General features: G+C 70.7%; 60 protein-coding genes (2 of these 60 running past the window's edge). 39 read left to right on the top strand and 21 right to left on the bottom strand.

Annotated features, from left to right (window positions below):
* Positions 1-36: the 3' end of a mycothiol transferase gene (locus EAH86_RS10545; protein WP_140740230.1), read on the top strand. 471 nt of this gene lie to the left of the window's left edge; 36 of the gene's 507 nt are visible here — the last part of the coding sequence; the start codon falls outside the window, past its left edge; its stop codon occupies positions 34-36.
* A 50-nt stretch (positions 37-86) separates the two neighbouring features.
* Here the strand turns inward: EAH86_RS10545 and EAH86_RS10550 are convergent, their stop codons facing one another.
* A complete protein-coding gene (locus EAH86_RS10550; RefSeq protein ID WP_241668313.1) occupies positions 87-869 on the bottom strand; it encodes a fructosamine kinase family protein in 783 nt (260 codons plus the stop codon).
* A 160-nt stretch (positions 870-1,029) separates the two neighbouring features.
* Here EAH86_RS10550 and EAH86_RS10555 point away from each other — a divergent pair, with 160 nt between their 5' ends.
* The 4 genes from EAH86_RS10555 (at position 1,030) to EAH86_RS10575 (ending at position 5,020) form a co-directional block, all read left to right on the top strand.
* On the top strand, positions 1,030-2,199 hold the full coding sequence (locus EAH86_RS10555) for an endonuclease (protein WP_140740236.1): 1,170 nt from the start codon (positions 1,030-1,032) through the stop codon (positions 2,197-2,199).
* 55 nt (positions 2,200-2,254) lie between these two features.
* Entirely contained in the window at positions 2,255-3,118 is an 864-nt protein-coding gene (locus EAH86_RS10560; RefSeq protein WP_161988627.1) for a GAF and ANTAR domain-containing protein, read from the top strand.
* Positions 3,119-3,235: 117 nt separating this feature from the next.
* Positions 3,236-3,934: a hypothetical protein gene (locus EAH86_RS10570; protein ID WP_161988628.1), complete on the top strand. Its 699-nt coding sequence runs from the start codon at positions 3,236-3,238 to the stop codon at positions 3,932-3,934.
* Between the two features lie 9 nt (positions 3,935-3,943).
* A complete protein-coding gene (locus EAH86_RS10575) occupies positions 3,944-5,020 on the top strand; it encodes an App1 family protein (RefSeq protein ID WP_140740247.1) in 1,077 nt (358 codons plus the stop codon).
* A 12-nt stretch (positions 5,021-5,032) separates the two neighbouring features.
* On the opposite strand, the gene EAH86_RS10580 is transcribed toward EAH86_RS10575, so the two are convergent.
* A complete protein-coding gene (locus EAH86_RS10580; RefSeq protein WP_140740250.1) occupies positions 5,033-6,478 on the bottom strand; it encodes an MFS transporter in 1,446 nt (481 codons plus the stop codon).
* Positions 6,479-6,565: 87 nt separating this feature from the next.
* On the opposite strand from EAH86_RS10580, the gene EAH86_RS10585 reads away from it, so the two are divergent.
* On the top strand, positions 6,566-7,426 hold the full coding sequence (locus EAH86_RS10585) for an Fpg/Nei family DNA glycosylase (RefSeq protein WP_140740253.1): 861 nt from the start codon (positions 6,566-6,568) through the stop codon (positions 7,424-7,426).
* On the opposite strand, the gene EAH86_RS10590 is transcribed toward EAH86_RS10585, so the two are convergent.
* Complete coding sequence (locus EAH86_RS10590; RefSeq protein WP_140740256.1) at positions 7,419-8,366, bottom strand: aminoglycoside phosphotransferase family protein; 948 nt, start codon at positions 8,364-8,366, stop codon at positions 7,419-7,421. The two genes, EAH86_RS10585 and EAH86_RS10590, sit on opposite strands and share 8 nt — an antisense overlap.
* A gap of 72 nt (positions 8,367-8,438) precedes the next feature.
* Complete coding sequence (locus tag EAH86_RS10595; protein ID WP_140740259.1) at positions 8,439-8,825, bottom strand: cupin domain-containing protein; 387 nt, start codon at positions 8,823-8,825, stop codon at positions 8,439-8,441.
* Between the two features lie 120 nt (positions 8,826-8,945).
* On the opposite strand from EAH86_RS10595, the gene EAH86_RS10600 reads away from it, so the two are divergent.
* The 3 genes from EAH86_RS10600 to EAH86_RS10610 all read left to right on the top strand — a co-directional run bounded on the left by EAH86_RS10600 (position 8,946) and on the right by EAH86_RS10610 (position 10,931).
* The gene (locus tag EAH86_RS10600; protein WP_140740262.1) at positions 8,946-9,323 is read left to right on the top strand and encodes a YciI family protein; all 378 of its coding nucleotides are present in this window, start codon (positions 8,946-8,948) and stop codon (positions 9,321-9,323) included.
* Positions 9,324-9,384: 61 nt separating this feature from the next.
* The gene (locus EAH86_RS10605; protein WP_140740265.1) at positions 9,385-10,665 is read left to right on the top strand and encodes an RNA polymerase sigma factor; all 1,281 of its coding nucleotides are present in this window, start codon (positions 9,385-9,387) and stop codon (positions 10,663-10,665) included.
* 80 nt (positions 10,666-10,745) lie between these two features.
* A complete protein-coding gene (locus EAH86_RS10610; protein ID WP_140740268.1) occupies positions 10,746-10,931 on the top strand; it encodes a hypothetical protein in 186 nt (61 codons plus the stop codon).
* Here the strand turns inward: EAH86_RS10610 and EAH86_RS10615 are convergent.
* Both EAH86_RS10615 and EAH86_RS10620 read right to left on the bottom strand, forming a co-directional pair.
* Positions 10,928-11,767, bottom strand: coding sequence for an MBL fold metallo-hydrolase (locus tag EAH86_RS10615; RefSeq protein WP_140740270.1), 840 nt, complete (start codon positions 11,765-11,767; stop codon positions 10,928-10,930). The two genes, EAH86_RS10610 and EAH86_RS10615, sit on opposite strands and share 4 nt — an antisense overlap.
* Before the next feature lie 13 nt (positions 11,768-11,780).
* Positions 11,781-12,173, bottom strand: coding sequence for a hypothetical protein (locus EAH86_RS10620; RefSeq protein WP_140740273.1), 393 nt, complete (start codon positions 12,171-12,173; stop codon positions 11,781-11,783).
* Between the two features lie 95 nt (positions 12,174-12,268).
* Between EAH86_RS10620 and EAH86_RS10625 the strand changes: the two genes are divergently transcribed.
* The 6 genes from EAH86_RS10625 (at position 12,269) to EAH86_RS10650 (ending at position 16,104) form a co-directional block, all read left to right on the top strand.
* Complete coding sequence (locus EAH86_RS10625) at positions 12,269-12,595, top strand: rhodanese-like domain-containing protein (protein WP_140740275.1); 327 nt, start codon at positions 12,269-12,271, stop codon at positions 12,593-12,595.
* A gap of 9 nt (positions 12,596-12,604) precedes the next feature.
* The gene (locus EAH86_RS10630) at positions 12,605-13,126 is read left to right on the top strand and encodes a hypothetical protein (protein WP_140740278.1); all 522 of its coding nucleotides are present in this window, start codon (positions 12,605-12,607) and stop codon (positions 13,124-13,126) included.
* A 70-nt stretch (positions 13,127-13,196) separates the two neighbouring features.
* Positions 13,197-14,408 carry an ATP-binding protein gene (locus EAH86_RS10635; RefSeq protein ID WP_140740281.1) on the top strand — a complete coding sequence of 404 codons (1,212 nt, stop codon included), beginning with the start codon at positions 13,197-13,199 and terminating at the stop codon, positions 14,406-14,408.
* Between the two features lie 87 nt (positions 14,409-14,495).
* On the top strand, positions 14,496-15,062 hold the full coding sequence (locus EAH86_RS10640; protein WP_140740284.1) for an RNA polymerase sigma factor: 567 nt from the start codon (positions 14,496-14,498) through the stop codon (positions 15,060-15,062).
* Positions 15,059-15,592, top strand: coding sequence for a hypothetical protein (locus tag EAH86_RS10645; RefSeq protein ID WP_140740287.1), 534 nt, complete (start codon positions 15,059-15,061; stop codon positions 15,590-15,592). Before EAH86_RS10640 ends, EAH86_RS10645 begins: the two co-directional genes overlap by 4 nt.
* 74 nt (positions 15,593-15,666) lie before the next feature.
* Positions 15,667-16,104, top strand: coding sequence for a VOC family protein (locus EAH86_RS10650; protein WP_140740290.1), 438 nt, complete (start codon positions 15,667-15,669; stop codon positions 16,102-16,104).
* Positions 16,105-16,130: 26 nt separating this feature from the next.
* Here the strand turns inward: EAH86_RS10650 and EAH86_RS10655 are convergent, their stop codons facing one another.
* Positions 16,131-16,649 carry a hypothetical protein gene (locus EAH86_RS10655; RefSeq protein ID WP_206665796.1) on the bottom strand — a complete coding sequence of 173 codons (519 nt, stop codon included), beginning with the start codon at positions 16,647-16,649 and terminating at the stop codon, positions 16,131-16,133.
* Between the two features lie 28 nt (positions 16,650-16,677).
* On the opposite strand from EAH86_RS10655, the gene EAH86_RS10660 reads away from it, so the two are divergent.
* Positions 16,678-17,082: a winged helix-turn-helix transcriptional regulator gene (locus EAH86_RS10660; RefSeq protein ID WP_241668314.1), complete on the top strand. Its 405-nt coding sequence runs from the start codon at positions 16,678-16,680 to the stop codon at positions 17,080-17,082.
* Positions 17,083-17,318: 236 nt separating this feature from the next.
* Entirely contained in the window at positions 17,319-18,188 is an 870-nt protein-coding gene (locus EAH86_RS10665; protein WP_140740293.1) for a peptidase inhibitor family I36 protein, read from the top strand.
* Positions 18,189-18,222: 34 nt separating this feature from the next.
* Here the strand turns inward: EAH86_RS10665 and EAH86_RS10670 are convergent, their stop codons facing one another.
* Positions 18,223-18,786 carry a cupin domain-containing protein gene (locus EAH86_RS10670; protein ID WP_140740296.1) on the bottom strand — a complete coding sequence of 188 codons (564 nt, stop codon included), beginning with the start codon at positions 18,784-18,786 and terminating at the stop codon, positions 18,223-18,225.
* 55 nt (positions 18,787-18,841) lie between these two features.
* Here EAH86_RS10670 and EAH86_RS10675 point away from each other — a divergent pair, with 55 nt between their 5' ends.
* The 4 genes from EAH86_RS10675 to EAH86_RS10690 all read left to right on the top strand — a co-directional run bounded on the left by EAH86_RS10675 (position 18,842) and on the right by EAH86_RS10690 (position 23,993).
* The gene (locus tag EAH86_RS10675) at positions 18,842-19,453 is read left to right on the top strand and encodes a TetR family transcriptional regulator (RefSeq protein WP_140740299.1); all 612 of its coding nucleotides are present in this window, start codon (positions 18,842-18,844) and stop codon (positions 19,451-19,453) included.
* Positions 19,454-19,573: 120 nt separating this feature from the next.
* Complete coding sequence (locus EAH86_RS10680; RefSeq protein ID WP_206665797.1) at positions 19,574-22,195, top strand: hypothetical protein; 2,622 nt, start codon at positions 19,574-19,576, stop codon at positions 22,193-22,195.
* 80 nt (positions 22,196-22,275) lie between these two features.
* The gene (locus EAH86_RS10685) at positions 22,276-23,313 is read left to right on the top strand and encodes an aldo/keto reductase (RefSeq protein WP_140740302.1); all 1,038 of its coding nucleotides are present in this window, start codon (positions 22,276-22,278) and stop codon (positions 23,311-23,313) included.
* Positions 23,314-23,390: 77 nt separating this feature from the next.
* Entirely contained in the window at positions 23,391-23,993 is a 603-nt protein-coding gene (locus EAH86_RS10690; protein ID WP_140740305.1) for a DUF421 domain-containing protein, read from the top strand.
* A gap of 10 nt (positions 23,994-24,003) precedes the next feature.
* On the opposite strand, the gene EAH86_RS10695 is transcribed toward EAH86_RS10690, so the two are convergent.
* The 4 genes from EAH86_RS10695 to EAH86_RS10710 all read right to left on the bottom strand — a co-directional run bounded on the left by EAH86_RS10695 (position 24,004) and on the right by EAH86_RS10710 (position 26,878).
* The gene (locus tag EAH86_RS10695) at positions 24,004-25,149 is read right to left on the bottom strand and encodes a N(5)-(carboxyethyl)ornithine synthase (RefSeq protein WP_206665813.1); all 1,146 of its coding nucleotides are present in this window, start codon (positions 25,147-25,149) and stop codon (positions 24,004-24,006) included.
* 71 nt (positions 25,150-25,220) lie between these two features.
* The gene (locus tag EAH86_RS10700) at positions 25,221-25,712 is read right to left on the bottom strand and encodes a nucleoside deaminase (RefSeq protein ID WP_140740311.1); all 492 of its coding nucleotides are present in this window, start codon (positions 25,710-25,712) and stop codon (positions 25,221-25,223) included.
* A gap of 75 nt (positions 25,713-25,787) precedes the next feature.
* Entirely contained in the window at positions 25,788-26,378 is a 591-nt protein-coding gene (locus EAH86_RS10705) for a methylated-DNA--[protein]-cysteine S-methyltransferase (protein ID WP_140740314.1), read from the bottom strand.
* Positions 26,375-26,878, bottom strand: coding sequence for an RNA polymerase sigma factor (locus tag EAH86_RS10710; protein ID WP_140740317.1), 504 nt, complete (start codon positions 26,876-26,878; stop codon positions 26,375-26,377). The genes EAH86_RS10705 and EAH86_RS10710 overlap by 4 nt, the downstream gene beginning before the upstream one ends.
* 194 nt (positions 26,879-27,072) lie before the next feature.
* Between EAH86_RS10710 and EAH86_RS10715 the strand changes: the two genes are divergently transcribed.
* Genes EAH86_RS10715 through EAH86_RS10735 form a run of 5 tightly spaced genes read left to right on the top strand, consistent with a single transcriptional unit; the run spans position 27,073 to position 31,644 of the window.
* The gene (locus EAH86_RS10715) at positions 27,073-27,909 is read left to right on the top strand and encodes a glycerophosphodiester phosphodiesterase family protein (RefSeq protein WP_140740320.1); all 837 of its coding nucleotides are present in this window, start codon (positions 27,073-27,075) and stop codon (positions 27,907-27,909) included.
* Positions 27,910-27,937: 28 nt separating this feature from the next.
* Positions 27,938-28,423: an ATP-binding protein gene (locus tag EAH86_RS10720; protein WP_241668315.1), complete on the top strand. Its 486-nt coding sequence runs from the start codon at positions 27,938-27,940 to the stop codon at positions 28,421-28,423.
* A gap of 36 nt (positions 28,424-28,459) precedes the next feature.
* Positions 28,460-29,350, top strand: coding sequence for a DUF5926 family protein (locus EAH86_RS10725; RefSeq protein ID WP_140740323.1), 891 nt, complete (start codon positions 28,460-28,462; stop codon positions 29,348-29,350).
* A gap of 15 nt (positions 29,351-29,365) precedes the next feature.
* Positions 29,366-30,106, top strand: coding sequence for a glycosyltransferase (locus EAH86_RS10730; protein WP_140740326.1), 741 nt, complete (start codon positions 29,366-29,368; stop codon positions 30,104-30,106).
* A gap of 41 nt (positions 30,107-30,147) precedes the next feature.
* Positions 30,148-31,644 (top strand): hypothetical protein, encoded by a 1,497-nt coding sequence (locus tag EAH86_RS10735; protein WP_140740329.1) that lies wholly within the window; start codon positions 30,148-30,150, stop codon positions 31,642-31,644.
* Here EAH86_RS10735 and EAH86_RS10740 read toward each other — a convergent pair.
* Positions 31,583-33,841, bottom strand: a complete 2,259-nt coding sequence (locus tag EAH86_RS10740) for a hypothetical protein (RefSeq protein WP_241668316.1) — start codon at positions 33,839-33,841, stop codon at positions 31,583-31,585. The two genes, EAH86_RS10735 and EAH86_RS10740, sit on opposite strands and share 62 nt — an antisense overlap.
* A 41-nt stretch (positions 33,842-33,882) precedes the next feature.
* On the opposite strand from EAH86_RS10740, the gene EAH86_RS10750 reads away from it, so the two are divergent.
* The 4 genes from EAH86_RS10750 (at position 33,883) to EAH86_RS10765 (ending at position 39,415) form a co-directional block, all read left to right on the top strand.
* Complete coding sequence (locus EAH86_RS10750) at positions 33,883-35,208, top strand: glycosyltransferase 87 family protein (protein ID WP_241668317.1); 1,326 nt, start codon at positions 33,883-33,885, stop codon at positions 35,206-35,208.
* Positions 35,205-36,164 carry a D-2-hydroxyacid dehydrogenase family protein gene (locus EAH86_RS10755; protein ID WP_140740331.1) on the top strand — a complete coding sequence of 320 codons (960 nt, stop codon included), beginning with the start codon at positions 35,205-35,207 and terminating at the stop codon, positions 36,162-36,164. The genes EAH86_RS10750 and EAH86_RS10755 overlap by 4 nt, the downstream gene beginning before the upstream one ends.
* A 69-nt stretch (positions 36,165-36,233) precedes the next feature.
* Positions 36,234-37,970 (top strand): FAD-dependent oxidoreductase, encoded by a 1,737-nt coding sequence (locus EAH86_RS10760; RefSeq protein ID WP_241668318.1) that lies wholly within the window; start codon positions 36,234-36,236, stop codon positions 37,968-37,970.
* On the top strand, positions 37,970-39,415 hold the full coding sequence (locus tag EAH86_RS10765) for an ATP-binding protein (RefSeq protein WP_140740334.1): 1,446 nt from the start codon (positions 37,970-37,972) through the stop codon (positions 39,413-39,415). The genes EAH86_RS10760 and EAH86_RS10765 overlap by 1 nt, the downstream gene beginning before the upstream one ends.
* A 19-nt stretch (positions 39,416-39,434) precedes the next feature.
* Here the strand turns inward: EAH86_RS10765 and EAH86_RS10770 are convergent, their stop codons facing one another.
* On the bottom strand, positions 39,435-40,055 hold the full coding sequence (locus EAH86_RS10770) for a TMEM165/GDT1 family protein (protein WP_140740337.1): 621 nt from the start codon (positions 40,053-40,055) through the stop codon (positions 39,435-39,437).
* Between the two features lie 41 nt (positions 40,056-40,096).
* Between EAH86_RS10770 and EAH86_RS10775 the strand changes: the two genes are divergently transcribed.
* A complete protein-coding gene (locus tag EAH86_RS10775; protein WP_140740340.1) occupies positions 40,097-40,513 on the top strand; it encodes a DUF4446 family protein in 417 nt (138 codons plus the stop codon).
* A complete protein-coding gene (pheA, locus tag EAH86_RS10780) occupies positions 40,510-41,460 on the top strand; it encodes a prephenate dehydratase (RefSeq protein ID WP_277752331.1) in 951 nt (316 codons plus the stop codon). The genes EAH86_RS10775 and pheA overlap by 4 nt, the downstream gene beginning before the upstream one ends.
* A 79-nt stretch (positions 41,461-41,539) precedes the next feature.
* On the opposite strand, the gene zwf is transcribed toward pheA, so the two are convergent.
* Positions 41,540-43,045 (bottom strand): glucose-6-phosphate dehydrogenase, encoded by a 1,506-nt coding sequence (gene zwf / locus EAH86_RS10785; RefSeq protein ID WP_194150773.1) that lies wholly within the window; start codon positions 43,043-43,045, stop codon positions 41,540-41,542.
* A 126-nt stretch (positions 43,046-43,171) separates the two neighbouring features.
* On the opposite strand from zwf, the gene efeU reads away from it, so the two are divergent.
* Genes efeU through efeB form a run of 3 tightly spaced genes read left to right on the top strand, consistent with a single transcriptional unit; the run spans position 43,172 to position 46,490 of the window.
* Positions 43,172-44,056 carry an iron uptake transporter permease EfeU gene (gene efeU / locus EAH86_RS10790; RefSeq protein WP_140740802.1) on the top strand — a complete coding sequence of 295 codons (885 nt, stop codon included), beginning with the start codon at positions 43,172-43,174 and terminating at the stop codon, positions 44,054-44,056.
* Positions 44,057-44,088: 32 nt separating this feature from the next.
* A complete protein-coding gene (gene efeO, locus EAH86_RS10795; RefSeq protein ID WP_140740343.1) occupies positions 44,089-45,219 on the top strand; it encodes an iron uptake system protein EfeO in 1,131 nt (376 codons plus the stop codon).
* Entirely contained in the window at positions 45,216-46,490 is a 1,275-nt protein-coding gene (efeB, locus tag EAH86_RS10800; RefSeq protein WP_140740346.1) for an iron uptake transporter deferrochelatase/peroxidase subunit, read from the top strand. The genes efeO and efeB overlap by 4 nt, the downstream gene beginning before the upstream one ends.
* Here the strand turns inward: efeB and EAH86_RS10805 are convergent.
* The 3 genes from EAH86_RS10805 to EAH86_RS10815 are packed head-to-tail and all read right to left on the bottom strand — an operon-like array spanning position 46,472 to position 48,932.
* Entirely contained in the window at positions 46,472-47,182 is a 711-nt protein-coding gene (locus tag EAH86_RS10805; protein ID WP_140740349.1) for a phosphatase PAP2 family protein, read from the bottom strand. The two genes, efeB and EAH86_RS10805, sit on opposite strands and share 19 nt — an antisense overlap.
* Positions 47,119-47,820, bottom strand: coding sequence for a phosphatase PAP2 family protein (locus EAH86_RS10810; RefSeq protein WP_140740352.1), 702 nt, complete (start codon positions 47,818-47,820; stop codon positions 47,119-47,121). The genes EAH86_RS10805 and EAH86_RS10810 overlap by 64 nt, the downstream gene beginning before the upstream one ends.
* Positions 47,817-48,932, bottom strand: coding sequence for a diacylglycerol/lipid kinase family protein (locus EAH86_RS10815; protein ID WP_241668319.1), 1,116 nt, complete (start codon positions 48,930-48,932; stop codon positions 47,817-47,819). Before EAH86_RS10815 ends, EAH86_RS10810 begins: the two co-directional genes overlap by 4 nt.
* A 191-nt stretch (positions 48,933-49,123) precedes the next feature.
* On the opposite strand from EAH86_RS10815, the gene EAH86_RS10820 reads away from it, so the two are divergent.
* Positions 49,124-49,669 (top strand): DinB family protein, encoded by a 546-nt coding sequence (locus EAH86_RS10820; protein WP_140740355.1) that lies wholly within the window; start codon positions 49,124-49,126, stop codon positions 49,667-49,669.
* 10 nt (positions 49,670-49,679) lie between these two features.
* Here EAH86_RS10820 and EAH86_RS10825 read toward each other — a convergent pair whose 3' ends face one another.
* Together EAH86_RS10825 and EAH86_RS10830 are read right to left on the bottom strand one after the other, a co-directional pair.
* Positions 49,680-50,318: a LysE family translocator gene (locus EAH86_RS10825; RefSeq protein WP_140740357.1), complete on the bottom strand. Its 639-nt coding sequence runs from the start codon at positions 50,316-50,318 to the stop codon at positions 49,680-49,682.
* 55 nt (positions 50,319-50,373) lie between these two features.
* A complete protein-coding gene (locus tag EAH86_RS10830) occupies positions 50,374-51,315 on the bottom strand; it encodes a hypothetical protein (RefSeq protein ID WP_140740360.1) in 942 nt (313 codons plus the stop codon).
* Between the two features lie 156 nt (positions 51,316-51,471).
* On the opposite strand from EAH86_RS10830, the gene serS reads away from it, so the two are divergent.
* The 3 genes from serS (at position 51,472) to EAH86_RS10845 (ending at position 54,813) form a co-directional block, all read left to right on the top strand.
* Positions 51,472-52,734: a serine--tRNA ligase gene (gene serS, locus EAH86_RS10835; protein WP_140740363.1), complete on the top strand. Its 1,263-nt coding sequence runs from the start codon at positions 51,472-51,474 to the stop codon at positions 52,732-52,734.
* Between the two features lie 63 nt (positions 52,735-52,797).
* Positions 52,798-54,009: an alpha-hydroxy acid oxidase gene (locus EAH86_RS10840; RefSeq protein WP_140740366.1), complete on the top strand. Its 1,212-nt coding sequence runs from the start codon at positions 52,798-52,800 to the stop codon at positions 54,007-54,009.
* Between the two features lie 9 nt (positions 54,010-54,018).
* Complete coding sequence (locus EAH86_RS10845; protein WP_140740368.1) at positions 54,019-54,813, top strand: HAD family hydrolase; 795 nt, start codon at positions 54,019-54,021, stop codon at positions 54,811-54,813.
* On the opposite strand, the gene EAH86_RS10850 is transcribed toward EAH86_RS10845, so the two are convergent.
* On the bottom strand, positions 54,810-54,858 hold the 3' portion of the coding sequence (locus EAH86_RS10850) for an FAD-dependent oxidoreductase (protein ID WP_140740371.1). 1,145 nt of this gene lie beyond the right edge of the window; only the last 49 of its 1,194 coding nucleotides appear in the window; its start codon lies beyond the right edge, outside the window; the stop codon is at positions 54,810-54,812. The genes EAH86_RS10845 and EAH86_RS10850 overlap by 4 nt on opposite strands.

Raw genomic sequence — 54,858 nt, forward strand, 5'->3', positions numbered from 1 at the left:
CAGGCCGCCTTCATCCGCGGCCTGCTCGACGCCTGACCAACTGCAGCGCCTGACCCCCTGACCAACCAGGTCGGGCGGCGCACTTGCTAGCGGTAGCGGCGGGCCAGCTCCACGGCACGGTGCGGGTAGTCCGCGCCGAACAGCACACCGTGCACCATCAGCGGATGCAGTTGGTGCAGCGCCACCCGCTGCGGCCACTGCGCATCGAGGCGGTGCTGGCCGAGGTAGCCGCCGATGACGAAGTCCCAATGAGGGCAACCGAACAGCGCCAGCATCGCCAGGTCGGTCTCCCGGTGGCCGCCGTGTGCGGCCGGGTCGATCAGCACTCCCCCGCGGGGCGTCCAGGCGATGTTGCCGGACCAGAGGTCGCCGTGGATGCGGGCCGGTGGTGCACCGTCGTCGAACTCCCCGTTGCGCAGCCGGTGGGCTATCCGCTCGAACAGGGCAATATCGGATCGGTGGTAGATACCACTATCGACCCCCATCGACAGCATCGGCAGCAGCCGCTGCTCGGCGTAGAACTCCCCCCAGGTCTCGCTGGCCCGCAGCGGAAGGGGCAACAGCTGGGTGGCCGGTCCGAGGAAGCCGTCACCATCCCAGCCCGCCGGCGGGCTGCCGTATGCCGGCGCGCCGGCATCGTGGGTCCGCGCCAGCGCGGCGCCGAACGCCTCGGCCATCGCCGGGTCCGGGTTGGCGAAGGACAGCTTCTCCAGGTCCAGGTAGTCGGTCGCGACGTCCAGCACGGTGACCACCTCAGCCCCACCAGGGGCGTCAGCCAGCCAAGCCAGTCCGGCCGCCTCCCAGCGGAAGTAGCCATCCGGCGCGGACCGGCTGCCCTTGCGGAAGACCGCGGAGGGCTGCTCGCTCACCGGAGGACCCCGGGCTGGGGCCGCGCGCCTGCCATCCCGACATCTAACCGCGAGACGGCGCCGAGCCGCCCACGCGGCATACCGGAAATTTGCCAAGCCCAGCCTCAGCACAGACCTGGCGTTCGCCCGTTGTATGCCGGGCGGCTGGCACGGTGCCTGCATGCAGCTCACGATCCGGGTCCGTCCGCGCCTGGCGGCTCTCGCCGTCCTCCTGCTCGTCGCCTTCATCGCGGTCACCGCCCGGACAGCGCTGGCGGCGACACCGCTCACGGTGGCGCAGGCGATCGCGACCCAGAACGGCACCAGCCAGACCGTGACGGGCTACGTCGTCGGCGAACCGGTAGCGACGACCACGGTGAACCGGTCGAACTTCACCGGTGACCTCGCGATCGCGCTCGCGGACTCGGCCAGTGAGACCGGTACGACGAAGATGCTCTACGTCCAGCTCACGACCGAGTGGCGTGCGGCCGGGGGGCTGAAGACGAACCCGTCCAGGCTCGCGACCAAGATCACCGTGACCGGCACGCTGACGGCCTACTTCTCGCACGCCGGCCAGAAGTCGCCGACGGCCATCACGAGCGGCACGCCCGACCCCGACCCGACGACGACCACGCCGCCGCCCACCTCGACGACGACCTCGCCCACCGACGCCTACTACGCCAACGCGCTGGGCAAGTCCGGTGCGGCGCTGCGCAGCTCGCTGCACTCGATCATCAAGACCCAGACCGTGCTGACCTACGACCAGGTCTGGGACGCGCTCAAGGACACCGACCAGGACCCGAACAACGCGAACAACGTCATCGAGATCTACTCGGGTCGGTCGATTGCCAAGTCCGACAACGGCGGCGGCGTGGACCAGTGGAACCGCGAGCACGTCTGGGCCAAGAGCCACGGCGACTTCGGCACGGCCAACGGACCGGGGACCGACGTGCACCACCTGCGTCCCGAGGACGTGACGGTGAACTCCGACCGCGGCAACCTCGACTTCGACAACGGGGGCGCCGCGGTCAACCAGTGCTCGGACTGCTGGCGGGACGGCGACTCGTTCGAGCCGCGCGACGCGGTCAAGGGTGACGTGGCCCGGATGATCCTCTACATGGCGATCCGCTACGAGGGCGACGACGGCTGGCCCAACCTCGAGCCCAACAACTCGGTCGCCAACGGCACCGCTCCCTACATCGGCAAGCTCACGGTCCTCAAGGCATGGAGCGCGGGCGACCCGCCGGACGCGTTCGAGAAGCGCCGCAACCAGGTCATCTATGACACCTGGCAGCACAACCGGAACCCGTTCGTCGACCACCCGGAGTGGATCTCCTCCATCTGGCCCTGAGGCCTTGCGCTGCAGGTACGGTGAGCGTGAACACACTCACCGCCTAGGAGCACCCATGGCCGAACTGGCCTCCGTCCCGGAGCTCGCTCCCGAACCACCGCAGAGCATCCCGGACGCCCCAGAGTCGTCGGTCACGTCGGTCTCCGCGCAGATCACTGAGCACGACGCGCGGGAGGCCGAGATGCTGCACGACAACGCCGGCGACCGCCCCCTCGCTGCAGCCCAGCGACTGATGGAAGAGCTCGCCGGCTCCCTCGAAGGACTCGATGACCTGGCCCCCTACCTCGACCGACTGGTCGCGGCGGTGAACGCCAACATCGACGGCTGCGACGCGGTGGGCGTGACCGTGGTCATGGACGACCGACCGCGCACCGCGGCCTACACCACGGCCGGGACGCTCGAGATCGACGCGGTGCAGTACTCCGTCGGTGACGGCCCTTGCCTGGACGCCTTCCGCAACGGGCGCGAGAACCTCGTCGACTTCGCAGGTGGCGAGGAGCGCTGGCCGGCCTTCATGGAGGGGTGCGACGTCGGCGACGTGCAGTCCCTGCTCGCGCTGCCACTGGAGTCGGGCGGCCGCCGGTTCGGCGCCCTCAACCTCTACGGCTACGCGCGGCACGCCTTCGACCACACCGACCTGGTGCTCGTGCGGATGGCTGCTGCCCGCGCGGCCGACGCCCTCGCTGCCGCGGTGCAGGTCGCCGGTGCCCGCGAGGTGGCCGCCCAGATGGAGCAGGCGATGGCCAGCCGTGCGGTCATCGAACAGGCCAAGGGAGTGCTGATGGGCCGCCACTCGATCAGCGAGATCGTGGCCTTCGAGCTGCTCCGAAGGCAGTCCCAGGAGCAGAACCTCAAGCTGCGGGTGTTGGCCGCCCAGCTGGTTGCGGAAGCGCGATCCTCGCGTTCCGAGGCGCTGTGAGCTAGTCTCTGCATTACCTGAAGCAACCGGGTCTGGCCACACGGTCACCCTCGGTTGCTTTTTTGTTTGACCGGGGACTGCGCATCCACGGGCGAAGTCTGCCCCAGGAGGTTCGAGATGAACGGTGCTTCCCGCATCTGCCGCAACGGTCTCACCGACTGCTGCACCCCCCGGACGTCGACCAGGCTCGGGGTGCGCTGTGGCCACGGGCCGAGTCGCCACACCGGCCTCGGTTCCCCGGGTGCCCTGGGTGCCCTCGGTGCCCTCGGACGAGCCGCCACCGGCTCCCCCGGGCACGCCCTGCCGTCGACGGCGGACCCGTCCACGTTGCTTGTCTACGTCATGGACATCTACGACCCCGCGTCGTGGGCCTACCTGCCGTCGGTGAGCGCGGTGCTCAGCGCCGCCTGCTCGCTCGTCGACGTGGAGGTCGTGCAGTCCGGACGGTATGCCGCGAGCTCGCCTGCCGCCTGCCTCATCGCCCTGCTCGCTGCGGGTGAGCTGCCCGTCTCGACCGTCCTGGGCGCGGTCCAGCACGAGTACTTCGTGGGTGGCCGGCCGCTGGACGCGCCGGGTGTCCTCGGGTCGATCTCGGCCAGGCTGGGCCTCGACGGACCCGCGATCGAGCTGTTCGCCGCCAGCGAACGCGCCCGTGAGCTGGCGTCGGAGGACTTCGAGCTCGCCCAGGACTTCGACCTGGGCGGCGGTCCCCTGCTGCTCGCCAGCAGTGGCGAGCAGATCTTCGAGTTCGACGGACCGGGCGCGACGAGCGACCGGCTCGTGGACCAGTTCAGGACGGTCCTCACGAGGCCATAGGGTCTGTCCATGGCCAGACCGCATGCCGCCGCAATCGTCGAGGACGCCTGGCACCGCCGGGTCGACTCGGTCCTGCGCAGCCGCGGCTGGCAGACCCGGATCGTGGCCCACACCGGCTACGGCTCGGAGGAGTTCGCGCGGGTGCTCGGCAGGGTGCTGCTGACCCGCCGCCCCGAGCCGGGCGAGCGTGCCGACGCCGGTGCCTCGACCGCCGAACTGCGGTCCGCCGAGGACGAGCGGCGCGGCTGGCGCGCGTTCCTCACGGCGCCGACGATGAACGTCCCTGTGACGATCACCGTGGGTGACAAGACGGTGCACACGCGGACTGATCGCAGCGGCTACATCGACACCAAGGTCAAGGGTCACAAGCTCGGTCCCGGCTGGCACGAGGCCCGGATCACCTCGGTCGACTCCGAGGACGTGGTCGCGGCAGTCATGATGGTGGGCGCCGACCAGACCTTCGGGCTGATCAGCGACATCGACGACACCGTCATCTCGACCTCGCTGCCCCGCCCGATGATCGCGGCCTGGAACACCTTCGTGAAGAGCGAGAACGCCCGCCACGTCGTGCCCGGCATGGCGACGATGTACCGCGAGCTGCTCGAGCAGCACCCGAACGCCCCCATGGTCTACGTCTCCACCGGCGCGTGGAACACCGCGCCCACCTTGACCCGCTTCCTGCGCCGGCACGGCTACCCGCCGGGTCCACTGCTGCTCACCGACTGGGGCCCGACCAACACCGGCTGGTTCCGGTCAGGGCAGGAGCACAAGCAGGCCTGCCTGCACCGGCTGGCCAACGAGTTCCCCAACATCCGCTGGGTCCTTGTCGGCGACGACGGCCAGCACGACCCCAAGATCTACGGTGACTTCTCCCAGCAGCGCCCCGACACCGTCGCGGCCATCGCCATCCGCGAGCTGACGCCGAGCGAGCAGGTGCTGTCGCACGGCATACCCGTGTCGTTGGAGGAGTTCGCTCCCGCACGCGGCCGCCACGAGAAGGACGTGCCCATATGCCGCGCGGGCGACGGCTACGGCCTGGTGCGCCTGCTGCGCGTGGCTCTGGGCGAGGAACAGCCCGCCTCCTGATTTCGCGACGGGTCAGCGAGCGGTGACGTCGAGGTGTGGCGAGTCCGCGCAGGGTGCCTTCTCGCGCGCGGACAGACCGAACGCGGTGAGCGCGGCACCTCCCGCGAGGAGTCCGGCGCAGATCACCATGGCGACCCGGTAGGCAGGCGCGAGGGCGTCCGCCGAGGCGTAGTCGGCGCCGCCCAGGCCCACCAGCGGGGGCAATGCGGCGACGGCGAGCAGCCCGGCCGTCCGAGCGACGGCGTTGTTGACGCCGCTGGCCGTGCCCGCGAGCTCATCGGGCGCGGCAGCGAGGACGGTGCCGGTCAGGGGAGCGACGGTCATCGACAGTCCGAGACCCACCAGCGAGATGCCGGGGAGGACGTGGACGACGAACGAAGGGTCGCGTGGAGCCATCGCGAGGAGGACGAAACCCGTTGCCGCGACAAGGGTCCCGCCGATCATGAAGGATCGCGCGGTCGACTTCGCGGCCAGCGTGCCGAACCGGCGGGCGAGCAGCAGCATGATGATGCTCAGGGGCAGTGTCGCGGCGCCGGCCTCGAGTGCCGACCAGGCCGCCACGGTCTGCAGGAAGAGCACGAGGAACAGCAGCGCGGCCGACAAACCTGCGTAGACGAGCAGCGTGACCAGGTTGATCGTCGTGAACACGCGGTTGGCGAAGAGCGATGGCGGGACCATCGGCGCCGTGGCGTGGACTTCGGCCCAGGCGAAGGCGGCCAGGGCGAGCACCCCGATCACACCGATCGCCACGGCGCGCAGGCTCACGCCGTCGGAAAGGGCGGTCAGCCCGTAGGTCAGGGCGGCCAGGCCGACGACCGCGAGTGCGATGCCGGTGAGGTCGATGTGCTTGCTGGCCAACGGGTTCCGTGACTCGGGGACGAACTTCAGGGCGAGCGCGACCACCACGACGGCGAGCGGCACGTTGAGCCAGAAGGCCCATCTCCAGTCGTGCTCGACGAGCCAACCGCCGACGACAGGACCGGACGCCGAGGCAACGCCCAGCAGGCCGGTCCACGCGCCGATCGCGGCCATCCGGTCGTCGTGGTGGAACGACGCCTGCAGGATCGCGAGGCTTCCCGGCACGAGGAGGGCGGCACACAGTCCCTGAACCGCTCGGGCGGCGATGAGCACCTCGACGGTGGGGGACAGGGCGCAGAGGGCCGAGGCCACGCCGAAGCCGGCCACGCCCACGGCATACATCGCGCGTCGGCCGAACCGGTCGCCCAGCGAGCCGCCGAGCAGGATCAAGGCGGCCAGGGTGAGGGCGTAGGCGTTGACCACCCACTGGAGCCCGGCGAGGTCGGCGTCGAGATCGCGGCCGATCGTCGGGAGGGCGACGTTGACGATCGTGCTGTCGAGCAGCGCGATCCCGCTGCCGAGAACCGTGGTGGCGAGCGCGAGTCGCCCGCTGTGCGATTTCAGCCGCAACAGCTCGTGGGGCGCGGCAGTCGTCGTCATGGCCCTATGGTCGCACCGCCGCGCAAGGGGACCTGGGTGCACGAGTTCGCCCGTGGCTGTGCACCGACTTCTGACAAACTTGGCGCAATGCCGGAGCTTCCCGAGGTCCAGGCGCTCGTCGACTTCCTCGCCGAGCGGACCGTCGGGCTGGCCGTGACCGGGGTCGAGCTCGGGTCGTTCTCGGTGCTCAAGACCTTCGACCCGCCGCCACAAGCGCTGACCGGTGCGCCCGTCGACGCCGTGTCGCGGCACGGCAAGTTCATCGACATCGACTGCGACGGCGTGCACCTGATCTTCCACCTCGCGCGCGCGGGCTGGCTGCGCTGGTCCGACGCGATGCCCAACACGGTGCTGCGTCCCGGCAAGTCGCCGATCGCGCTGCGGACCCGGTTCTCGGACGCGTCCGGCTTCGACCTCACCGAGGCGGGCACCAAGAAGCGCCTCGCGGCCTACCTCGTGCGTGACCCGCAGGAGGTCCCCGGCATCGCGAGCCTCGGACCGGACCCGATGGCCGACGAGTTCACCCGGGAGGCCTTCGGCGCGCTGCTCGCGGGGCGGCGCTCACAGATCAAGGGGCTGCTGCGCGACCAGGGCTTCATCGCCGGGATCGGGAACGCCTACTCCGACGAGATCCTGCACGTCGCCAAGATGTCGCCGTTCGCGATGGCTTCCAGTCTCGACGACGGGGCCACCGACCGGTTGTATGCCGCGTTGCGCGACACGTTGTCGGCTGCGGTCGCGACGGCGTCGGGCAAGCCGGCCAAGGAGCTCAAGGACGCCAAGCGCGCCGGGATGCGGGTGCACGGCCGCACCGGCGAGCTCTGTCCGGTCTGTGGCGACGTGGTGCGCGAGGTGTCGTTCGCCGACTCGTCGCTGCAGTACTGCGCGACCTGCCAGACCGGGGGCAAGCCGTTGGCCGACCGACGGATGTCCCGCCTGCTCAAGTAGCGGGCAGCAGCACTGTGGCCGCGTCGAGGAACGACTCGGCAGTCTCGTCGTCGTTGAACCACCGCAGGTACAGCCCGGTGGTCACCCGCTCGACGAACGCCCACTGCCGCACCCGGTCCGGGTTGGTGTCGGTGAGCTCCGCCGCGTGCCGGCACAGGTCCTCGTGGCCCTCGCGGGCCGACGTGTGGTTACGGCTGGCCAGGATCTCCCGGCTGAAGTCGCGCACCGTGACGCCGACGTCGTACTCGGGTTCGCAGCGGAAACCGTCCGGGTCGACCAGCTTGTAGCGCGGGATCCCCGCCGCCTGCAACGCATTGCCTGGGTGGGGGTCGCCATGGCAGAGCACGTCGCGGGACGGGTCGCGGCTCGCGGAGAGGTGACGGGCGAGCTCGTGAGCGCGGTCGAGCGCGGCGCCCCACCGCGCCTCGTCGTCGTCCTGACGGAACCGTCGCACGATCCCGGCCAGCTGCGCCGCCTGGTCCTCGCCGACTGCCACCTCCGGCGCCAACGAGAGGGGCAGCTCCCAGGCGAGCCGCAGGGTGGCCGCAAGGTGGTCGACCTGGTGCGCCGCAGCCATCCTCGTGGAGGCGAGGCTGGGGCCGAGCCGCTCGAGCAGCACGGCGCCGCGGCCGGCGTCGGAGGCCAGCACCGCGGCATACCCCCGTCCGTGGGCCGCCTCGAGGGTGGCGACCTGCGCCGTGAAGACGGGACCCGCTCGGTCGATCTTGAGGACAGCCGGTGAGCCGTCGGCGTCGACGGCCACGACCGGGACCCCCAGACCCTCGCCGTACACCTCGCCGAGGGTGAGCGACCACCGGTCCACGAGGTCGGTGAGCAGCTCCGGCAGGCCGTCGAGGACAGGTGCGAGCGCAGGGTGGTCACCCACCTGCGCGCGGGCGGTGGCCACCACCCGCGCGATCGCAGCGTCGCCGGTCGTCATGGCGACACTGTGCCTGCTCGGCGAGACGATGCCCACCGGATTTCCGCGCGGTCGGGCGAGGGGTGGGTCCCCTCAGGCGTGCGGGGGCGGGGCGTGGGACACGTTGACCGTGGGGATGCCGTCACCGGATCGTGCGATCACGGCCAGGGACGGTTCCCGCCCGGGGTTCGACTCCCGGTGCACGGTGAACGCCGGGACCCGGACGTAGTCACCCGCGACGGCGTCGACCCAGCCCTCGACACCTTCGCACTCGAGCCGGAGCACCCCGCTGAGGACGTAGAGCATGGAGACGTTCGAGTCGTGGTGGTGCCAGCCGGAGACTGCGGCGGGCTCGGTCACCACCTGGCCGGCCCACAGCCCGGGAGCCTCGAACGCGCGCAGTCGCACCATCCCCGAGGTCGGGTCGGACTCCAGCAGCTCGGCCTCACGGACGACGCGTACGGGCTCGGGGTGCTCCATCGGGCCACGGTATCCCCGGAGACGGGCAGAAACTCTCGTGGAGTTGATGTCGAAGAACTGGTTCGCTGTTCGACGTATGCGTGACAGAGCAGTGACACCCACATCGGAAGGACCAGTGACATGCCGCGCTTCATGGGATTCGTCAGGATGGAAGAAGGCATCGCCGCGCCGCCGCAGGCGCTGATGGATGCGATGGACACGTACATCGGCGAGCAGGCAGGGAAGGGGGTCTTCCTCGACGGTGGCGGCCTGTACGGCACCGAGGACGCCGTGAACTTCGTCGTCCGCGCGGGCGAGACCTCCCGCGTCGACGGCCCGTACGCCGAGTCCAAGGAGGTCGTCGGGGGCTGGTCGATCCTGCAGTACGACACCCTCGAGGAGGCCGTCGCCGGCCAAGAGGAGTTCGCCGAGCTGCACGCGAAGTACTGGCCCGAGTGCCACATGGTGGCCACCCTGCGCCAGATCTCCGACGCGCCCCCGGAGGCGGCTGACGCCTGAGCGAACGCGACCTGGCCGGATGTCGCGATGTTCGCGGCATCCGGCCTCGTAGTCTCGGGGCGTGCCAGTCGAGACGGCGACGACCGAGGCGATCACCACCGCGTGGCGGGCGGAGTCGGCGCGACTCGTCGGCGCCCTGACCCGGATGACGCGTGACGTCGAGCTCGCCGAGGACCTCGCGCAGGACGCCCTCGTGGCCGCGCTCGAGCAGTGGCCGGCGACCGGCGTGCCGACCAACCCGGCGGCCTGGCTGATGACCACAGCCAAGCGCCGCGGCGTCGACCACTTCCGCCGAGCCGAGAACCTGCGCCGCAAGACCGAGGAGCTCGGCCACGCCCGTGGAGAGGAGGAGCAGGTGCCCGACCTCGACGCCCAGGTCGACCACATCGAGGACGACGTCCTGCGCCTGATCTTCCTGTCCTGCCACCCCTCCCTCACCCCGGAGTCGCGGGCCGCCCTGACGCTGCGACTCGTGGGTGGCCTCACCACCGGGGAGATCGCCCGCGGTTTCCTGGTCGCCGAGACGACCATGGGCCAACGGATCTCGCGAGCCAAGAAGACCCTCGCCGAGGCGCGCGCGGAGTTCGACCTGCCAACCGAAGCAGAGCGGGTCGAGCGCCTCGACGACGTGATGGCCGTGATCTACCTGATCTTCAACGAAGGGTATGCCGCCGCCGCCGGTGAGCACTGGATGCGCCCCGCCCTGGCGGACGAGGGCATCCGGCTGGCCCGGATGCTCGTCGCGCTCGCTCCCACCGAGCCCGAGACCCTGGGACTGCAGTCGCTGCTGGAGGTCCAGGGCTCCCGTGCCGCAGCACGCGTGGACGAGGAGGGCGTGCCGGTGCTGCTGGAGGCGCAGGACCGGACCCGGTGGGACCAGGAGCTGATCCGACGAGGGCTGGCCGCGCTGGCCGGGGCCCGGGCGCTCGCGGCGCGGGGGAAGCCGGTCGGCAAGTACTTCCTCCAGGCCTCGATCGCGGCCCAGCACGCCCGCGCCCGTCGCGCCGCGGACACCGACTGGCGCCAGATCGCGAGGCTGTACGACGTGCTGGCCACGGCAGCGCCGGGTCCGGTCGTCGAGGTCAACCGAGCGGTCGCCCACGGCCGGGCATTCGGCCCGGACGCGGGGCTGGCAGTGCTCAGGGCGGTCGAAGACACCCAGCTCGGTGACTCCCCCCTCGTGCCCAGTGTGAGCGGTGACCTGCTGGAGCTGGCTGGGCGTCACTCTGAGGCGGCTGCGGCGTTCAGCGACGCGGCTGCGCGCTCGCGGAACGAGGCGGAGCGCACGGTGCTCCAGCGCCGCGCCGAGGAAAACCTTGCCCGAATGTCGGAGTCCGGCTGATCCGTTCGACGCACGGACACAGCCCCGACCGAGGAGAGATCTACCTGCTGCTGCTCGGGGTCGGCCCCGGGCTGTCGTCGGTGGCCTGCAACGACATCGGCACCGACCTCCCCGAGCGCGAGGTCACCACCGCCACCATCCACCACGCTCACGCCGAGGATGTCGCCGACCTGCACCAGGTCTGCCTCGAGAACCCGGACAAGGCGTCGGCGAGCGTCAACAGCGTCTGGAAGTCGCTCATCGACGCCATTCGGGGCTGTCCCTAGCCGTCGAGGTGCAGGACGAAGTCGTCGAAGACGTGGCGGCCGGGTCGGTCGCCTACCTCCGCGACCGCCCACTGGACGTTGCGCAGCTGCTCGACCGTCATCTCCAGCGGTGGTTCGTCAGGCTGGTAGGTCGTGCGGATCGGGTAGTCCACGCCCGACGTGGTGCTCATCTCGATGTGGCAGCCGAGCACGTGGCTCACCTTGTGGGTGTCCGCGAACGCGACGAGCCGGTCGATGGTCAGCCCGAACGCCGCCCGGTCCTCGACGTAGAGCCGCCCCGGGTAGACCGTGTCCCCGGTCAGGAGGAACCCGGTGCGCGGGTCGAAGTACGTCACTGCTGCCGCGTCGTGTCCCGGGCTCGCGATGCAGTCCACCACTCGGCCGCCGAGGTCGAGCTGGGCCGGGCGGTCCAGGTCGGGTGCCAGGCCGAGGTAGGCGTGCACGGGCTCGCGATCGGCTCCGACCACCGTGGTGTCGGGGCGGTCGGCGAACTGCCCGTCACCCGCGACGTGGTCGCCGTGCGAGTGCGTGTGCAGGACAACCAGCTCGTACCCGGCGTACGGATGGGCGTGCAGCCACTGGTCCACGAGGGCGTCGACGGTGCTGCGGAGCGGGAACAGCTCGGCGTCCGCGGTGGCCCCCGTGTCCAGCAGCACGGCGCGCTCGGCGCCGAACAGCAGGAACAGGAATGGTGCCTCGTAGTTGACCGCCTTGTTCTGGCGCAGGATCACCGTGGCGTCGTCGTGGAAGTGGACCTGCAGGTCGGGGTCGGTGTTGTGCTTGGCCGACTCCGATCCGTGGATCCAGCGGACCTGCAACGGATCTGGGTGGCTCACAGCGCCCGCGCGCTCACGAGTAGGTGGGACGGTCCGGGTGCTCGGGGTCCCCGGTCGCGGGCGCCTGCGGCAGGTGGTTCGCCGCGGTGGCGTCCTCCTCGCCGTAGAGCAGCTGGTCCTGGTCGGTGATGATCGACAGAGGAGCCCCGCTGGCCTCGGTGAGCTGCTCGCCGAGGCGGTCGTAGGACGTGGGCGGCAGCTGGACACCACCGGCTTCGAGCGCGGACTGGAGGCGCTCGGCGAGGTCGGACCGCGACGAGCCGTCGTTGGCCGACTCGCCCAGGGCGACGACGGTGCGGACGTAGTGGTCGAGCTGTTCGGGGCTCAGCGACTCCACGAACGGCGTGCTCAGCGTGATCGTGAGACCGCGGTCCGGGGTGTGGCCGACAGGCACCTGTTCAGTCATGCCATCGACCCTAACCGCGGCCGCCCCGACATGCCTCGGCGAGACGTTGCCCACCGGATTTCCGCGCGGTCGGCCGAGGGGTGTTTCATGGGGACATGAGCATCCCCCAGGTCCCCGTCTCCGACGTCCACGACCATGCCGTTCTCCTGGACGTGCGGGAGCAGGACGAGTGGGACGCCGGCCACGCGCCGGGCGCCGTGCACATCCCGCTGGGTGAGCTGCCGTCCCGACTCGACGAGCTGCCCGACACCGACGCCGGCACCCTTGCCGTGGTCTGTCGTGGTGGCGGCCGGTCCTCTCGCGCGGTGGCCTGGCTGTCGCAGCAGGGGTTCGACGTCGCCAACCTCGACGGTGGCATGAAGGCGTGGCAGGGCGCGGGCAAGCAGCTCGTCGCCGACTCGGGCTCAGCCACGGTCAAGTAGGTCGCGGCCATGGCGTGGTTCGGTCGGCGCCACGACGACGCCGACGCGGAGGTCTCCGAACCGCAGGTCCCGGAGCGCACGCTGCCGGACGCCGGCGACACGCTCGACCCGGGCGCCTCACTGCGCCCGTTGGTCGACCCGCTCGGCGACGAGGAGCGCGCTCGCATCGAGACGGCCCTCGAGTCCTTGGCCGCCGAGGGTGTCGACGTCGACGACCTCGACTCGCTCAGTGCCGGCCTCGACCGGGCGTATGCCGCGTGGTCGGCTGCGCCCGAGGAGGACCGTCCCGACCACGCCGCCATCGTCGAGCGCTATGCCATCGGGATCGGCGCGCACATCGACCGGCACACCGACCTCGACTGGCAGGTCGTCACCGATGTCTTCGGCACCGACCTGTCACTGACCGAGGGTTTCAAGGGCTCGTTCGTCGTGGTTCCGCACAACCTCGTCGCCGGTCGCTGGATGCGCGGAGAGATGGGCTGGATCCCGGCTGTCGTCGGCCACATCGTCCGGCGCCGCACTCGCCGCTGACACCAGCGACACGATCGGGGCGTATCGCCAAATCTCAGGGAAACCCTAGAAACGCCCATACCCTGCGATCGTGGACCCGATACGCAACCCGTACGCCCCCGGGGCCGGCCAGCGGCCGCCCGAGCTCGCCGGTCGTGACGAGCAGCTGCACGCCTTCGACGTGGTGCTCGAGCGCATTGCGCGCGGCCGACCCGAGCGCTCCATCGTGCTGACCGGCCTGCGGGGAGTCGGCAAGACGGTGCTGCTGAACGCACTGCGCTCGGCGGCCGTCCGTGCCCACTGGGGCACCGGCAAGCTCGAGGCCCGCCCCGACCAGGGGCTGCGTCGTCCGCTGTCCGCTGCGCTGCACGTGGCGGTGCGCGAGCTCGGTCACCCCGCCGGTGACCAGGTGGACCACGTCCTCGGCGTCATCAAGGCCTTCGCGCAACGCGACTCGGCGCCCGGCGCCAAGCTGCGCGACAAGTGGAACCCGGGCATCGACGCCCCTGCTGCCATCGGCCGTGCCGACTCCGGCGACATCGAGATCGACCTGGTCGAGCTGCTCACCGACGTGGGCGGCCTCGCGGCAGACGTGGGTCGGGGCGTCGCGATCTTCATCGACGAGATGCAGGACCTGTCGGCCGACGACGTCTCGGCGATCTGCGCGGCCTGCCACGAGATCTCCCAGTCGGGGCTGCCCGTGATCGTCGTAGGCGCCGGCCTCCCACATCTCCCAGCTGTCCTGTCCGCGTCGAAGTCATACTCCGAGAGGCTCTTTCGCTACCAACGCATCGACCGGCTCGACCGCGCTGCGGCTGACCTCGCCCTCGTGGCGCCGGCCGGCGACGAGGACGCGGCGTTCGAGCCCGAGGCCCTCGAAGCCCTGTATGCCGCGACGGCCGGCTACCCGTACTTCGTCCAGGCCTACGGCAAGGTCGCGTGGGACGTCGCACCGCGCTCGCCCATCACGGCCCAGGACGTCGCGGTGTCTGCTCCCGAGGCAGAGGCCGAGCTGGCAGTGGGCTTCTTCGGGTCCCGCTTCGAGCGGGCCACGCCTGCTGAGCGCGAGTACCTGCGGGCGATGGCCGACGCCGCTCAGGGCCTCGCCGAAGCCGGTGAAGAGGTCGACGAGACCGAGTCGGTGCCGACCGCCTCGGTGGCCCAGGTCCTCGACCGCAAGCCTCAGTCCCTGTCTCCTGCAAGGGATGCGCTCCTGAAGAAGGGGCTGATCTACTCAGGCGAGCGCGGTCGGATCGCGTTCACCGTCCCCCACTTCGGCCGATATTTGCGCACCCAGGGCTGACCCCCGGCAGGCACTGCCGTGCCCGGGCAGGGGCTCCCTGTTCGAAGCCTGATGTAACGCCTCGGCGTGGTGGGGCCAAGATGAGACATGAACCCGCCCCCAGGCCCGGATCTCGAGTGCATCGCGACGGACCCCGACGCGTTCGAGGCGTTCTACCGCGAGCACCTCGCCAGGGTGAAGGCCTTCGTGGCTCGACGTGTCGCTGACCCCAACCTGGCTGCAGATCTGACCGCCGAGGTGTTCTTGGCCGCGATCGACTCCGCGTCCTCCTACCGGCCGGACCGTGGCCCGCCGGCGGCCTGGCTGTTCGGAGTCGCGCGGCATGTCGTGGCCCAGGAGTTCCGCCGCCAGACGCGCGAACGTGGCGCCGTGGGCCGCCTCGGTGGCCGACGTCTGCTCGACAGCGACTCCTTCGCGCGGATCGAGGAGCAGATCGACGCCGAGCGCGACGCACGCGCCCTCTACTCCGCCCTGGCGGCTCTGCCACGACGCGAACGAGACCTGATGGAGCTCGTCGCACTGGACGGGCTGACCGTCCCCGAGGCCGCCGCCGTCCTGGGAGTGAAGCCAGGCACAGCACGGGTCCGGCTGCACCGAGGCCGGGCCCGGATCAAGCAGCACGTCAGGCCAATCGTCCAGGAGGTCATGCCATGAGTCTCGACAGCTTCGAGCAGTCCCTGCTCATCGAACTGCGCCAGCACGTCAGCGCTCGCACCGGCTCGGCGCCCCCCACCGCGCGGCGCCGTGGCTACCTCGCCGTGGGCGTCACGGCGAGCCTGGCCGCCGCGGCCACCGTCCTCGCGCTCGCCCTGGGCACCGGCCCCGGCCGCCCGAGCGCGGCATACGCCGTCGAAACGGCCGCCAACGGCAGCGTCGTGGTCACGATCCACGACCTCTCCGACGTCGACGGGCTCGAACGCGCCCTCGCGGCAAAGGGCGTCCACGCCCACGTGGCTTACCTCCCGGGCGTCGCCCAGTCCACCGGTCAGTCGCCGGCCACGGGCGGCTCCACGGATCCGACGACCTGCTCGATCCGGCTGGCCAAGGTCGACGGCGGACTCCGGTTCACCCTCGGCCGCGCCCAGGTCACCGGCGGTGCAGTGCTGGACATCATCGTCAGCGGCTCCAGCGGGAGCGACGTGCACTCGCCCGTCGCGGTCACCTGGTCCGGCGGCGGCTGTTGACACCCGGCGGTCCGCGCACCCCCGTGCGTCCCCGCGCGCAGCGATGTCGGTGTCGGCTCGGTAGCGTGCCTGGCATGCCCATCAAACTCGAGAACGTTGCCATCGCCGTCCGCGACCTCGAAGCGACCATCGCGTTCTTCACCGACCTCGGCCTGAGCGTCATGGGACGCGACACGGTCAGTGGCGAGTGGACCGACACGGCAGTGGGCCTCGACGGCAACCACGCCAAGATCGCCATGCTCCAGACGCCGGACGGCAACGGTCGCCTCGAGCTCTTCGAGTACATCCACCCCGACGCGATCGAGACCGAGCCGACCCTGCCGAACGAGATCGGCATGCATCGGGTGGCCTTCTCGGTCGACGACCTCGACGCGGCGCTGGAGATCGCCGCGCGCCACGGCTGTACACCATTGCGCGGCGTCGGCACCTACGAGGACATCTATCGGCTCACCTACCTCCGCGGGCCGAGCGGCATCATCGTGATGCTCGCCGAGGAGCTGCAGAAGGGCTGAGCGCGGACGCGGCCAGACTCAGTGACTCAGTGACCGGTGCGTCGGTCGACGGCGACCCAGTTGGTCTCCCAGGTTGCACCACCGTCGTCCGAGAACGCCTGGGTGAACCTCGCCCGGTCGCGCCCTTGCCGCTCGATGACGAAGCGCACCTTGATCGGGCGACCGGCCAGCTGGTCGTCGCCGTAGAACTCGCCGACCCCGTCGTGGAAGGTGCCGTAGACCGACGGCGTCAGCATCCCGTCACGCAGGCTGGCGAACGTCGAGCTCCACCGCTGGGCACCCGGTTCGTAGAGCCGCAGGTTGAGACCGTTGATCTGCCCCGCGGGTCCCGAGACCCGCAGCTCGACGACGTTCGCCCGGCCGTCCATGAGGGGGCGAACGACACTGGTGCCGTTGAACTCCAGCCACTCGTCCTCGGTGTCCGAGAGCGGGTCTGCGAGCACCTGCACACTGGTGCGCCAGGTCCCGAGCTCCCAGTCGAAGTCGTCCTGGCCGCCGTCCGGGTCGGGTTGGTGTCGGTGTGCGATGCTCGAGTCAGTGGTCATGGTCTGACTCTCCGGACGGAGCAGGTGGATGGACAAGAAGGCACCTTCAGGTAACCCCGCAACGGCGCGCGCCAACCCGCTGCCCGGCTGCCCGATGGCCGCAGCCTTCGCAGCGGTCGGCGGCAAGTGGAAGCTGACCCTGGTCTACTGGCTGGCTCACGGTGAGACCCACTTCGCCGGACTGCGCCGCCGCGCTGCGCCGATCTCGGCCAAGGTGCTGGCCGAGCAGCTGCGTGAGCTCCAGGCCGACGGCCTCGTCGAACGGGTCGAGACCGGGCCGGTGCCAGCGCCCGTCGTCTACCGCCTCACCGACTACGGGATGACTGCCCTCCCGGTGGTCGAGAGTGTCCGGGTCTGGGGTGGCGACCACCTGCGGCGCTCGGATGCGCCGCAAGGAGACCCGGCGGCCGGCTGCGTCGACGAGGTGGCCTGACGGGTCGGCCGCACCGTGGCCGAGCGGCGTCCTGTGCTTTCCATGCGCCCGCCTGTCCTTTACGGACAAAACCATCGAAATCCCCATATCGACGGCGGATGTCGAGAGGCCCAAGGTGGGAACGCACGCTGAGGGGGGAACCGTGGCTGGCACGTGCACGACTCCGCAGCACTGTGTGATTTGCGCTGTCCGTCAGTCCATTCGGAGCGTGAGAACGCCTGCACTGAAGGGGTTTCATGGTGAAGAAGCTTGCGTATGCCGGCATCGCCGGGGCCGTGGTGAGCGTGGCCTTCCTGACCGCCGCACCCGCACAGGCGGCTGCTCGAGACGGCATCTGCCAGTCCGGGGAGTTCTGCCTCTACTACAACAGTGACAACGCGGGGTCGGTGTCGGACTTCACCACCTCGATCGACGACTACGGCGCGAGCCAACCCGAGTGCTACGAGTTCAAGGGCGCCGGCGCAGGCCAGGGCCAGTGCGTCAAGAACAACGCGGCCTCAGTGTGGAACCGCACCAGCGGCTCGGTCACCGTGTTCTACAACAGCGGCTACTCCGGCGACAGCCAGAGCTTCGCGTCCGGCGCCAAGGGAAACCTCAACGCGACCCTGAAGAACGACAACGCCGGCCACCGCCTCGGTGGTGGGACTTCCACCAACGTCGACATGTCCGACGCCCTCTACGTCGGCGGCGGTGGCCACATCACCTGTGGCTTCGACGGCTACGTGAACACCCCGGGGCGGCACGAGGGGATCGACATTGCCAAGGCGAGCGGCTCGTCGGTCAAGGCCCTCCTGTCCGGCACCGTGACCAACGTCGTCGAGGGCGGCACCGGGCTGTCCACGATCGCCGTCTACAACGCGACCTTCGACAAGACGATCATCTACCTGCACACCAACCCGAACGACAGCGTCGACATCGGCGACATGATCAGCAAGGGTCAGCAGATCGCCGTCGAAGCGGCCCGGGGCGCCGGGAGCGCGAGCCACACGCACGTCGAGATGCGCCTCGGCCGCAAGACCCTCGCGGCCAAGAGCGTCGACGACCCGGTACTCGACAACCCGAACCCGACCTCGTTCTGGCAGGCGCGCGGGTACAACGTCCGGTAGCCACACCACCAGCAGCCCGCTCAGCCGGAGCTGGTCAGCCCACCCCCTGGGCTGACCAGCTCCGGCTGGCGCCGAAGGGTGGCGGGCCGAGCAGCACGATCCCGCCGTTGGCCTGCGCCGAGGCGCGGACCCGGTCGAAGTCCACGACGCCCTCTTCGCCCTTCTCGCGCTCGGTGGCATCCTCGGTCGGCAGCGGCTCGCTGGCGCCCCAGTAGAACGCCTCGCAGCACCCCGGGGTGTGCAGGAACAGGATCTTCGCCGTGGCCGACAGCACCAGGAAGGCGTGCGGCACGCCCCGTGGTGCCATCGCGACCCCGCCTGTACCGACGTGGCGGTTGGCGCCGTCGACGTGCATGAGGATCTCGCCCTCGAGCACGACTGCCGTCTCGTCGGAGTCCGGATGGGTGTGCAGCGGGGTCGCCTTTCCGCCGGTCATCGAGTCCTCGAACAGCAGGAAGGCGCCGTTGCTCTCGTGGGCGCGCACCTTCCAGGTGTGGACGCCGCCGCCGAAGAACCAGCGACGTTCGCCTTCGCCCTCGGCGCGGATGATGGCTGCGGTGGCCGGGGGAACCGTGGAGGTGCTGGACTTGACGCCCACTTTCGTTGGACACGCCGTACATGAGACTCATGTCTCATGATGAGACTGACGTATCATGAACGACGTGTCAATGCCCTACGAGACCCACGGCCGGACCGGACAGAAGAGCCGGACCCGCACCGCGCTCGTCACCGCCGCCCGCGAGATGGTGGCCAACGGGCAGACCCCGACTGTCGACCGAGCCGCGTCCGCCGCGTCCGTGTCGCGCGCCACGGCATACCGCTACTTCCCGAACCACGCGTCCCTCCTGGCGGCAGCACATCCCGAGACCGGCACCCAGTCGCTGCTGGGTGACGACCCGCCCGACGATCCCGCGGCACGCCTCGACATCGTCATCCGAGCCTTCACGACCCTGATCGTCGAGACCGAGACCCAGCAGCGCACCATGCTGCGCCTGTCCCTGGAAGCCCAGGACGCTGCCCCCGACCACGCGCCGCTGCCCCTGCGTCAGGGCCGCGCGATCGGGTGGATCACCGAGGCCCTCGAACCGCTGCGCGGTCAGCTCACCGACGAGGGGCTGCACCGGCTCGTGCTCGCGATCCGCAGCGCCACCGGGATCGAGGCCCTGGTCTGGCTCACCGACATGGCCGGGCTCTCGCGGGACGAGGCGGTCGACCTGATGCGCGGCTCGGCCCGGGCCCTGCTGGCTTCGGCGTTGCCGGTGTGAAGGGCCGGGTGTAGCGTCCGAAGGTCCGGACAAAGCAGTCCGAAATCGCGCGGATCGCAGGTCCAGACCACCCAGGCGGCGCCGACCGACGTCGCTCCCCCTCTGGGTCGGAGGACGACGATGTCTAGAACTCTCGTGGCAGGTTCCGCTGCAGTGCTCCTCGGCGCGACGGTGCTGGCCGCACAAGTGCCAGCCAGTGCGACACCACGGGAAGGGGGGACGGCCACCGGCGCTGCTGCGACCGGCAACGAGCTGTCGGTGAGCACCCGGCTCGCCGATCGGCGCGAGGTCTCCGCCGGGACGCGGGCGTACTCGATCGGCTTCGAAGACGGCAGGTTCTACGCCAACGGCTGGCACATCACCGGCGAGATGGGCGGGGTCTGGACGCCGCCGATGAAGATGGTCGACGGGGTCTGGTTCGGGCTCGACGACCAGTGGGTCGGTCCCGCGACGACGTTCACCAGCGGGTGGGGGTACAGCCGCTACGACCTGCCGGACACCGCCGGACTGGAGGTCGCCCGCACCGACTTCGTGCCCGACGGCGTCCGCGGCGCGCTCTTCGGGCTCACCGTGACCAACCCCGGGGCCGCGCGCATCGCGAAGCTCTCGGTCGACGCGCACTCCGAGCTGATGGGCCAGTACCCGTGGGGCTTCACCGGGGTGATGCCCAACGCGAGCGACAACCTGCCTGACACCGGTGCCTACGACGGCAAGAACCTCGTCTTCACCGACGACGGTGCCCTGCCCGGGGCCCCGGTCCACCACTACGCCGCTGTCGTCGGCACCGCCGCCACCCCGACGACAGGACAGGTCGGCAGCCAGTTCTACGGCGCCCAGCCCGGCCACCGCTGCACCGGCACCGAGCCCGGCGCCCCGGCGGACCCCAAGCCGTCGGCCTGTGACGACGGACCGTTCGGCAAGGGCACCGGCGGTCGGCTGACCTACAAGCTCGACCTGCCGGCCGGCGGATCGCAGACCATCTGGCTCGCGGTGGCCGGCTCCGACCAGGGCCTGACCTCCGCCCGTGGCGAGCTCGCCAAGGCGCTGGCCGACCCCGGCGCCGCGCTCGCCGCCAAGAAGGCGTCCCGCGAGGCGCTGTCGTCGATGACGCAGCTCTCGTTGCCCGGCGACCCGCTGGTGCAGGACGCGGTGCAGTGGGGCAAGCAGAACATCGCCGACCTCACCCAGACGGCGACCGACCTGCAGATCCGTTGGACCAACCAGGGCAAGCAGTTCCCGGCCCCGTCCGGGACCGTCGCAAAGGCGACCTGGATCGGCGCCGGCTTCCCGGACTACCCGTGGATCTTCGGCACCGACGCCGAGTACACCGCGTTCGCGTCGGTGTCGGTCGGGCAGTTCGAGGCAATCAAGGACCATCTGCGCGCGCTGCGTGACGTCTCCGACATCCTCAACAACCGCTCCGGCGTCGTGACGCACGAGGTGGTCTCGGACGGGTCGATCTGGTTCGGCCAGGACTCGCGCAGCACCAACCCGGACGGCAGCACGGCATACAACTTCAACACCGACGAGACGGTGAAGTTCCCGAGCACCGTGGCGCTGTTGTGGCGCTGGACCGGCGACGACCGGTTCCGCGACGAGATGTACGACTTCTCGGTCCGGAACCTGCGCTACGTCACGCGCAGCCTCGACGTCGACGGTGATGGCTGGCCCGAAGGACTCGGCAACGTCGAGCGCACCGGGATGGGCACGGAGAAGCTCGACAACACCGTCTACTACATCCGCGGGCTCTACGACCTGGCCGACATGGCCAAGGCGAGGCACGACGGCGCCACGTTCGCGTGGGCCAACAACCTGGCCCGCCAGATCCGGGACCGCTTCGACGGGACGTGGTGGTATGCCGCGGCGTCCCAGTACGCCGACTCCCTCATGGACCCCGGTGACGTCCAGTCGTTCCAGAAGCACTGGATCGGCCAGACGCCGATGGAGGCCGAGCTGCAGGTCAACGGGCGCACCGTCCCCGGGCTCGCGCCGTTCGCCCACGGCAGCACGGCGCTCGCCGGCCGCGAGGACCCCTGCTACAGCGGGACGGCACCGCTGTCGACGGGCCTGTTCCACACCGGCTGCGGTGGCGGCGCGAACGGTCTGGGCGAGAAGGTCATCTTCGGGCTGACCACGTCGATCCAGTCGATCGGCGAGGGCAACTACGGCCGGCTGGGGGCGGGGCAGCAGCAGCGCTACACCCACGCCCTGGCCGACCCGATGTTCGCCGAGCCCGCCACAGGTGGGACACCCGACGAGCAGCCGGGCGCGATGCCGGAGATCTTCCCCTCGCCGGACCAGGGCGCGAACATCGACCGGTGCTGGACCTGCCGCTCGATGTTCATGCAGGCCTGGGGCAACTACGGCACAGCCTGGGCGGTCGTGCACCAGTGGCTCGGCATCCAGCCCGACCTGGGCAACGGCCAGCTGGTCGTCGTCCCGCAGGTGCCCGCTGGCCAGCCCTCGGCCTCTGGTCGGCACATCCGCCTCGGTGGTGGGTTCGCCGACGTGGCTGCCTCGGTGGTCGGCTCCCGCTACACGACCAGTGTGGCGGTCGACCGGGCCGTCGGCGCCGACAAGGTCTGGATCGGGCACACCGTCCCGCGCGGGAGCACGGTGACCCGCGTGGTGCTGGACGGCCGGGTGCTGACCGACTGGACCAGCCGCACCACGAACCGCGGCCTCGAGGTCACCGTGCCGACCAAGGCCGGAGCGCACACCCTGGTGGTCACGGCGTCCTGAGGGCGTCCCTGCGGCCCGCGGGAAGGATCCCGCGGGCCGCAGGGTTGTCCCGAAGGACCAACCAGGGAGGAGCACCACGCATGAGCGACACCACCACGACGCGCGTCGACCTCGGCCACGGCCTCGAGGTGAGCCGCCTCGGCTTCGGCGGGATGGCGATCACGCACGTCTACGGCGAGACCGACCCGGCCGAAGGCCTGCGCACCCTGAACCACGCCGTCGACTCCGGAGTCACCTTCATCGACACAGCGGACGTCTACGGCAAGGAGCGCGAGGGCCAGACCGGGCCGGCCGGCACCAACGAGGAGCTCGTCGGACAGCTCCTCCGCACCCGTCGCGACGAGGTGCAGCTCGCCACGAAGTTCGGCATCACCGGCGTCCCCACGCACGGGCCGGGAGGTACCGGTGTCCGAGGCGACGCGGCATACGTCCGCAGTGCGGTCGAAGGCTCGCTGCGACGCCTGGGCACCGATGTGATCGACCTCTACTACATGCACCGTCGCGACGTCAGCGTCCCCATCGAGGAGACCGTCGGCGCGATGGCCGAGCTCGTCGCAGCGGGCAAGGTGCGCCACCTGGGGCTCTCCGAGGTGACCGCGACCGAGCTCCGCGCCGCAGCGGCGGTCCACCCGATCACGGCTGTGCAGAGCGAGTGGAGCATCTGGTCGCGCGACGTCGAGGACCAGGTCGTGCCGGCCGCGCGCGAGGTGGGCGCGGGCTTCGTGCCGTACTCGCCGCTGGGGCGCGGCTTCCTGACCGGAGCCCTCACCAAGGACGCCGTAGCCGGGTCGATGCTCAAGGGGCACCCACGGTTCGATGCGGGCTTCGAGGCCAACCAGCGCGTCGTCGAGGTCGTCACGGCCGTGGCCGGCGAGGTGGGAGCCACGCCGGCCCAGGTCGCCCTGGCCTGGCTGTTCGCCCAGGGTGAACGACTCGGTATGCCGGTCGTGCCGATCCCGGGCACCCGTCGCCGCGAGCGGGTCGACGAGAACCTCGGTGCCCTGTCCGTCCGCCTCGACGACGACCAGCTCGTACGGCTGGACGCCGCGGCGGACCTCGTCCAGGGCGGGCGCAACCTCAGCCAGGACCCGGCCTGGATCTCGTCCGGTCGCGAGTAGCCACCCGCGCGTCTCGTGTCGGGGCGCGGGGTCGGGGTTAGGTTGGCGCGAGAGCCACCCACCCCTGAGGAGCCACCATGTTCGAGCAGCTCGTCGCCGCGGCGCCGCAGGGAGTCGTCGACGACCTCCTCAACCTGCAGATGCCCGCGGCCGAGAAGGTCATCCGGACCGTCGCGATCTATCTCGGGATCCTGCTGATCATCCGCGTGGCAGGCAAACGCCTGATGGCGCAGATGAACTCGCAGGACCTCGTCGTCGTGCTGTTGCTGTCCAACGTCGTCCAGAACGCCATCATCGGTCAGGACAACTCCCTCGTGGGTGGTCTCCTCGGTGCGGCTGTCCTCGTCATCGTCAACGCAGCGCTGGACCACTGGGCACTGCGCAGTCCCCGGGTCGCGTGGCTGCTGGACGGCAGACCCACGGTCGTGGTCCAGGACGGGGTGCTCGACCCGCGAGCCCTCGCCCACGTCGGCATGAGTCCCGAGGAGCTCAACAACGCGATCCAGCCGCACGGCGCCGACTCGCTCAGCGAGGTGCAGCGGGTGGCCCTCGAGCCGGGTGGTTCGATCACCGTCGAGCTCAAGCCGGACGCGAGGAGCGCCACGATCGGCGACCTGCGCCGAGCCGTCGACGCCCTCACCGCCCGCCTCGACACCCAGGGCGGAGCGGGCGCCCGCTGACGCGCCCCGACTACGCCCGGATCTCGAACGGGTACTCGGCCGCTCGCGACTGGAAGGCCAGGATGTCCGGGTTGCGGATCATCCCGTCCTGGATCTCGATCGCCCTACCGATCGTGTCGTCGGCCTTCCAGGCCTCTGGGCCGGCCATCACCGTGGACAGGTGTGGCAGCAGCGACTCACTGATCTCCCAGGTGGCGGAGTTCCAGAGATACGAGGGGCTGTGGTCCACGCCGTAGTAATGGACGTTGTCCCCGACGACGAACATGGGCTCCTCGAACGTCGTCGGCCGCGCCCAGCCGAACCCCATGCCCTCGTCGCACGACACGTCGATGACCAGGGTCCCCGAGGGGAGCGCTGGGAGGTCCTCGTCCTCGAGGAACATCATGGGGTGCAACGGATCCTGGAGCACGCAGTTGACGATGACGTCATGCGCCGCGAGGAACCCGGGCATCGTCTCGTTGCCCCCCTCGAGGAAGACTTCGAGGGGGCGCACGTCCGCCTCACCCCGGTCGAACTGCACGATCCGGGCCGAGTGGATCGGCGAGGCGACAGCGGTGGTGTCCCGCTGCGTGAGGATGTCGACCTGGTTGACCCCCAGCGCGCTCAGGGCGGTGACGGCACCCCGGGCGGTCGCCCCGAAACCGATCACGGCCGCGGTGAGCCGGCGCCCGTAGTCACCGGTCGAGCCCACCAGGGACAGCGCGTGCAGCACCGAGGCATAGCCGGCGATCTCGTTGTTCTTGTGCAGCACGTGCAGCTTGAACGACCCGTCGCTGCCCCAGAGGTTCATCGCCTCGAACGCAATCAGGGTGAGCCGCTTGTCGATCGCGAGCTGGGTCATCTCGGAGTCCTGCACGCAGTGCGGCCAGCCCCAGAGGATCTGGCCGTCCCTCAGCTCCGCGACGTCGGCCACCATCGGCTTGGGCAGCATGATGACATCGCAGCGGGCCACCAGCTCGGCACGCGTGAGGATGCCGCCGACCTGGGGCGCGAGCTCGGCATCGCTGATCCCGAAGTGCCGGCCGTAGCCCTGCTCCAGGAAGATGCCTGGGCGGAGGTCCTGCTCGACCCGGCCGAAGTGCAGCGGGTGGATCGGTAGCCGGTGCTCGTTTTCCTTGCCTGACGCGGCAATGAGTCCGACGCTGAGGTGCTGCATCATGGGCTCCCTTGAGTTTCTGCCCTGTCTAACACAGTTCCGCGGGCGGTCACCCCGGGATGGCGCTCCGGTCAGCGACCTTCCGGTATTCCGTGCAGCCGGCGGTGCAGCTCCCGCACCTCCTGCTCGAGCTCTGGTGCGGGGCCGTCCACCGCCAGTCCTGGTGCGACGGCGTTGATGGCAAGCGGCACGACCGGGCCGAGTGGGACGTCCCATGCGCGGAGCCAGCCCACGAGCTGGTCGGTCGAAACGGCATACACGATGCGGCCCAGGCCGACCCACGCGTGCGCGGCCGAGCACATCGCACAGTGTTCGCCGGAGGTGTAGACGGTGCAGGCGCCCCGCTCGTCGGCCGCGAGGTGCTGCGCAGCCCACTTCGCCGCCTCGAACTCCGGGTGCCGGGTCTGGTCGCCGTCCTGGACCCGGTTGCGGTCCGCGAACCGCACGACACACGACCCGTCGACGAGGACGGAGCCGAACGGTTCGTCACCGGCTTCGAGTCCTTCGCGCGCCAGGTCGACGCACTGTCGCAGGTGGGTGAGGTCGGCGTCGGAGAGGGCCATGCCCCCGATGCTCGCAGACCCAACGCGAGTCGTATGGCTGAGCCCGCGGCAGGGCGTCGGCTCAGCCACACGAGCTCAGCGGTGGCCGGCCTCGAGGTCGAGGAGGTAGCGCTTGGCCTCCAGCCCACCGGCATACCCGGTCAGGGCACCGCTCGAGGCGACGATGCGGTGGCACGGGAGCACCACGCACAACGGGTTGGCACCGAGCGCCGCCCCGACTGCGCGGGCCGCACTCGGCCGGTCCACGCGGGCGGCCAGCTCGCCGTAGGTGGCGCGGTCGCCGTAGCCGACCGTAGCGGCGAGCCGGGGCAGGACGGCGCGCTGGAAGTCGGACGCCAGGGCCAGGTCGGTGCGCAGCGAGAACGCGCGGGTCCGGCCCTCGAGGAACGCCTCGAGCTGGGTCCGCGCCTCGTCGAGCTCGCCCGGCTGGCGCAGCACCCGGGGTGAGACGCGCTCACTGAGCCGGGTCAGGAGGCGGTCCTCGTCCTCGGCGGTGGCGACGAAACCGGAGGCCACCAAGGCGCCGGAGTCGTTGCGGGCCAACAGCATCCGACCGATCGGGGTGTCCTCCACGACGTAGGACACGTCGCTCGGTGGCAGCACCGGGGGGCGCAGGGTGGACTCGTCGGGCTGGAACGCGGAGAGGCGGGCAGTGGGGTCGGTCATGACACGTCCTTACGCAGGGTCGCGAGCGCGTCGCTCACGAGCCGCCGGCTCATCGCGGACGAGGTGCCCAGCGCGGCGGCGATGGTGGGGTGGTCGAGGTCGGCGACGTACTTGAGGACGACGGCTTCGCGCTGCCGCGGTGGCAGTGCCGCCACCGAGGCCCAGAGCGGTTGGTCGAGCATCGGTCCGTCGAGCAGGGCGACGTCGGCGGCAGGTGCAGCCTTCGTCACCGACGCCAGGGAAGCCGGGTCGTCGTGGGGCACCGCACGGCGGGCCCGTCCGCGGTGCGCGTCCATCGCGCACCGGTGCGTGATCGTGAGCAGCCAGCCGCGCAGGTTCCGGGCCGAGCGCAGCGACGGGTAGGCCGCGAGCGCCTGGGTCCACGCCTGCTGGGCGACGTCGTCACCGTCGACGGGCCCGGCGAGGGCGTGGGCGAGGCGGGCGACGTCGCGCCAGTGCGCGTCGACGAGGGTCTGGAAGGCGGGCAGTTTCACACTCATGGAACGCCGCCCCTCCCCTTCGTGTGAGTCCCAGTGAGCCGGTGCCGCCCACCCAAGCCGTATGCCGGGCGCCGGACTTCGCGTGCGCCGCTCCTCGTGCCCAGCTCCGTCGGTCCGGCAGCCATCGTGCCGCATCGCCGCGCGTCCCAGCCAAGCGACGGGTGTGAACCGTCCCTGTGTGGAAGCATGGTTGTGTGCTCGACGAAGTCGTCCCCACACCTTCCGGCCAGACCCTCCGGAGCGGTCCGCTCGTCATTGCGCACCGCGGGTCGAGCCTGGCCGAGCCGGAGCACACGCTGCGCGCCTACATGCGGGCCATCGAGGAGGGCGCACACGCCCTCGAGTGCGACGTGCGGCTGACCGCCGACTCGCACCTCGTCTGCGTCCACGACCGTCGGGTGAACCGCACCTCCAACGGGCACGGCATCGTCTCGACGCTGGAGCTGGCCGAGCTGGAGGGGCTCGACTGGGGTTCGTGGAAGGACGACCACCCCGGTGACCTCGAGCTCCCCGACCGCGACCGCAACCGGCTGCTCACCCTGCGCCACCTGCTGACGACCGTGCTGGAGTCCGAGCGCCCCATCGGCCTGGCCATCGAGACCAAGCACCCCACCCGCTACGCCGGGCTCGTCGAACGCCAGCTGGCGCAAGTGTTGGCCGAGTTCGACCTCGACGGGCCACGCCGCCCCGACCAGCACTGGGTGCGCGTGATGTCGTTCTCCCAGCTGGCCGTGCAGCGGATGCGCCAGCTGTGCCCCCACGTCCCGGCGGTCTACCTCATCGAGGACGCGGTGCCCCTACGGTTCCGCGACGGGTCGCTGCCCAAGGGGATCCACACCGTCGGGCTGGACATCAAGATCCTGCGCCGCTACCCCCAGACCGTCGCTCGACAGCACCGCCACGGGCACGAGGTCTATGCCTGGACGGTCGACGAACCGGCCGACATCAGGCTCTGTCTGGAGCTCGGTGTGGACGCCATCATCAGCAACCGGCCGCGCGCGGTCCTCGACGCTGTGGAGGCCAGTGGGTAGTCTCCGAGCGAACTCGCAACGATCGGACATGGGCACGGGCATGGCAGCAGCACCGCTGGGGGAGCGCCCCACACGCTCACAACCGTCGTCGGGCGGTCGCGGTCGTGACACCTCGCGCACCATGCGCGTCCCGTGGCGCGCCACGTCGGTGGCCCAGATCCGCAAGGCGCTCGTCGACGACCTCGAGGGTCGGGACGTACCGGGCGGCGTCATCGACGAGGCCGAGATCGTGGTGTCCGAGCTGGTCTCCAACGCCATCCGGCACGCCCGCCCTCTCGCCGACGGCAACCTGCGGGTGCACTGGAAGGTCAAGGCCGGCGTCGTGGAGGTCGAGGTGACCGACGGCGGCAGCGACACCACCCCCCGCCCGGCTCCGCGCACCATCTGGGCCCCCTCCGGCCGGGGGCTGCGCATCGTCCGCAGCCTGGCGCACGAGTGGGGCGTCACCGAGGACCGCACCGGGTCGACCGTGTGGGCCTCGCTCGGTGGGCCCTCCCGCCGCCGCAGCCACTGAGTCCTTCCCTCGCCGCCAGGCAATAGGGTTTGCCGCATGGGTAAGGCATCACGGCGTCGCAAGGGCGCAGACCACGGCTCCACCACGACACGCGTCGAGCCCGCACCGTTCGTCGCCCGCCCGTTCCAGGGCCTGCCCGGCGAGACCGACTGGGTCGCAATGCGCGAGATCCTCCCCGCGGCCACCGCGACCGTCACCTTCGCCAAGGGCCAGGCTCCCGAGGGGGCACCCGCCGAGGTGACCGTCGCGACGGTCCTGCCGCTCGCCTGGCCGGGCCTGCACCGGACCGACGGCACCATCCTCGTCGGCACCCAGTCGGGGTCGATCTCCGGTGACGCCTCCCGCGACCTGGCGACCTCCCTGCTGGCCGCCGCCACTGCGGAGCAGGGCACGCCCGTCACCAGCACCCCAGCCGCGACGGCCGACACCCCGCGCCTGCAGGACCTGCTGGACACCACCGGGTCGTTCGACGTGACCATCCACGAGGGGTTCGACTTCTGGGTCGGCGAGAGCGAGCTCGACGACGAGGCCAAGGCCTCGCTGGAGCGCGCCAACGAGTCGGTGATCCCGACCGTGAAGATGGCCGCGGCTGAGTCCGCCTACTGGTGCCGGATCGGCGACCGCACCCACGTCCGCCTCGTACTTCCCGAGGACGAGGACGTCGCCACCGACGCGCTGGCACGCCTGCACGCTGCGGGTGACAGTGGCCTGGGTGGGTCGACCCGCCTGCTCGGTGCGTTCCGCGCCTGCGGCCTCCTCGTGCCGGTCTGGGACCTCGAGCCCGACAAGACTTCGGCCGACTACGAGGACGCGCTCGGCGAGTTCATGACCCGGTATGCCGCGGCCTCCGCTGCCGATGCGCCCCTCACCGCGGAGCAGCGCCGGGCCCGGTCCGGGCTGCTCAGCCGTCAGGTGACGCTGCGCTGACGCGGCGACGCTGACATGACGGACCCCATCATCCCGACCGTGGCTGCGGTGATCCCGGCCAAGGACGAAGCGGACCGGATCGCCGCGACGGTTCGTGCCGTCCGCGGCATACCGGGGGTGGACCTGGTGGTGGTCGTCGACGACGGCAGCTCCGACCGCACGGCCGACGTCGCCCGCGAGGCCGGCGCCGAAGTGGTTCGGCACGCGCGCAACCGGGGCAAGGCCGCCGCGATGACCACGGGCGCCGGGTACGTCGCCCGGCACGAGGGCGTCGAAGGACGGGTCGGCGGCTCCGCGGACCGGCGACCCCTGCTCTTCGTCGACGGCGACCTGGAGGACAGTGCCGCGAACGTCGGTGTGCTGGTGCCGCCGGTGCTCGAGGGCCGCGCCGACATGACGATCGCCACGCTGCCCCCGCAGAAGACGGCCGGCGGCGGACACGGGTTCGTGGTCCGGTTGGCGCGCAAGGGGATCGAGGACCTCACCGGGTTCGTCGCCCAGCAACCGCTGTCGGGGATGCGCTGCATCTCGCGCCAGGCGTTCGACGCGGCCAGTCCCCTTGCCCGCGGCTGGGGCGTGGAGGTCGGGCTGACCGTCGACGTCCTGATGGCCGGCCTGCGCGTCGAGGAGGTGCCCTGCGAGCTGCACCACCGGGTCAGCGGTGCCGACTGGCGCGGCAAGGTGCACCGGGCCAAGCAGTACCGCGACGTCGCCCTCGCCCTCGCGCGCCGCCGGGCCCGGCGCGGGCTGCGCTGACCGGCGCGACCATGACCACGGCGGGTGGGAGGACGACGTCCGTGCGCGACTGGGCCGCGACGCGGCACCGGCTGGCAGCAGCCGCGCTGGCGCTGTCCTTCGGCCTGCTGCTGCTCGTGGGGGTGGCTGGTCCGAGCGCCGCCAAACCCGCACTCGGCCCGCGCGGCTGGGCACCGGGAGACCTGGCGTGGGCACCCGGCCCGGCACTGGTCACCGCACTGCTGTGGGCCGCCTACCTCGTGGGGGCGCTCGCGGTCGCCCTGCGGCTGCGCGGCGAGCCGTCGGTGGTCTCGACGGCGGGGATGCTCGGTTCGGTCGCGACGCGGGCGAGGCGTCGGCTGGCCCCCGGAGGCTGGGCCCTGCCGCTCGGCATCGGGGTGCTCAGCCTCCTCACCGGACCGTTCGGCTCGGCCGACCACACGAACTACGCCGCCTACGGCCGGATCGCCGCCCTCGGCGGCGACCCCTACCTCACAGCCCCGAGCGCCTGGTCCGCGCTGGACCCGGTGACCTCTGCCGTCGAACCGCCGTGGACTGACACGGTCAGCGTCTACGGCCCGTTCGCCACCCTGCTCCAGTCGCTCACCTCACACGTCGCCGGCGCGAACCTGCGCGAGACCGTCTGGCTCTGGCAGGTGCTGGTCGTCGTGGCGTGGCTGGCGGTGCGGTTCCTGCTGCTGCGCAGCGGCGCCACGCCGCGCCGGGTCGACACGCTCTGGACGCTCAACCCGCTCGTCTTCGGCGTGGGAGTCCTCGGCGCGCACGTCGACCTCGTCGCTGCCGCACTCGCCGTGGCCGCCCTGGTGCTCGCAGCGCGCAGCCCGCTGGCCGCCGGTGCGTTCGCGGGGCTCGCGGTCTCGTGCAAGGTCACCTATGGCGTCGTGGGGGTGGCGGTGCTGCTCGCGTGGTGGGTGCACGAGCGCCGCGGTTTCGTCAGGCGGGCGGCGCTGTTCGCGCTCGCCGCGCTCGCCCTCGTCGTGCCGCTCCATGTCTGGGCCGGACCGCACGTCTTCGACCAGCTGGACCGGGCTCGTCGGTCGATCTCGTTGGCGACCCCGTGGCGGCTCCTCTACGAACTCCTGAGTGGCCCGCTCACCACAGCCCATGCGCGGACCCTGGTGACCTGGCTGGCGGCAGCCATGGTGCTCGTCTTCGTCGTCGTCCTCGCGAGGGTCACCCGCCACCTGGCGCCGGAGACCGCGACGGGGGCGGCTGCTCGCTGGGCGCTGGTGCTCAGCACGGCCTACACGGTGGCGGCCCCCTACTCGCTGCCCTGGTACGACCTGCTCACGTGGGCGCTGCTGCCGGTGCTCGCGGCCAGCGTGCTGGACGCGATCCTGCTGCTGCGGCTGGCCGCGATGGCCGTCGCCTACGTGCCCGGCAGGGTGGTCGGCATGACGCCGACCGTCCAACGCGTCACCCTGTGGGTGCGCCGCACCCCCGTGCCGTATGCCGTGCTGCTGGTGTGGGGGTGGCTCACCCTCGTCGCGACGCGCGGGTCGTCGCAGACCCCCGAGCCTCGTCCTCCAGCACCCTGACGCTCACCGCGATGATGAGCGGGACCGCGATGATCGCGCCGTTGGCGGGGATCGCCACGCCGGAGTCGTTGATGGCGAACCCGATGGTCAGCGTGATGAGCAGCGCGATCAGGCCGGGGCGCAGCGTCGGGACCGCCTCGTAGGACCGCTGCAGCGACCGAGATCCCCAGGACGTCGGCCGGGCCAGGATCACGATGACGAAGACCAGCGCGACCGGGACGAGGAGCGCGAGGGGGTAGTTGCCGAAGAGGATGTCGATGTTCTGCTGGAGCTTGCGGATGATGATGTCGCCCGCCCCGCCCTCGAAGATGGACCGGAAGAACCGCCCGAGGTGGGACTGCTTCTCGGTGCCCCGAAGCGAGTCGAGGAACCCCACGAGCAGGAAGAGGGCAATCGTCCCCGCGGCGAGGATGGCCCCGCGCCGCCACGTCATCCGGATCCCGAGGATCGCGAGCACGAGGTAGACCAGACCCGGCAGGAGGGCTGGCGGGCCGCCGCCGTCGGCACCCCAGCCGGGGTAGCCGTCCACCACCACGGCGGCCAGCCCGATGACCAGCGCGGTGATGGCTGCTGCGCGCGGGTTGCCGCGTCGGACGAAGTGCGACGACACCGCGATGCACAGGAGCAGGGCGGCGGTGGCGAACAGCGCAAAGGTCACGTTGCCCATGCCGTAGAACCGGCCGCCGACGACGGGCTGCAGGCCCATCAACGACGAGATCTGCAGGTGTGAGCCGGTCATCACGTCACCACCGACCACGAGCAGGGTGGCCAGCGCGACCACGACCAGTGGGCCGGTGATGCGACGGGCCCACGGTCCGAGGAGCGCCACCGCGGAGATGACCGCCACGAACAGGCCCACGGTGAAGACGGCCGACACCGCAGGGATGGGGAAGCGCCACCACGGGAGGAGGTTGGCCAGGAAGGTGGCCGCCGGGATGGTGGCCGCGATGACCGCCACCCGTCGGGTGACCCGCAGCAGCCGCAGCCGCAGGTCGATCGAGCCGAAGTCGCGACGCCAGACCACCCCCGTCAACAGGTAGATCGCGATCTGGGCGATGACGACGGCATTGAAGAACGGCGGCACCAGGGGGTGGACCTCGTGGCTGGCCTGGTCGAAGTCGAGCAGGTGCCGCAGCCGGTCCTGGGCGGCTCCCTCGGAGTTGCTGTCCTCCTTACCTCGGCGCAGCGCGAAACCACCGAGCGACTCGGGGATCGGCACTCCTGCTGCCGTGAGGGCGGTCACGGTCAGGTCGGCCGACTGGACCAGGCCGTCCTGCCGCGTGGAGGGTGAGTAGAGCGTGCCGGAGCCGTAGTGCGGCCCCTTGGCCGCGACCAGGCGCAGCCGTTCGCTGCTGCCGGCGTCGGACATGCTTGCCACCACGAGGTCGGATCCGCTGGGTGCGGCCGCCAGCACCTCGGCGATCCGGCGGTCGATCGCGGTGGCCTGGACCGCGCGGGTCCCCGGTTCGGTGGCGACCTCGTTCGTGGGCAGGTCCTTGGGGTCGCGCAGGGACCCCACGTCGACCAGCGTGACCCGGCACCGCGAGAGCAGGCCGGTCAGCTCCTTGGGCTCGTACGCGGCATACCTCGGGACCGCGCCGGAGGTGTAGGCAGCGCCGACGCCGGCACCCGGCCCCACTGCCTGGACGCACTGCTTGTTCGAGGCGAGCTGCTCCCCGAGCGTGCCGGGCCTGGCACCGAACTTGAGGTCGCTGGCCGCCTTGACGTAGCTGTCCCAGCCCGGCACGACGCCGCTGTCGACCACCGGGATCGGCGGGCACGGGTCGCCGGTGGAGCGGGTGCCGTTCTTGCCGGGGCCGGGCGCAGCGGCGCGCTCGCCGGCGGACAGGCTCAGCCACCCGTCGATCGGGCAGGTGTTCGGGAAGACCGAGCGCACCGAGACCGCCGCCGTGGACCCGTCACGGAGGAACGACCAGAGGGCCGGCGTGCCCTTCGAGCCCACGTCGCTCCAGGTGAGACCGCCCGTGCCGATGAGGATGATCGGGTTGGGTGCCGCTTCGGCGGCGGCGGCGGCGGCGGCGGTGGCGGTGGCGGTGGCTGGGGCGGCTGCGGTGGCCGGGGTGGCTCCGGTGGGCTCCTGGGCGGCTGCCGTCGCGGCGGGCAGCAGGGCAGCGAGCAGGGTCACGATGAGGATCGAGAACAGGCCGGCGAGGGAGAGTCGGGCGCGGCGGGTCACCCGTACAGGCTACGGGTCGCGGCACAGGACAGAATGGAGGCGTGACCACCGTGACCCCGACCGCCGCAGTGGCCCGTGGTCGTGGACACCGGATCCGCAGGCTGGGCCGCTCGGTCGGCTCCCGCATCGCCGGCTGGTCGCCGACCGCACGCTGGGCCCTGGCGGTCGCGATCATCCTCGCCGGCGCGTCGATACCGGTGCTGCGCTACCTCGTCTTCTGGCCCCTGGACCAGTGGCAGGTCGACGTCGAGGTCTACCGCCAGGCGGGGGTCTCGATCCTCACCGGGCGACCGATCTACTCGGCCATGACCGAGGCGCCCCAGCTGCTTCCCTTCACCTACCCGCCGTTCGCTGCCGTGATCGCGATTCCCCTGGCACTGCTGCCCTTTGGCGCCATCGGCTGGCTCTGGACGATCGCGCAGATCGCGGCCACGGCCGCCATCGTCTGGTATGCCGGGTGGCGCCTCATCCACCGCACCGGCACCCTCGCGCCGATCACCGTCGCCCTGCTCACGGTGCCCATGCTGTGGCTGCACCCGGTGTCGGACGGCATCCGGTTCGGGCAGGTGAACGCCTTCATGGTGCTGGCCTGCCTGATGGACCTGCGCAAGCCCCGACCGGGGCTGCTACGGCACGTGCCGCCCGGGGTCCTCGTCGGGCTGGCCATGTCGATCAAGCTGACCCCGGGTGTCTTCGTCGTGCACTACCTGGTCAACCGGCGGTGGAAGGAAGCGATCACAGCGGTCGTCACGGCGGTCACCGTGACGCTCGGGTCGTGGGTCCTGCTGCCGGAGGCGTCGTTCGCCTTCTGGGGCGGCGCACTCCAGGACCCCGCGCGCCTCGGACCCAATGCCGGCACGTCCAACCAGAGCATCCGCGGCTTCCTGCTGCGCCTCGGCCCTGATGGGCTGCCCGGCGACGTCCTCTGGCTGGTCCTCGTGGCCGTGGTGGGGTTCGTTGGCTTCCAGCTGGCGCGGCGGGCCTACCTGGCCGGCGACTCGATCAGCGAGGTCGCGGCCATCGGCCTGATGGCCGTGCTGCTCTCGCCCGTGGCCTGGATCCACCACCTGCACTGGATGGTCGTCGTCATCTTCGCCGTCCTCGGGGCGGACCCACTGCGCGACCGGCGCCGGCTCGTCGCGGCTGCTGTCATCACGGGCTTCTTCCTGTGCCGCCTGCCGTGGTGGGGGATCACCTGGCTGAGCCACCCGGACTGGCCGCGCTGGATCGGCCGGGTCCTGCAGAACGCCGACACCTTCGGCTCCCTGCTGGCCCTCGCCCTGCTGTGGTGGGCGCTGCACAGCAAGCCCGCCCCGCGGCATACCGAAGGCTCTGAGGAGACCGAGCGCCGCGAGGTGGTCGCGTGAGGGTCGCGGTCCTCGACGACTACGCATCGGCGTTCGCCCGGCTTCCGGCCGCGGGGCGGCTCGAGGGCCACGAGGTGGTGACCTTCGCGGACTCGGTGACGGGGGACGCGCTCGTCGAGCGGCTGGCCGGTTTCGACGCGGTGATCCTGCTCCAGCAACGCACGGCCGTCCCTCGTGCCGTGGTCGAGCGGCTCACCACGGTGCGGCTGCTCAGCCAGACCGGTCGCAACACGAGCCACCTCGACGTGGCTGCCAGCGCCGAGCGCGGGATCACCGTCTCGGCAGGGGGAGCCGGCGGTCCGCAAGCCACCGCGGAGCTGACTTGGGCGCTCATCCTGGCCGCGCTCCGGCACCTTCCCGAGGAGGCGCAACGGTTGCGCGCTGGGCAGTGGCAGGCCTCGGTTGGGACCGGTCTGCACGCGAAAACCCTTGGTGTCTATGGCCTCGGACGCATCGGCAGCCTCGTGGCAGGGGTGGGCCGGGCGTTCGGGATGAGGGTGCTCGTGTGGGGTCGCGAGGGTTCGCTCTCCCGAGCGACAGAGGCCGGGTATGCCGCCGCGTCCAGCCGCGCCGCCTTCTTCGCCGAGTGCGACGTGCTGACCGTGCACCTGCCGCTGTCTGCCGAGACCGCCGGGATCGTGACGGCTGCCGACCTGGCTCAGATGAAGCCCGATGCGTTGTTCGTCAACACCTCCCGCGCGGCGATCGTCGCGCCTGGCGTCCTCGTGGCGGCGCTTGCGGCTGGGCGTCCTGGGCGCGCGGCGGTGGACGTGTTCGAGGTGGAGCCGGTGCTCGGTGCAGCTGATCCCTTGCTGGCGCTGCCGAATGTCACCGCCACCCCGCACCTCGGCTACGTCGAGTGGGACGTGCTCGCGCGCCTCTACGACGCGGCCGTCGACCAGGTGCTCGCCTTCGCAGCCGGCTCAGCCGTCAACGTCGTGGCCCCCTCGTCCTGAGCTGCAGGAAGGCCCGAGCTCTTGCCCTCGGTCCTTGGGTGCAGCTGGACCATGGCGCGGGCTCGCCGGGTGCCGGTAGCCTCCGAGCAGCGGACCGGCGCCGCGGCGGGCGTCCGGCCCGGTACGGCTCCGGGGGACGGAGCGGGCGTGGCCAAGCCGACGATCTTGGCGGTCGACGACGACCCCGTCGTGTCCCGTGCCATCACGCGTGACCTGCGAGACCGGTTCGGTGCCGACTACCGCGTGGTCGGTGCCACCTCGGGCCCCGGGGCCTTGGAGCTGCTGACCGAGTTCACCCTGCGTGGCCGAGCGATCGCCCTGGTGGTGTCGGACCAGCGGATGCCCCGGATGACCGGGATCGAGCTCCTCGAACAGGTCCGGAGCCTCAGCCCGGACACCAAGCTGCTGCTGCTGACCGCGTATGCCGACACCGACGTGGCCATCCGTGCCATCAACGACATCGGGCTCGACTACTACATGCTCAAGCCCTGGGACCCGCCGCAGGACAAGTTCTTCCCGGTGGTCGAGGACCTGCTCGGCGACTGGCGTGACGCCCACCGCGACGACTCCAGCCAGGTGCGCGTCGTGGGGCACCGATGGTCCGACCGCAGCCAGGAGGTCAAGACCTTCCTGGCCCACAACCACGTGCCCTACCTGTGGCTCGACGTCGAGCGGGACGAGGGCGCTCGCGAGCTGGCGGAGCTCGCCGGGGCGAAGGCATCCGACCTGCCCCTCGTGCTCGTCCCCGACGGTGACCCGTTGCGCAGCCCCACCAACCGGGAAGTCGCCGACGCGCTGGGGCTGCACACGCTGGCCGACGCGCCGCTCTACGACCTGTGCATCGTCGGCGGTGGCCCGGCGGGACTCGCTGCTGCGGTCTACGCGTCGTCGGAAGGCCTGCGCACCGTCGTCGTCGAACGTGACGCCCCCGGGGGGCAGGCCGGACAGAGCGCCTCCATCGAGAACTATCTCGGCTTCCCCAAGGGCCTGTCCGGGGCCGACCTGACCCATCGCGCCGTGGCCCAGGTGGCGAGGTTCGGGGCGGAGATGGTGGTGGCCCGGGAAGCGGTGGGGCTGCGGACCAGGGGACCGGTGCGGTCGGTCGTCATCGACGGCGCGGACGAGCTCGAGGCGCGGGCCGTCGTCATCGCGACAGGGGTGTCCTACCGCCGCCTCGAGGCGCCCGGCCTGGAGGAGCTCGGAGCGCGGGGAGTCCACTACGGGGCGTCGGCCAGCGAGGCGGCCCAGTGCGAGGGTGAGGAGGTCTACCTCGTCGGGGCCGCGAACTCCGCCGGGCAGGCGGCCCTGAACCTCGCTCGCTACGCCAAGCGGGTGGTCATGCTCGTCCGGGGCGCCGGCCTCGAGCTCACGATGTCGCAGTACCTCGTCTCCCGGATCACTGCCTGCACCAACATCGAGGTCCGGCTGGGCTGCGAGGTCGTCGCAGCGAGCGGCGACGGTCACCTCGAGTCGCTGACGCTGCTCTACCGCGCGACCGGCGAGACCGAGGCGGTCGAGACCTCCTGGTTGTTCATCTTCATCGGTGCCATGCCCCGGACCGACTGGCTCGGGGACGACGTGGCACGGGACGACCACGGGTTCGTCGTGACCGGGCAGGACCTGATGCAGGGGACCGGCCGGTCGGCCTGGTCGGCGGGTCGGCCGCCGTACGCCCTGGAGACGAGCATTCCTGGGGTGTTCGCGGCCGGCGACGTCCGGCTCGACTCGATGAAGCGGGTGGCCTCCGCCGTGGGTGAGGGCGGGATGGCGGTCTACCTCGTGCACCGGTTCCTGGCGACGACCTGATGGGCGCCGAGCAGGGGACGAGTGCTGAGCCGGGGAAGGGCGCCGAGTCGGGGAAGGGCGCCGCAGTCCTGAGGGGGCTGGCGCTGTTCGACGGTCTGAGCAACGACCAGCTCGACCGGCTCTGGTCGGCGGGTTCGGAGTGGCCCTTCGAGAGCGGCGACGTGCCGTTCAGCGAAGGGAAACCGGCCGACTTCTGGTGGGTCCTGCTCGACGGCTCGCTCAGCCTCGTGCGCCGGGTCGGCCACCAGGAGACCGAGCTCGGCGTGATGAGCAACCCGGGCCAGTGGGCCGGCGGCTTCCAGGCCTGGGACGCGCACGGTGTCTACATGGCGACGGCGCGGGGTGTGGCCCCGGGGCGACTCCTTCGCGTTCCCGCGGAGGCGCTCGGAGAGGTCGCTCGCGAGTGGTTCCCCTTCGGCGTCCATCTCATCGCGGGACTGGTCAACACGGTGCGCAGCATCGAGGCCAAGGCCCGACAGCGTGAGTCGCTGGTCGCCCTGGGCACCCTCGCCGCCGGGCTGGCGCACGAGATCAACAACCCGGCGTCGGCGGCCACGCGCGCCGTCGACGCGCTGGACCACGCCACGGAGGCGCTGCTCAGCTCGCTGCGACGGCTGGGCGAGAGCTCGATGACGGCGGAGCAGTTCGTCGCCCTCGACACGCTGCGCCGCGGCATCGCCACGGGTGGGGAGGAGCTCGACGCGCTCGGCATCGCCGATCGCGAGGAGGAGCTCTCCGAGTGGCTGGTCAGTCACGACATCGACCGCGACTGGGTGATCGCCCCGCCCTTCGCCGCAGCAGGGGCCGGCGTCGAGCTCTTCGGCCGGGCCGCCGCCGAGCTCAAGCCCCGTCAGCTCGAGGCCGGTCTGGAGTGGGTGGGCAGCTCGCTGACCGTGGTGAGCCTGTTGGGCGAGATCCGGGAGGCCACCCACCGCGTCTCCGAGCTGGTCGCCGCCGTCCGCTCCTACTCCCAGCTCGACCGCGCGCTGGTCCAGCAGACCGACGTCACCGAGGGTCTGGAGAGCACACTGGTGATGCTCGGCCACAAGCTGCGGGGCCGGGTGACGGTCGTCCGCGACTACGCGGAAGACCTCCCGGTCGTCGAGGCCATTCCCGGTGAGCTCAACCAGGTCTGGACCAACCTCGTCGACAACGCCGTGGACGCGATGGAGGGCTCCGGCACGCTGCGGATCACCGTTCGAGGTGTCGAGGACGGCGTCGTCGTGGAGATCGCCGACACCGGTCCCGGTGTTGCCGACGACGTGGCTGCCCACGCCTTCGAGCCCTTCTTCACCACCAAGGACGTCGGCAAGGGCACCGGTCTGGGTCTCGACATCTCCCGACGGATCGTCGTCGAGCGCCACGGAGGCGACATCTCCCTGGAGTCCCGCGACGATGGGGCCGTCGTCGTCGTCCGGCTCCCGCTGCGTCCGGCCGAGAGCTGACTGGCAGACCTTACTGGCGTCAGATCGAGATGACCTCGAAGATCTGCAGCACGGTCAGGGCGGCCAGGAGCAGGCAGACGCCACCGCCGACCCGGCGGATCGTGGCCAGCTTCACCCGCGCCAGCAGCGCGCGACCGATCACGGCGCCGAGGGCCGACACGGTGGCGAGCGCGAGGAAGGCACCGAGGAAGACCGACACCGGCTCCTTGAACTGGAGCACCATGGAGGCGGTCAGCAGCTGCGAGAGGTCGCCCCACTCGGCGAGGAAGAGCACCCCGAAGGACACCCCGACGGCCTTGAGGCCCACCGCGGTCGCGGCTCCCTTGTGGGCGAACTCCTCCTCGGTCTCCGCTTCCTCCTCGTCAGCCTTCTTGGCGCCGCGGATGAGGATGATGCCGCCGATGAGGAACATCGCGGCCGCGAAGACCTCGACCGGTCGCTTGGGCAGCTGGGCCAGCAACCCGCCGACGGTGACGGCGACGGCGGTCTGCACGAGGAAGGCCAGGGACACCCCGATCCACACGTACAGCGGTCGGAACCGGGTGGCGAGCACGAGGGTCGCGATGAAGGTCTTGTCGGGCAGCTCCACGAGGAAGATCGAGCCGAAGACGATGGCAATGGTGGCGAGGTCGAAATCCATATCGCGTCGACTGTATCCGCGACGCCCAATACGCTGACGGGGTGTCCGACCCCCAGACCCTCGCCACGGCCGCCCTGGTGGCTGCCGTCCTCGCGCTGGTCGTGGCGGTCGTCGCCGTGGTCCGCCTCGGGCGGGTCCGCACACAGCTGCACGTGATCGAGAGCCAGCGCCCGGTGGGCAGCGGCGACCTCGCGGCCCTGCGGGCCGACATCGCCCAGGCGCTGCGGCACGTCGCGGTCGTCCGCTACGACGCCTTCGGCGACATGGGGGGCCGCCTGTCGTTCAGTGCCGCCGTCATCGACGACCAGGGCGACGGGCTGGTGTTCTCCTCGATCCACGCCCGTGGCGAGTCGCGCACCTATGCCAAGGGCATCGTCGGCGGCGGCTCCGACGCGACCCTGACGCCCGAGGAGCAGCAGGCCCTCGCTGCCGCCCGCACCGGATCCCAAGGAGCCTGACCTCCGTGACCACAGCAGTGACCAGACACGGCTACTTCGGCCCCGCGGGCACCTTCACCCAGATGGCGCTGCACGCGTGGGGACCGGCGGCCGGCCAGGAACACGTCGCCCTCCCCTCCGTCGAGGCCGCCCTCAACGCCCTGCGTGCGGGCGACATCGACGCCGCCATGGTGCCGATCGAGAACTCCGTCGAGGGCGGGGTGAGCGCCACCCTCGACGCCCTCGCCAGCGGTGACCCGCTGGTGGTCGTGGGAGAGGTCCTCGTCCCCATCACCTTCGTGCTGGCTGCACCCGGCGGTATGCCGCTCGGCCAGGTCCGCGCCGTCGGCACCCACAGCCATGCCTGGGCCCAGGTCCGCGGCTGGATGGGTGCCAACCTCCCTGAGGCGGCGTACATCCCGACGTTGTCGACGGCCGCCGCAGCGGCCGGCCTCGCCGGCGGTGACGGGGAGCGCGCGGCATACCAGGCGGCGGTGTGTGCACCGATTGCCGCGCTCAACCACGGCCTCGAGGTGCTGGCCGAGGACATCGGTGACAACTCCGCCGCGGTGACCCGGTTCGTGTCGGTCGCGCGCCCGGGCACGCTGCCCGAGCGCACCGGCGCTGACAAGACGACGCTGGTGCTGTTCCAGCGCGACGACCACGCCGGTGGGCTGCTCGAGCTGCTGGAGCAGTTCGCGGTGCGCGGCATCAACATGTCGCGGCTCGAGTCACGCCCGACGAAGTCGTCGATGGGCGACTACTGCTTCTCCATCGACATCGAGGGACACGTCCTCGACGAGCGGGTCGGCGAGGCGCTGCTCGGGCTCAAGCGGGTCTGCGCGGAGGTGCGGTTCCTCGGCAGCTACCCGGCCGCGCACGGGACGGCGGTGCGGGTCACGCCGCACACCAGCGACCAGGCGTTCGGCGATGCCCGCGCCTGGCTGCACTCCCTCCGCGGCACCTGACCTCCGGCTCCGCTCTGTCCCGGCCCGTGTTGGAAGGGAAACTTCCGGATATCCGGAAGTTTCCCTTCCAACACGTGGGCTACTTTTTCTCGCGCCAGACGCGTTCGAAGGGCAGCCGCCAGGCGTGCGGGGCGATGAGCTGGTGGATCGCGTTCGGGCCCCAGCTGCCGACCGGGTAGGGCTTGGCCTCGGGCGGCTCCTCGAGCAGCGCCTGCGACCGCTCCCACAGCGACTCGATGCCCTCCGCTGTCGTGAACAGCGTGTGGTCGCCACGCATCGCGTCGAGGATGAGCCGCTCGTAGGCCTCGAGGACGTCACCGGCGCGTTCGGTCTCACGCGTCGAGAACTGCATCGACAGCTTCTCCAGCCGCATGCCCGGCCCGGGCCGCTTGCCGTAGAACGACAGCGACACCTTTGACTCGTCAGCGAGGTCGAAGGTGAGGTGGTCCGGCCCGGCCGACCCCACGCCCGAGTTGGCCGGGAACATCGACCGCGGGGCCTCCTTGAAGGCGATCGAGATGATGCGGGCGCCCTCGGCCAGCTTCTTGCCAGTGCGCAGGTAGAACGGCACGCCGGCCCAGCGCCAGTTGTCCAGGCCGACCTTGAGCGCGATGAACGTCTCGGTGTCGGAGTCCGGCGCCACGCCATCCAGTCCGGTGTAGCCCGCGAACTGGCCGCGCACCACGTCGGAGGGGTCGATCGGCAGCAGCGACCGGAAGACCTTGTTCTTCTCCTCGGAGATGGCCCGTGGCTCCAGGGCGGTCGGTGGCTCCATCGCGACGAAGGCGAGCACCTGGAACAGGTGGGTGACGACCATGTCCTTGTAGGCGCCGGTCGACTCGTAGAAGTTGGCCCGCTGGTCCAGACCGAGCGTCTCGGGGATGTCGATCTGGATGTGGTCGATGAAGTTGCGGTTCCAGATCGGCTCGAACAGCCCGTTGGCGAACCGGAAGGCCAGGATGTTCTGGGCCGCCTCCTTGCCGAGGAAGTGGTCGATCCGGAAGATCTGGCTCTCGTCGAACGTCTCGTGGACGGTGTTGTTGAGCGCGATTGCACTCGCGAGGTCGGTGCCGAACGGCTTCTCCATCACCACCCTCGACCTGGCCACGAGGTCGGCGTCGCGCAGCATCTTGATCACCGCGACGGCGGCCTTGGGCGGCACGGAGAGGTAGTGCAGCCGCAGGGCGTCGGGCCCGAGGGACTCCTCGGCGTTCTTGACCGCCGCGGCCAGGGGCTCCGGGCCGGCGGACTGCGGGACGTAGACGAGGTTGTCGTCGAACTTGTCCCACTGCTCCGCCGTCAGGGTGTGCGACCCGAACTCCTCGCACGCCTTGCGCGCGAACTCGCGGTACTCGGCGTCGGTCATCTCCTCCAGCGAGGTGCCGACGACCCGGATGGCGGGCGCCAGCTCCGATGCCGCGAGGTGCGCGAGACCGGGCAGCAGCTTGCGGCGGGCGAGGTCGCCGGTGGCGCCGAACAGCACGATGACGTGCGGATCTGCCTTCTCCAGCGCGGTGCGTGAGCTGCGTGCGTCAGCGGCTGGGTACGAGATCGTCTGGGCGCTGGGCGCGGTCTGTTCGGACACCTTGCCGATACTTCCACCGCGGGCGTGGCCGCGCACCCGGTTGTCCAGCGATTTGACGCAGGGGGTTAGGTGAGGCTTACCTTGGTCCCAATAACGCACCGTCGGTATGCCGGAAATCAGGTCATCGTGCTCGTCAGCAATGCGCTCATCGGACTCCGTGAAGGGCTGGAGGCGGCCCTCGTCGTCGTCATCCTCGTCGCCTTCCTCGTCAAGACCGACCGCCGCTGGGCGCTCAGGGACGTCTGGACCGGCGTCGCGCTGGCGGTCCTCGTCTCCGTGGGCCTCGGCGCGCTGCTCACCTTCGGCACCCGCCAGCTGTCCTTCGAGACCCAGGAGCTGATCGGCGGGAGCGCCTCGATCCTCGCGGTCGGGTTCGTCACGGCCATGGTGTTCTGGATGCGGACCGCCGCCCGCACCATCTCGGGCGAGCTCAAGGGCAAGCTCGACCAGGCCCTGTCGGTCGGCGGGTGGGCGGTGGCCCTGGTCGGCTTCCTCGGGGTTGGCCGTGAAGGCCTCGAGACGGCGCTGTTCTTCTACGCCAGCGTGCAGACCGCCGGTACCGGTACCGCGCAGCCCCTGGTCGGCTTCCTGCTGGGCATCGCCGTGGCGATCGTCCTGGGGGTGCTGATCTACCGAGGCGCGGTGCGGATCAACCTCTGGGAGTTCTTCCGCTACACCGGGATCGCGCTCATCGTGGTCGCCGCCGGGATCCTGTCCTACGGCATCCACGACCTCCAGGAAGCCGCCTTCCTGCCGGGTCTGAACTCCCTCGCCTTCGACGTGAGCAACACCATCGCACCGGACTCCTGGTACGGCACCTTGCTCAAGGGCACGGTCAACTTCACCCCCAACACGACCTGGCTCCAGGCGATCGCCTGGAGCCTCTACCTCGTCGTGGTGATGACCTTCTTCGTACGGCCGGCGCGGACCGCACCCGCCCCCGCCAGCAACACCCCGGTCAGCAACACCCCGGCCGGCAACACCGCCGCACCTGTCGGCACCCCCCACTAGCCGTCCCGACGGCCCATCCACCAAGGAGCACCATGCGCATCGCCCCCGTCCCCGCCAGCCTCGGGGTAGCCATCCTCCTGGCGACCGCAGCCTGTGGCAGCTCCGACGAGACCACTGCCGCCAGTGGCAAGGGCCCGATCACGGTCGAGGCCACGGACACCTCCTGCACGGTCGACCGCAGCGAGGCAACCGCCGGGACCATCGAGTTCACGGTGAGGAACACCGGCTCCAAGGTCAACGAGTTCTATGTCTACGGCGAAGGCGACCAGATCATCGGCGAGGTCGAGAACATCACGCCCGGGCTGACCCGCAGCTTCCACGTCGAGGTCGCCAGCCCCGGCACCTACCAGATGGCGTGCAAGCCGGGCATGAAGGGCAAGGGGATCCGCGCCGACTTCACGGTCACCGGCGCGACGACCAGCCAGGCCCCTGACGCCGCGATGGCCGCGGCCGTGACGAGCTACCAGGCCTTCGTGTCGGCGCAGTCCGACGAGCTGCTCACCCGCACCACCGAGTTCGTGGCCCTCGTCAAGGCGGGCAAGGTCAAGGAGGCCAAGGCGGCCTTCCCCGTCGCCCGCGGCCCCTGGGAGCGGATCGAGCCGGTCGCGGAGTCGTTCGGCGACCTCGACCCGATGATCGACGGGCGTGAGGACGTGGTCGAGGAGGGGATGGAGTTCACCGGCTTCCACCGCCTCGAGAAGGATCTCTGGGACACCGGCCTGCAGTCCGACTCCGGCGCCATCGCGGACAAGCTGCTCGTGGACGTCAAGGAGATCGTGGTCCAGGGCCAGGCCGTCCAGCTCAACCCCCTGCAGCTCGCCAACGGCGCCAAGGGCCTGCTCGACGAGGTCGCGGTCGGCAAGATCACCGGCGAGGAGGACCGCTACAGCCACACCGACCTCTACGACTTCGACGAGAACGTCAAGGGCTCCAAGGCGGCCATCGACGCCCTCCGCCCGGTGCTCAAGGCCCGCGACGGCGCCCTGCTCACCAACATCGACGCCAGGTTCCAGACCCTCGACACCGAGCTGGACAAGTACCGCACCGACACCGGCTTCAAGCTCTACACCGAGCTGACCAAGGACCAGGTCAAGGCGCTGTCGGTCGCGGTCGACGCGGTCAGCGAGGACATCTCCAAGGTCGCCGGAGTGGTCGCCCAGTGACCGACCTCTCCCGTCGCCGGTTGCTGGGTGTTGGTGCCGGCGCGGCAGTCGTCGGTGCGGTCGCCGGCGTCGGTGGTGCGTATGCCGCGCAGCAGGGTTCCGAGGGCAGCGACGGCTCTGCGACGGTCGGCCAGGCCGACGAGGCCGACGTCCCGTTCCGGGGTGCGCACCAGTCGGGGATCATCACGCCCGCCCAGGATCGAATGCACTTCGTCGCACTCGACGTGGTCACCGAGGACCGCGCAGCCGTCGCCGAGATGCTGAAGGCGTGGACACGTGCCGCCGAGCGGATGACCGTGGGCGCCGAGGCCGCTCCAGGCGGTGTCGTCGGCGGCGGTCCCTACCGCGCCCCCGAGGACACCGGTGAGGCCTACGACCTCGACGCGTCGGACCTCACGATCACCATCGGCTACGGACCCTCGTTGTTCGACGACCGGTTCGGTCTGGCCGACCGCAGACCTGCTGCGCTGCAGGACCTTCCGGGCTTCGTGGGCGACGACCTCGACCCGGGCCGCAGCGGTGGAGACCTCTGCATCCAAGCCTGCGCGAACGACCCGCAGGTGGCCGTGCACGCCGTCCGCAACCTCGTCCGGATGGGTTTCGGCGTGGTGTCAGTGCGGTGGAGCCAGCTCGGTTTCGGGCGGACCTCGTCGACCACCCGCGACCAGGTCACCCCGCGGAACATGTTCGGGTTCAAGGACGGCACCAACAACCTCAAGGCCGAGGACACCGCGGCGCTCTCCGAGCACGTCTGGGTCCAGCCCGCCGACGTCCCGGGCGACAGCGCCTGGATGGCCGGCGGTTCCTACCTCGTGGCCCGGCGGATCCGGATGCACATCGAGATCTGGGACCGGACCACGCTGCAGGAGCAGCAGGACATCATCGGGCGCGACAAGGGCGAAGGCGCCCCCCTCGGCCAGAAGGCCGAGTTCGACGCATTGGACTTCGCCACCAAGGGCGCCGACGGCAAGCCCGCGATCGCGGTCGACGCCCACGTGGCGCTCGCGCACGAGAGCCGGCTGAACGGCATACGGATCCTGCGTCGTGGCTACAACTTCACCGACGGCTCCGACGGACTCGGGCACCTCGACGCCGGCTTGTTCTTCATCGGGTTCATGCGGGACGCGCAGAAGCAGTTCGTGCCCATGCAGCGGGCGCTGGCCGCCAAGGACGGGCTCAACGAGTACATCGAGCACACCGGGTCAGCCGTCTTCGCCTGCCCGCCGGGGCTGGGCCCCGACGCGCACTGGGGTCAGGACCTCTTCAGCTGACCCGCTGCCGAGGCGAGCGACGGAGCAGGCCGCTCGGCGCGGGCGCGGTGGCGGTACCACTGGTAGGCGAGCACGGCGCAGACCACACCGTTGAACATTCCGGCGACCACGTCAGAGATGTGGTGCGCGCCGCGGTAGAGCCGGGCGATCCCCACGAGGAACGGGACGATCGCGCACAGGGTCATCAGCAGGCGCCGCAGCCACGCCCGTTCGATCCGGGCCGCCGCCATGAGCAGCAGCGAGAAGTACAGGGCCGTGGAGGCGCCGGTGTGTCCGCTGGGATAGCTCGACGTGGGAGGTGAGGCGTCCATGGGGATGGCCGGTGGCCGCTGCCGCCCGACCAGCAGGGTCAGGAACAGGAAGATCGTCGCCTGCAGCGAGATCGCGATGAGCGGGACGACGGCCCAGCGCCACTCGCGGGTGCGCCACCAGATGATCGCGACGGCGATGAGGCAGACACCGATGACGACCTCGGTGTTGCCGAACCGCGAGCACACCCAGCTGATCGGGTCCCAGAAGTCGGTCCGGTTGCGGTTGAACGCATCGGTGACCTTGTCCTCGGCATCGTCCAGCCTGTCGAGGGGACCGGTGATGAGCAGGCCGAAGCCGGCGAGCACCGCGAACAGGACTACGCCGGGTGCGACGGCCCTGGTGAGGAGGTCGCGGCCGTCTTGCCAATGAATCCGAGCCATGAGGAGAACGTAATGCCCACACCGAGCACATAGCCCGCCAACACGTCGGACGGGAAGTGCACACCGAGAAATACCCGGTCCAGGCCCACGACCAGCGCAAACACCACGGCCAGGGTCACGGCGACCCGGTGCCCCACCGTCGAGAGCAGCGGCCAGAGCAGGAAGACGACCACCGTCGTGACCACGGCGACGTTGAACGCGTGGCCCGACGGGAACGAGTACCCGGGCGAGTGCGAGATGGGGTCGTCGACGATCGGGCGGGCGCGTCCCACCAGCGACTTGGCGAGCAGCCCCACGTTCCAGGCGACCATCATCGTGACGAAGGCCCACAAGGCCCGAGCCCGCAGCCCCTTGGCCAGCCACGCCCACAGGACGGTCCCCGTCGCCAGCACGTAGAGGACGAACGGCTGGCTGACCGTCTGCAGGGCCAGCAGCGCGTCAACCGTGCCGTGTGCCCGGGTGAAGTCGGTGGCCGCCCGGATGAGGTCGTTGTCGAGCCGGATCATCGGGTCGAACTTCTGCCGCACGGCAAAGCCGAGCAGCAGCACCGGGACCACGAACAGCACCATGGCCGCGGCTCCGCGGGCCAACCGGGCGGCGCGCGACGTGCGAGGCGGTGCGGCGGTGCCGAAAGTCATCGGTCGAGCGATCCAACCCGGACGACGATGGCGCCGGGCACGACCTCGGCGGAGATGGCCCGGGCCTTGCCCAGGGTGTCTCCGTCGATCTGGACTTCCTGCGGACGGTCGGCCCGGACCTGGACCGACGGCGTCGTGTAGTGGTCCACGATCTGGTGCCCCTTGCGCTTCTTGGATGCCAGTCGGGCGGCCACGGCGGCCCACCCCACCACGCCCTTGGGCGAGAGGATCACCATGTCGAGCTGGCCGTCGTCCAGCTCGGCCTCAGGCATCAGCACCAGACCGCCCAGCAGCTTGCCGCAGTTGCCGATGACCACGGTCCGCGCGCGACGGCTGAACTCCTCCTGGTCCTCGACCTTGATCCGGACCTTGAACTGCGGCCCGCGCAGGTTGCGGGTGCCCGAGACGACGTATGCCGCGGGGCCCACCTTGGCCTTGAGCCCTTCGGGCGCGTCGGCCATGATCTTGGCGTCGAAGCCGAGCCCGGCCATGACGAGGAAGACGTGGGTGGCGGGGCGGTCGTCCTCGCCAGAGGTGTCCATCGTGAGCCGGCCGACGTCGACCCGCTTGTTCTTGCCGGTCAGCGCGATCCGCAGGGCGTCGTCGAGGTCGTCGACGGGAAGGTCGAGGTTGCGGGCCAGCAGGTTGCCGGTGCCGCCGGGCAGCAGCCCTATCGGGGTCTCGCTGCCGACCATCGCCTCGGCCACCGCGCGGACCGTCCCGTCACCGCCGAGCGGGCAGACCAGGTCGACGCCCTTGTCCAGCGCCTCCTTGGCCTGACCGGTGCCGGGGTCGCGTTCGGTCGTCAGGATGAACAGCGGCTCGGCCCAGCCGTGGTTGATCGACTGCAGGGTGATCTGCCGGCGCACCGCGGCGACGTCGTCGAACTTCGTGGGGTTGACGATGATCGCGGCACGGCGGGTGGGGGATTCGGACACGGTGCCCTCCGGGCGGAAGTCGTTGCGGTGGGGGCGGCGCCCCCACCGACGGCCACGGTGGGCACCACCGGCACCAGGTCCGCGCATCCCGGCCCACCCGGCGATGCCGAGGGCAAGCAGGATGACGAGGACGATCGCCCCGAGGGCGATCCAGCCGGAATGTTCGCGAAGCACGGGCCGACGCTACCCCACCGTAGGGGTGGCATCGGTACAGGTCAGAGGGCTCCACGAGCGCTCGCACCGGGTCGGGCGACCGCTCGCGAGGTCGGCCGATCAGAGCGTCGTCGCGCGGATCGGCAGGATTCCCGCGACGGATGGCGAAGGTCGGGTTCGTCTGGGCGCTGCCGCGCCCTACCGTGGTCGTCATGGGAAACCTCGACACGGACTCGAGCGGCCAGATCGTCCCTGACACGAAGGACTGGACGTGGACCCTCCAGCGGCCTTGTCCTGACTGCGGATTCGAAGCCGGGTCCGTTGCCCGGGGCGACATCGCGCCGTTGACCCTGACGTTGACCGCCCCGTGGACAGCCGCCCTGGCGCGCGGGTCCGCTCGCGAGCGGCCCGCTCCGGCCGTCTGGTCACCGCTGGAGTACGCCTGCCACGTGCGGGACGTCTGCCGGATCTTCACGGGTCGGATCAGGCTGATGCTCGAGCAGGACGGCCCGCAGTTCGCCAACTGGGACCAGGACGAGACGGCGGTGGCCGATCGCTACGGAGAGCAGGACCCGGCAGTCGTCAGCGGTGAGCTGCAGGAGGCCGCAGCCGTCGTCGCGGCTGCCTTCGCGTCGGTGCGCGACGACCAGTGGGACCGCACCGGGCTGCGCAGCGACGGGTCCGAGTTCACGGCGCTGACCCTGGGGCAGTACTTCCTGCACGACCTTGCCCACCACCTGGTCGACGTCGGCGCCTGAGCGTCCCGGGTCAGGCCTTCTGGGGGTGCCCTGTCAGGGCGGCCGCGCCGCCCATCGCGAGGAAGATGCTGCCTGACACGTACTTCTGCCGCTCCACCGCGCGCGGGTGCCGGGCCAGCCACTGGCCGATCGAGCCGGCGCTCAGCGCATAGATGCTGTCGAAGACCGCTCCGATCACGACGAAGATCGCCCCGAGGACGAGCACCTGGGACCAGATCGGGCCGGACTCGCGGTGCAGGAACTGCGGGAAGAAGGCGACGAAGAAGACCGCCGTCTTCGGGTTGGAGATGCCGACGAGGAAGGCGTCACCGAAGGCTCGGCGCGAGTTGGTGATCGGGGCCCGGTCGAGGGTGAAGTGCCCCTTGCTGCGGAACTCGCGGATGGCGAGCCAGACCAGGTAGGCCGCGCCGGCGTACTTCACGACGGAGAACGCGATGACCGACGAGCTGATCACGGCCGACAGCCCGAACGCGGTGGCCACCACCATCACGGCCGTCGCCGTCTCGATCCCGGCCATCGACGCAACCGCCAGCCGGCGGCTGCCCTGGCCGATCCCGCGCGAGATGAGGAACAGCATCGCCGGACCGGGCAGCAGGATGAGGGCGGTCGCGGCCAGGGCGAACGACGCGAGGGTGGGCGTGGACGGCATACCCGCAAGGATCGCTCCCGGCACCCGCCGAGGGCAACGCGATATCCCTCCTTGCTCAGACGGCGAGGTGCTTGCGGGTCAGGGCGGCGGCCTGCTCGACGACCTCGATGCCCTGCCCCTGGGAGGAGTACTTCTGGCTGAGGATGGCCAGCCGCAGGTCGACCGACGGGCCCTTGATCCGGCCGATGCTGTTGATGATCCAGCGCTGGCCGATCGTCGAGCGCCGGAGCCAGCCGTTCTTGAGGCAGACCTCCTCGCCGTGGTGCGCGGCCGCGCTGATGCCCCACTTCTGCTCCGGGACGACGTCCTCCATGAGCTCGAGCAGCACCTCGGCCGACCGCGCGGTCAGCGGCGATGACTTCGTCCCCGCCGTGTCCAGTGCGGTGACGAACCGCAGCTGGTCCCGGGCGGTGGTGCGGGTCAGGCCCCAGCTGTAGTCGAACGCCTGGGTGGCCTTCATCCCGAACCGTCGGTTGGCTCGGTCCATGCCGTCGTCCAGGCCGATCTCGCGGAACAGGGTCCACGCCGACTCGTGGTCGCTCAGCCGGATCATCTGGCTGGCGACGGCGAGCTGGCGGGAGGAGATGCGGTCACCGCGGTCCTGCAGCTGGAGGAGCAAGGTGGCCAGGATGTTGGCCTTGGCGATGCTCGCCGTCTCGATGGTCGTGTCGGCGCCCCAGGCGAAGGAGCGCCGGGACCCGGTCTCGCTGGCCGCGACGCCGAGGTCGACGCCGTAGCGGCGGGACAACGCCGACAGCTCGTCGCGGAGTGCCTCGAGGGTGGCCGGCGGCCGGGCGGCCGTGGTCTTCGCCGTCGGCGCCGGGACCGGCGTGGTCGTAGTGGTCGACGGGGTTGCAGTCGTGGTGGCCGAGGTCGTGTCGCTGGTCAAGGTCGCGGAGAGCGTGGTGCTCGCCGGTTCCGCGACTGCGGGATCCTCGGCGCACGCGGCTGCGCCGCCGAGCGGCGCCAGCAGCAGGACGTGGCGCCGCGTGAGCATGGACGCATTCTGACGTGAAGGGGCGTGGGTGCACAGGCTTCGCGCAAAAGCGGTTTAGGTATGCCGGCATTGCGGTCACGGTGACCCGGCCGCGGACCGCGCCCCGCGGCATACAGCCGGTCCGTGGTGGCCGGTGTGCCTCGATAGGCTTGCCCGGTGATCGACATCAAGCTCCTGCGTGAGGACCCGGATCGCGTCCGCGCCAGCCAGCGCGCCCGCGGTGAGGACGAGGGGATCGTCGACGCGATCCTCGCCGCCGAGCAGACGCACCGCTCCTCGCTGACCGAGTTCGAACAGCTGCGCGCCCAGCAGAAGTCGATGGGCAAGCAGGTCGCGCAGGCCCAGGGTGACGAGAAGCAGGCGCTGCTCACGCAGACCAAGGAGATCTCGGCACGGGTCAAGTCGCTGCAGACCGACGCCGATGCCGCGCAGGTGCTGCTCGGCGACCTGATCCGGCAGATCGGCAACATCGTCGAGGACGGTGTCCCGGTGGGCGGCGAGGACGACTACACCGTGCTCGAGACGGTCGGGTCGGTGCCGGAGTTCGACTTCGAGCCCCAGGACCACCTCGCACTCGGAGAGTCGCTCGCGGCCATCGACATGGAGCGTGGCGCCAAGGTCGGCGGCTCGCGGTTCTACTTCCTCACGGGCGTCGGCGCGCGGCTCGAGCTGGCGCTGCTCAACATGGGCATCGCCCAGGCCGTCGAGCACGGGTTCACCCCGATGATCACGCCGACGCTGGTCAAAGCCGACGTGATGGCGGGCGCCGGGTTCATCGACAAGCACGGCGACGAGGTCTACCGGCTCGACGCCGATGACCTCTACCTCACCGGCACCTCCGAGGTCGCGCTCGCCGGCTACCACGCCGACGAGATCCTCGACCTGTCCGACGGCCCGAAGCGGTATGCCGGCTGGTCGGCCTGCTACCGCCGCGAGGCCGGGTCGCACGGCAAGGACACCCGTGGCATCATCCGCGTGCACCAGTTCCACAAGGTCGAGATGTTCACCTACTGCCGCATCGAGGACGCGGCTGCCGAGCACCAGCGCTTGCTGGGCTGGGAGAAGGAGATGCTCGCCAAGATCGAGGTGCCCTACCGCGTCATCGACACGGCGGCCGGCGACCTCGGCGGTCCGGCGGCGCGCAAGTTCGACTGCGAGGCGTGGGTGCCGACCCAGGGGCGCTACCGCGAGCTGACCTCGACCTCGAACTGCACGACCTACCAGGCCCGACGCCTCAACATCCGCGAGCGCAACCCCGACGGCTCGGGCACCCGCGCCGTCGCCACGCTCAACGGCACGCTGGCCACGACCCGGTGGCTGGTCGCGATCCTCGAGAACCACCAGCAGGCCGACGGGTCGGTCGTGGTCCCCAGGGCGCTGCAGCCGTTCCTCGGCCTCGAGGTGCTCAAGCCGGTCTGACGATCCGCTGCAGGCGGCCCACTTGGGGCGCGGGTCGCGACCTCGGCGGGTAGCGTCGGCGACGTGACCGACCGCCAGCTGCCCAAGTGGAGCGAGCTCAAGCCCCTCCTGCACCCGAAGCCGGTGGTGCTCAACGGCACCGACCGCAGGCTGGGCAACGCCGTCACCATCGCCGACCTGCGCAGCATCGCGCGACGGCGCACTCCGCGCTCGGTGTTCGACTACACCGACGGGGCGGCGGAAGAGGAGCTGAGCCTGTCGCGGGCCAGGCAGACCTTCCGCGACCTGACCTTCAACCCGGGCATCCTGCGCGGAGTCGGCACCGTGGACACCACGACGACCGTGCTGGGGCAGCCGTCGGCGCAGCCCTTCGGCTTCGGCCCGACCGGCTTCACCCGGATGATGCACGCCGACGGCGAGGCCGCGGTGGCGCGGGTCGCCGGGAAGATGGACATCCCCTACGGACTTTCGACCCTCGGGACGACCAACATCGAGGACCTCGCCACTGCGGCGCCGGGCACCCGCAAGTGGTTCCAGCTCTACGTCTGGCGTGACCACGGACCGGCCGAGGACCTGATGAGGCGGGCCAAGGAGCAGGGCTTCGAGGCACTGATGCTGACCGTCGACTGTCCCGTCGGCGGTAGCCGGTACCGCGACATCCGCAACGGCTTCGCCATCCCCCCAGCCCTGTCGGTCAAGACCGTCCTCGACGGTGCCATGCACCCGAACTGGTGGGTCAACTTCCTCACCACGCCGCCGTTGGAGTTCGCCTCGCTCGACTCCTGGGGCGGCACCGTCGGAGAGATGATGAACGCCCTGTTCGACCCGACGATGTCGCTGGACGACCTGGACTGGGTGCGCCGCACCTGGGACGGCCCGCTCATCGTCAAGGGCATCCAGACCGTCGAGGACGCCAGGGCTGTGGTCGACCACGGAGCCGACGCCGTCCTGCTGTCCAACCACGGTGGTCGCCAGCTCGACCGGTCGCCGGTGCCCCTGCGGCTCGTCCCCGAGGTCCGGGACGCCCTCGGCCCCGACGCCGAGATCATGGTGGACACCGGCGTGATGTCCGGATCCGACGTGGTGGCGGCGATCGCCCTGGGCGCGAGCTCGGTGCTGGTCGGTCGCGCCTATCTCTACGGGCTGATGGCAGGCGGTGAGCGTGGCGTCCAGCGTGCCGCGGACATCCTCGCGACCGAGGTGAAGCGCACCATGGCCCTCCTCGGTGCGCGCCGGATCGCGGACCTCGGTCCGCAGCACGTCCGCCTTCCGTAGGCTCGCCGCATGCGCATTCCCCACCTCGTCGCGCTCGACCTCGACGGCACGACGATCAACCACGCCGGCGAGCTGTCACCGGTGGTGCGCGACGCCGTGCACGCGGTCCTGGCGGCCGGCCACCACGTCATCATCGCCACCGGACGCTCGATCGTGGCGACGACGACCATCCTCTCCGAGCTGGGCATCGAGACCGGGTATGCCGTGTGCTCCAACGGCGCGGTCACGCTCGAGCTGGACCCGTTGGAGGCCAACGGTTTCCGGATCATCGAGGCCGTCACCTTCGATCCCGGTCCTGCCCTGAACCTGCTGCGCGCGGAATGGCCGGACGCCGTCGTGGCGGTGGAGGAGCTCGGCGTCGGGTTCAAGCTCAGCGCGCCGTTCCCCGATGGTGAGCTCCAGGGCGAGCTGCGCGTCGTGGACTGGGAGGAGCTGGTCTCCGAGCCGGTCACCCGCGTGACCTTCCGCGCGCCCGGTGGCACCGCCGAGGACTTCCTGGCCCTGACCGAACGCATCGGCCTGCACGGCGTCAACTACGCCGTCGGGTTCAGCGCCTGGCTCGACCTCAACCCCGAAGGCGTCTCCAAGGGCTCGGCCCTGGAGATCCTGCGCCGACGGCTGGAGATCGACCCGCAGTACACGGTGGCCGTCGGTGACCAGCGCAACGACGTGGAGATGCTGCACTGGGCCGCCCGTGGGGTCGCGATGGGCAACGCCCCCGACTCGGTCAAGGAGATCGCCAACGAGGTCACCCTCGACGTCGACGACGACGGCCTGGTGCCCATCCTGCGCTCGCTGCTCTAGAGGCGTTGGTTGGCCCCCAGATGGACGCGGTGGCCGGTCATCCAG

It is taken from the genome of Pedococcus bigeumensis (assembly GCF_006438965.1).
GTDB classification, from domain to species: Bacteria; Actinomycetota; Actinomycetes; order Actinomycetales; family Dermatophilaceae; genus Pedococcus; species Pedococcus bigeumensis_A.

Bases quoted from the DNA above. Each gene is read 5' to 3' on its own strand.
- efeO (WP_140740343.1), top strand. From the start codon at position 44,089: ATGCGCATCGCCCCCGTCCCCGCCAGCCTCGGGGTAGCCATCCTCCTG.
- EAH86_RS10655 (WP_206665796.1), bottom strand. From the start codon at position 16,649: ATGACCACTGACTCGAGCATCGCACACCGACACCAACCCGACCCGGAC.
- EAH86_RS10675 (WP_140740299.1), top strand. From the start codon at position 18,842: ATGAACGACGTGTCAATGCCCTACGAGACCCACGGCCGGACCGGACAG.
- EAH86_RS10830 (WP_140740360.1), bottom strand. From the start codon at position 51,315: ATGCTCACGCGGCGCCACGTCCTGCTGCTGGCGCCGCTCGGCGGCGCA.
- EAH86_RS10595 (WP_140740259.1), bottom strand. From the start codon at position 8,825: ATGGAGCACCCCGAGCCCGTACGCGTCGTCCGTGAGGCCGAGCTGCTG.
- EAH86_RS10560 (WP_161988627.1), top strand. From the start codon at position 2,255: ATGGCCGAACTGGCCTCCGTCCCGGAGCTCGCTCCCGAACCACCGCAG.
- EAH86_RS10730 (WP_140740326.1), top strand. From the start codon at position 29,366: ATGACGGACCCCATCATCCCGACCGTGGCTGCGGTGATCCCGGCCAAG.
- EAH86_RS10825 (WP_140740357.1), bottom strand. From the start codon at position 50,318: ATGCCGTCCACGCCCACCCTCGCGTCGTTCGCCCTGGCCGCGACCGCC.
- EAH86_RS10555 (WP_140740236.1), top strand. From the start codon at position 1,030: ATGCAGCTCACGATCCGGGTCCGTCCGCGCCTGGCGGCTCTCGCCGTC.
- EAH86_RS10660 (WP_241668314.1), top strand. From the start codon at position 16,678: ATGGACAAGAAGGCACCTTCAGGTAACCCCGCAACGGCGCGCGCCAAC.
- EAH86_RS10620 (WP_140740273.1), bottom strand. From the start codon at position 12,173: ATGACTGAACAGGTGCCTGTCGGCCACACCCCGGACCGCGGTCTCACG.
- EAH86_RS10705 (WP_140740314.1), bottom strand. From the start codon at position 26,378: ATGACCGACCCCACTGCCCGCCTCTCCGCGTTCCAGCCCGACGAGTCC.
- EAH86_RS10770 (WP_140740337.1), bottom strand. From the start codon at position 40,055: ATGGATTTCGACCTCGCCACCATTGCCATCGTCTTCGGCTCGATCTTC.
- EAH86_RS10580 (WP_140740250.1), bottom strand. From the start codon at position 6,478: ATGACGACGACTGCCGCGCCCCACGAGCTGTTGCGGCTGAAATCGCAC.
- EAH86_RS10570 (WP_161988628.1), top strand. From the start codon at position 3,236: ATGAACGGTGCTTCCCGCATCTGCCGCAACGGTCTCACCGACTGCTGC.
- EAH86_RS10645 (WP_140740287.1), top strand. From the start codon at position 15,059: ATGAGTCTCGACAGCTTCGAGCAGTCCCTGCTCATCGAACTGCGCCAG.
- EAH86_RS10625 (WP_140740275.1), top strand. From the start codon at position 12,269: ATGAGCATCCCCCAGGTCCCCGTCTCCGACGTCCACGACCATGCCGTT.
- EAH86_RS10845 (WP_140740368.1), top strand. From the start codon at position 54,019: ATGCGCATTCCCCACCTCGTCGCGCTCGACCTCGACGGCACGACGATC.
- EAH86_RS10700 (WP_140740311.1), bottom strand. From the start codon at position 25,712: ATGGCCCTCTCCGACGCCGACCTCACCCACCTGCGACAGTGCGTCGAC.
- EAH86_RS10640 (WP_140740284.1), top strand. From the start codon at position 14,496: ATGAACCCGCCCCCAGGCCCGGATCTCGAGTGCATCGCGACGGACCCC.
- EAH86_RS10575 (WP_140740247.1), top strand. From the start codon at position 3,944: ATGGCCAGACCGCATGCCGCCGCAATCGTCGAGGACGCCTGGCACCGC.
- EAH86_RS10695 (WP_206665813.1), bottom strand. From the start codon at position 25,149: ATGCAGCACCTCAGCGTCGGACTCATTGCCGCGTCAGGCAAGGAAAAC.
- EAH86_RS10685 (WP_140740302.1), top strand. From the start codon at position 22,276: ATGAGCGACACCACCACGACGCGCGTCGACCTCGGCCACGGCCTCGAG.
- EAH86_RS10630 (WP_140740278.1), top strand. From the start codon at position 12,605: ATGGCGTGGTTCGGTCGGCGCCACGACGACGCCGACGCGGAGGTCTCC.
- EAH86_RS10600 (WP_140740262.1), top strand. From the start codon at position 8,946: ATGCCGCGCTTCATGGGATTCGTCAGGATGGAAGAAGGCATCGCCGCG.
- EAH86_RS10690 (WP_140740305.1), top strand. From the start codon at position 23,391: ATGTTCGAGCAGCTCGTCGCCGCGGCGCCGCAGGGAGTCGTCGACGAC.
- EAH86_RS10765 (WP_140740334.1), top strand. From the start codon at position 37,970: ATGGGCGCCGAGCAGGGGACGAGTGCTGAGCCGGGGAAGGGCGCCGAG.
- EAH86_RS10725 (WP_140740323.1), top strand. From the start codon at position 28,460: ATGGGTAAGGCATCACGGCGTCGCAAGGGCGCAGACCACGGCTCCACC.
- EAH86_RS10710 (WP_140740317.1), bottom strand. From the start codon at position 26,878: ATGAGTGTGAAACTGCCCGCCTTCCAGACCCTCGTCGACGCGCACTGG.
- EAH86_RS10810 (WP_140740352.1), bottom strand. From the start codon at position 47,820: ATGACTTTCGGCACCGCCGCACCGCCTCGCACGTCGCGCGCCGCCCGG.
- EAH86_RS10650 (WP_140740290.1), top strand. From the start codon at position 15,667: ATGCCCATCAAACTCGAGAACGTTGCCATCGCCGTCCGCGACCTCGAA.
- EAH86_RS10665 (WP_140740293.1), top strand. From the start codon at position 17,319: ATGGTGAAGAAGCTTGCGTATGCCGGCATCGCCGGGGCCGTGGTGAGC.
- EAH86_RS10585 (WP_140740253.1), top strand. From the start codon at position 6,566: ATGCCGGAGCTTCCCGAGGTCCAGGCGCTCGTCGACTTCCTCGCCGAG.
- EAH86_RS10680 (WP_206665797.1), top strand. From the start codon at position 19,574: ATGTCTAGAACTCTCGTGGCAGGTTCCGCTGCAGTGCTCCTCGGCGCG.
- EAH86_RS10720 (WP_241668315.1), top strand. From the start codon at position 27,938: ATGGGCACGGGCATGGCAGCAGCACCGCTGGGGGAGCGCCCCACACGC.
- EAH86_RS10820 (WP_140740355.1), top strand. From the start codon at position 49,124: ATGGGAAACCTCGACACGGACTCGAGCGGCCAGATCGTCCCTGACACG.
- EAH86_RS10590 (WP_140740256.1), bottom strand. From the start codon at position 8,366: ATGACGACCGGCGACGCTGCGATCGCGCGGGTGGTGGCCACCGCCCGC.
- EAH86_RS10805 (WP_140740349.1), bottom strand. From the start codon at position 47,182: ATGGCTCGGATTCATTGGCAAGACGGCCGCGACCTCCTCACCAGGGCC.